Origin of the sequence: Streptomyces sp. DG2A-72 (assembly GCF_030499575.1) — a bacterium.
Taxonomy (GTDB): domain Bacteria; phylum Actinomycetota; class Actinomycetes; order Streptomycetales; family Streptomycetaceae; genus Streptomyces.
Genome location: NZ_JASTLC010000001.1, coordinates 8,270,691 through 8,327,305 on the forward strand (window position 1 = coordinate 8,270,691; position 56,615 = coordinate 8,327,305).

General features: G+C 71.1%; 53 protein-coding genes and 2 pseudogenes (1 of these 55 only partly in view). 33 read left to right on the forward strand and 22 right to left on the reverse strand.

Annotated elements, in window-relative coordinates; all coding sequences use genetic code 11:
* On the forward strand, positions 1-103 hold the 3' portion of the coding sequence (locus QQY66_RS39275; protein WP_301985147.1) for a ScbR family autoregulator-binding transcription factor. 545 nt of this gene lie to the left of the window's left edge; 103 of the gene's 648 nt are visible here — the last part of the coding sequence; the start codon falls outside the window, past its left edge; its stop codon occupies positions 101-103.
* Between the two features lie 181 nt (positions 104-284).
* Positions 285-1,463, forward strand: coding sequence for a damage-control phosphatase ARMT1 family protein (locus tag QQY66_RS39280; RefSeq protein ID WP_301985148.1), 1,179 nt, complete (start codon positions 285-287; stop codon positions 1,461-1,463).
* On the opposite strand, the gene QQY66_RS39285 is transcribed toward QQY66_RS39280, so the two are convergent.
* Positions 1,464-2,720 carry a cytochrome P450 gene (locus QQY66_RS39285; RefSeq protein ID WP_301985149.1) on the reverse strand — a complete coding sequence of 419 codons (1,257 nt, stop codon included), beginning with the start codon at positions 2,718-2,720 and terminating at the stop codon, positions 1,464-1,466.
* Between the two features lie 118 nt (positions 2,721-2,838).
* Here QQY66_RS39285 and QQY66_RS39290 point away from each other — a divergent pair, with 118 nt between their 5' ends.
* From QQY66_RS39290 to QQY66_RS39310, 5 genes are read left to right on the forward strand one after another with little or no spacing between them, the layout of a single operon-like run.
* The gene (locus QQY66_RS39290) at positions 2,839-3,810 is read left to right on the forward strand and encodes an ABC transporter substrate-binding protein (RefSeq protein WP_301985150.1); all 972 of its coding nucleotides are present in this window, start codon (positions 2,839-2,841) and stop codon (positions 3,808-3,810) included.
* A complete protein-coding gene (locus QQY66_RS39295) occupies positions 3,807-4,607 on the forward strand; it encodes an ABC transporter permease (RefSeq protein ID WP_301985151.1) in 801 nt (266 codons plus the stop codon). The genes QQY66_RS39290 and QQY66_RS39295 overlap by 4 nt, the downstream gene beginning before the upstream one ends.
* The gene (locus QQY66_RS39300; RefSeq protein WP_301985153.1) at positions 4,604-5,440 is read left to right on the forward strand and encodes an ABC transporter permease; all 837 of its coding nucleotides are present in this window, start codon (positions 4,604-4,606) and stop codon (positions 5,438-5,440) included. Before QQY66_RS39295 ends, QQY66_RS39300 begins: the two co-directional genes overlap by 4 nt.
* A gap of 19 nt (positions 5,441-5,459) precedes the next feature.
* Complete coding sequence (gene mdlC / locus QQY66_RS39305) at positions 5,460-7,064, forward strand: benzoylformate decarboxylase (protein WP_301985154.1); 1,605 nt, start codon at positions 5,460-5,462, stop codon at positions 7,062-7,064.
* A gap of 9 nt (positions 7,065-7,073) precedes the next feature.
* The gene (locus QQY66_RS39310; RefSeq protein ID WP_301985155.1) at positions 7,074-7,817 is read left to right on the forward strand and encodes an ABC transporter ATP-binding protein; all 744 of its coding nucleotides are present in this window, start codon (positions 7,074-7,076) and stop codon (positions 7,815-7,817) included.
* A 35-nt stretch (positions 7,818-7,852) separates the two neighbouring features.
* Here the strand turns inward: QQY66_RS39310 and QQY66_RS39315 are convergent, their stop codons facing one another.
* On the reverse strand, positions 7,853-9,091 hold the full coding sequence (locus QQY66_RS39315) for an endonuclease/exonuclease/phosphatase family protein (protein WP_301985156.1): 1,239 nt from the start codon (positions 9,089-9,091) through the stop codon (positions 7,853-7,855).
* Between the two features lie 166 nt (positions 9,092-9,257).
* Here QQY66_RS39315 and cyc2 point away from each other — a divergent pair, with 166 nt between their 5' ends.
* Complete coding sequence (gene cyc2 / locus QQY66_RS39320; protein WP_301985157.1) at positions 9,258-11,414, forward strand: germacradienol/geosmin synthase Cyc2; 2,157 nt, start codon at positions 9,258-9,260, stop codon at positions 11,412-11,414.
* Positions 11,415-11,560: 146 nt separating this feature from the next.
* Here cyc2 and QQY66_RS39325 read toward each other — a convergent pair whose 3' ends face one another.
* Positions 11,561-12,298, reverse strand: a complete 738-nt coding sequence (locus tag QQY66_RS39325; RefSeq protein ID WP_301985158.1) for a hypothetical protein — start codon at positions 12,296-12,298, stop codon at positions 11,561-11,563.
* Positions 12,299-12,391: 93 nt separating this feature from the next.
* On the opposite strand from QQY66_RS39325, the gene QQY66_RS39330 reads away from it, so the two are divergent.
* The 4 genes from QQY66_RS39330 (at position 12,392) to QQY66_RS39345 (ending at position 16,298) form a co-directional block, all read left to right on the forward strand.
* The gene (locus QQY66_RS39330; protein ID WP_301985159.1) at positions 12,392-13,282 is read left to right on the forward strand and encodes a LysR family transcriptional regulator; all 891 of its coding nucleotides are present in this window, start codon (positions 12,392-12,394) and stop codon (positions 13,280-13,282) included.
* Positions 13,283-13,356: 74 nt separating this feature from the next.
* Positions 13,357-13,965 (forward strand): PDZ domain-containing protein, encoded by a 609-nt coding sequence (locus QQY66_RS39335; RefSeq protein WP_301985160.1) that lies wholly within the window; start codon positions 13,357-13,359, stop codon positions 13,963-13,965.
* Between the two features lie 201 nt (positions 13,966-14,166).
* A complete protein-coding gene (locus tag QQY66_RS39340) occupies positions 14,167-15,294 on the forward strand; it encodes an aminopeptidase P family protein (RefSeq protein WP_301985161.1) in 1,128 nt (375 codons plus the stop codon).
* 50 nt (positions 15,295-15,344) lie between these two features.
* The gene (locus QQY66_RS39345) at positions 15,345-16,298 is read left to right on the forward strand and encodes an aminoglycoside phosphotransferase family protein (protein WP_301985162.1); all 954 of its coding nucleotides are present in this window, start codon (positions 15,345-15,347) and stop codon (positions 16,296-16,298) included.
* A 123-nt stretch (positions 16,299-16,421) separates the two neighbouring features.
* Here QQY66_RS39345 and treZ read toward each other — a convergent pair whose 3' ends face one another.
* Positions 16,422-18,167 carry a malto-oligosyltrehalose trehalohydrolase gene (treZ, locus tag QQY66_RS39350; protein WP_301985163.1) on the reverse strand — a complete coding sequence of 582 codons (1,746 nt, stop codon included), beginning with the start codon at positions 18,165-18,167 and terminating at the stop codon, positions 16,422-16,424.
* A gap of 174 nt (positions 18,168-18,341) precedes the next feature.
* On the opposite strand from treZ, the gene QQY66_RS39355 reads away from it, so the two are divergent.
* The 3 genes from QQY66_RS39355 (at position 18,342) to QQY66_RS39365 (ending at position 20,817) form a co-directional block, all read left to right on the forward strand.
* Positions 18,342-18,893, forward strand: coding sequence for a DUF1707 and FHA domain-containing protein (locus QQY66_RS39355; RefSeq protein WP_301985164.1), 552 nt, complete (start codon positions 18,342-18,344; stop codon positions 18,891-18,893).
* A gap of 128 nt (positions 18,894-19,021) precedes the next feature.
* Positions 19,022-20,401 (forward strand): M14 family zinc carboxypeptidase, encoded by a 1,380-nt coding sequence (locus QQY66_RS39360; RefSeq protein ID WP_301985165.1) that lies wholly within the window; start codon positions 19,022-19,024, stop codon positions 20,399-20,401.
* On the forward strand, positions 20,398-20,817 hold the full coding sequence (locus tag QQY66_RS39365) for an SSI family serine proteinase inhibitor (protein WP_301985166.1): 420 nt from the start codon (positions 20,398-20,400) through the stop codon (positions 20,815-20,817). Before QQY66_RS39360 ends, QQY66_RS39365 begins: the two co-directional genes overlap by 4 nt.
* 83 nt (positions 20,818-20,900) lie before the next feature.
* On the opposite strand, the gene QQY66_RS39370 is transcribed toward QQY66_RS39365, so the two are convergent.
* From QQY66_RS39370 to glgX, 3 genes are all read right to left on the reverse strand, one after another.
* Positions 20,901-22,151, reverse strand: a complete 1,251-nt coding sequence (locus tag QQY66_RS39370) for a M14 family zinc carboxypeptidase (protein ID WP_301985167.1) — start codon at positions 22,149-22,151, stop codon at positions 20,901-20,903.
* A gap of 391 nt (positions 22,152-22,542) precedes the next feature.
* The gene (treY, locus tag QQY66_RS39375; RefSeq protein WP_301985168.1) at positions 22,543-24,891 is read right to left on the reverse strand and encodes a malto-oligosyltrehalose synthase; all 2,349 of its coding nucleotides are present in this window, start codon (positions 24,889-24,891) and stop codon (positions 22,543-22,545) included.
* A gap of 64 nt (positions 24,892-24,955) precedes the next feature.
* On the reverse strand, positions 24,956-27,064 hold the full coding sequence (gene glgX, locus QQY66_RS39380; RefSeq protein ID WP_301985169.1) for a glycogen debranching protein GlgX: 2,109 nt from the start codon (positions 27,062-27,064) through the stop codon (positions 24,956-24,958).
* Between the two features lie 182 nt (positions 27,065-27,246).
* Here glgX and QQY66_RS39385 point away from each other — a divergent pair, with 182 nt between their 5' ends.
* From QQY66_RS39385 to QQY66_RS39400, 4 genes are all read left to right on the forward strand, one after another.
* Positions 27,247-28,059: a Tat pathway signal sequence domain protein gene (locus QQY66_RS39385; protein ID WP_301985170.1), complete on the forward strand. Its 813-nt coding sequence runs from the start codon at positions 27,247-27,249 to the stop codon at positions 28,057-28,059.
* A gap of 54 nt (positions 28,060-28,113) precedes the next feature.
* Positions 28,114-29,433, forward strand: a complete 1,320-nt coding sequence (locus QQY66_RS39390; RefSeq protein ID WP_301985171.1) for a copper amine oxidase — start codon at positions 28,114-28,116, stop codon at positions 29,431-29,433.
* 102 nt (positions 29,434-29,535) lie between these two features.
* Positions 29,536-30,774: an SAV2148 family HEPN domain-containing protein gene (locus tag QQY66_RS39395; protein WP_301987642.1), complete on the forward strand. Its 1,239-nt coding sequence runs from the start codon at positions 29,536-29,538 to the stop codon at positions 30,772-30,774.
* Between the two features lie 104 nt (positions 30,775-30,878).
* Positions 30,879-31,601, forward strand: coding sequence for a 3'-5' exonuclease (locus tag QQY66_RS39400; protein ID WP_301985172.1), 723 nt, complete (start codon positions 30,879-30,881; stop codon positions 31,599-31,601).
* A gap of 212 nt (positions 31,602-31,813) precedes the next feature.
* Here the strand turns inward: QQY66_RS39400 and QQY66_RS39405 are convergent, their stop codons facing one another.
* Entirely contained in the window at positions 31,814-32,677 is an 864-nt protein-coding gene (locus tag QQY66_RS39405; protein WP_301985173.1) for an aminoglycoside phosphotransferase family protein, read from the reverse strand.
* Between the two features lie 189 nt (positions 32,678-32,866).
* On the opposite strand from QQY66_RS39405, the gene QQY66_RS39410 reads away from it, so the two are divergent.
* The 4 genes and pseudogenes from QQY66_RS39410 to mgt all read left to right on the forward strand — a co-directional run bounded on the left by QQY66_RS39410 (position 32,867) and on the right by mgt (position 37,178).
* On the forward strand, positions 32,867-33,790 hold the full coding sequence (locus QQY66_RS39410; protein ID WP_301987643.1) for a carbohydrate ABC transporter permease: 924 nt from the start codon (positions 32,867-32,869) through the stop codon (positions 33,788-33,790).
* Entirely contained in the window at positions 33,787-34,620 is an 834-nt protein-coding gene (locus QQY66_RS39415; protein WP_301985174.1) for a carbohydrate ABC transporter permease, read from the forward strand. The genes QQY66_RS39410 and QQY66_RS39415 overlap by 4 nt, the downstream gene beginning before the upstream one ends.
* Entirely contained in the window at positions 34,620-35,924 is a 1,305-nt protein-coding gene (locus QQY66_RS39420; RefSeq protein ID WP_301985175.1) for an ABC transporter substrate-binding protein, read from the forward strand. Before QQY66_RS39415 ends, QQY66_RS39420 begins: the two co-directional genes overlap by 1 nt.
* A 17-nt stretch (positions 35,925-35,941) precedes the next feature.
* Positions 35,942-37,178, forward strand: a pseudogene (gene mgt / locus QQY66_RS39425) (macrolide-inactivating glycosyltransferase).
* Between the two features lie 57 nt (positions 37,179-37,235).
* On the opposite strand, the gene QQY66_RS39430 reads toward mgt, so the two are convergent.
* Positions 37,236-39,491 carry an MMPL family transporter gene (locus QQY66_RS39430; protein ID WP_301985176.1) on the reverse strand — a complete coding sequence of 752 codons (2,256 nt, stop codon included), beginning with the start codon at positions 39,489-39,491 and terminating at the stop codon, positions 37,236-37,238.
* Between the two features lie 396 nt (positions 39,492-39,887).
* On the opposite strand from QQY66_RS39430, the gene QQY66_RS39435 reads away from it, so the two are divergent.
* The 10 genes and pseudogenes from QQY66_RS39435 to QQY66_RS39480 all read left to right on the forward strand — a co-directional run.
* On the forward strand, positions 39,888-40,442 hold the full coding sequence (locus tag QQY66_RS39435) for a DUF1697 domain-containing protein (RefSeq protein ID WP_301985177.1): 555 nt from the start codon (positions 39,888-39,890) through the stop codon (positions 40,440-40,442).
* A complete protein-coding gene (locus tag QQY66_RS39440; protein WP_301985178.1) occupies positions 40,439-40,813 on the forward strand; it encodes a DUF4440 domain-containing protein in 375 nt (124 codons plus the stop codon). The genes QQY66_RS39435 and QQY66_RS39440 overlap by 4 nt, the downstream gene beginning before the upstream one ends.
* Before the next feature lie 429 nt (positions 40,814-41,242).
* The gene (locus QQY66_RS39445) at positions 41,243-41,500 is read left to right on the forward strand and encodes a gas vesicle protein (protein ID WP_301985179.1); all 258 of its coding nucleotides are present in this window, start codon (positions 41,243-41,245) and stop codon (positions 41,498-41,500) included.
* Between the two features lie 191 nt (positions 41,501-41,691).
* Positions 41,692-42,078 (forward strand): gas vesicle protein GvpJ, encoded by a 387-nt coding sequence (gene gvpJ / locus QQY66_RS39450; protein WP_301987644.1) that lies wholly within the window; start codon positions 41,692-41,694, stop codon positions 42,076-42,078.
* 128 nt (positions 42,079-42,206) lie between these two features.
* Positions 42,207-42,917 (forward strand): GvpL/GvpF family gas vesicle protein, encoded by a 711-nt coding sequence (locus QQY66_RS39455; protein ID WP_301987646.1) that lies wholly within the window; start codon positions 42,207-42,209, stop codon positions 42,915-42,917.
* Between the two features lie 16 nt (positions 42,918-42,933).
* Positions 42,934-43,179, forward strand: coding sequence for a gas vesicle protein GvpG (locus tag QQY66_RS39460; protein ID WP_301985181.1), 246 nt, complete (start codon positions 42,934-42,936; stop codon positions 43,177-43,179).
* 2 nt (positions 43,180-43,181) lie between these two features.
* On the forward strand, positions 43,182-43,610 hold the full coding sequence (locus tag QQY66_RS39465) for a gas vesicle protein (RefSeq protein WP_301985182.1): 429 nt from the start codon (positions 43,182-43,184) through the stop codon (positions 43,608-43,610).
* Positions 43,607-44,434: a GvpL/GvpF family gas vesicle protein gene (locus QQY66_RS39470; RefSeq protein WP_301985183.1), complete on the forward strand. Its 828-nt coding sequence runs from the start codon at positions 43,607-43,609 to the stop codon at positions 44,432-44,434. The genes QQY66_RS39465 and QQY66_RS39470 overlap by 4 nt, the downstream gene beginning before the upstream one ends.
* On the forward strand, positions 44,431-44,640 hold the full coding sequence (locus QQY66_RS39475; protein WP_301985184.1) for a gas vesicle protein: 210 nt from the start codon (positions 44,431-44,433) through the stop codon (positions 44,638-44,640). The genes QQY66_RS39470 and QQY66_RS39475 overlap by 4 nt, the downstream gene beginning before the upstream one ends.
* 39 nt (positions 44,641-44,679) lie before the next feature.
* A pseudogene (locus QQY66_RS39480) lies at positions 44,680-44,949 on the forward strand (gas vesicle protein K); the annotation flags it as partial.
* On the opposite strand, the gene QQY66_RS39485 reads toward QQY66_RS39480, so the two are convergent.
* The 13 genes from QQY66_RS39485 to QQY66_RS39540 form a co-directional block, all read right to left on the reverse strand.
* Positions 44,900-45,700, reverse strand: a complete 801-nt coding sequence (locus tag QQY66_RS39485; protein ID WP_301985185.1) for a sirohydrochlorin chelatase — start codon at positions 45,698-45,700, stop codon at positions 44,900-44,902. The pseudogene QQY66_RS39480 and the gene QQY66_RS39485 overlap by 50 nt on opposite strands.
* Before the next feature lie 5 nt (positions 45,701-45,705).
* Positions 45,706-46,590 (reverse strand): ABC transporter permease, encoded by an 885-nt coding sequence (locus QQY66_RS39490; RefSeq protein WP_301985186.1) that lies wholly within the window; start codon positions 46,588-46,590, stop codon positions 45,706-45,708.
* On the reverse strand, positions 46,577-47,395 hold the full coding sequence (locus tag QQY66_RS39495) for an ABC transporter ATP-binding protein (protein ID WP_301985187.1): 819 nt from the start codon (positions 47,393-47,395) through the stop codon (positions 46,577-46,579). Before QQY66_RS39495 ends, QQY66_RS39490 begins: the two co-directional genes overlap by 14 nt.
* Positions 47,396-47,407: 12 nt before the next feature.
* Positions 47,408-48,511: an ABC transporter substrate-binding protein gene (locus QQY66_RS39500; protein WP_301985188.1), complete on the reverse strand. Its 1,104-nt coding sequence runs from the start codon at positions 48,509-48,511 to the stop codon at positions 47,408-47,410.
* A gap of 223 nt (positions 48,512-48,734) precedes the next feature.
* Positions 48,735-50,090 (reverse strand): sulfate adenylyltransferase subunit 1, encoded by a 1,356-nt coding sequence (locus tag QQY66_RS39505; RefSeq protein WP_301985189.1) that lies wholly within the window; start codon positions 50,088-50,090, stop codon positions 48,735-48,737.
* Between the two features lie 2 nt (positions 50,091-50,092).
* Positions 50,093-51,031 carry a sulfate adenylyltransferase subunit CysD gene (gene cysD, locus QQY66_RS39510; RefSeq protein WP_301985190.1) on the reverse strand — a complete coding sequence of 313 codons (939 nt, stop codon included), beginning with the start codon at positions 51,029-51,031 and terminating at the stop codon, positions 50,093-50,095.
* A complete protein-coding gene (gene cysC, locus QQY66_RS39515; RefSeq protein ID WP_301985191.1) occupies positions 51,028-51,564 on the reverse strand; it encodes an adenylyl-sulfate kinase in 537 nt (178 codons plus the stop codon). Before cysC ends, cysD begins: the two co-directional genes overlap by 4 nt.
* Positions 51,565-51,590: 26 nt before the next feature.
* Complete coding sequence (locus tag QQY66_RS39520; RefSeq protein ID WP_301985192.1) at positions 51,591-52,301, reverse strand: phosphoadenylyl-sulfate reductase; 711 nt, start codon at positions 52,299-52,301, stop codon at positions 51,591-51,593.
* Positions 52,298-52,477 carry a hypothetical protein gene (locus tag QQY66_RS39525; protein WP_301985193.1) on the reverse strand — a complete coding sequence of 60 codons (180 nt, stop codon included), beginning with the start codon at positions 52,475-52,477 and terminating at the stop codon, positions 52,298-52,300. Before QQY66_RS39525 ends, QQY66_RS39520 begins: the two co-directional genes overlap by 4 nt.
* On the reverse strand, positions 52,474-54,171 hold the full coding sequence (locus tag QQY66_RS39530) for a nitrite/sulfite reductase (protein WP_301985195.1): 1,698 nt from the start codon (positions 54,169-54,171) through the stop codon (positions 52,474-52,476). Before QQY66_RS39530 ends, QQY66_RS39525 begins: the two co-directional genes overlap by 4 nt.
* 126 nt (positions 54,172-54,297) lie before the next feature.
* A complete protein-coding gene (locus tag QQY66_RS50575; protein ID WP_310591794.1) occupies positions 54,298-54,381 on the reverse strand; it encodes a putative leader peptide in 84 nt (27 codons plus the stop codon).
* Positions 54,382-54,531: 150 nt separating this feature from the next.
* On the reverse strand, positions 54,532-55,104 hold the full coding sequence (locus tag QQY66_RS39535; RefSeq protein ID WP_301985196.1) for a GNAT family N-acetyltransferase: 573 nt from the start codon (positions 55,102-55,104) through the stop codon (positions 54,532-54,534).
* A gap of 82 nt (positions 55,105-55,186) precedes the next feature.
* The gene (locus tag QQY66_RS39540) at positions 55,187-56,521 is read right to left on the reverse strand and encodes a hypothetical protein (RefSeq protein WP_301985197.1); all 1,335 of its coding nucleotides are present in this window, start codon (positions 56,519-56,521) and stop codon (positions 55,187-55,189) included.
* Positions 56,522-56,615 lie beyond the last annotated feature (94 nt).

Below are 56,615 nucleotides of genomic sequence, written 5' to 3' on the forward strand. Positions count from 1 at the left end.
CGAGATGTGGCACGTCCTGATCCGCGGCCTGGTTCCCGTCCCCCGCCGCGCCCGCTATCTGAGCCTCGCCACCCGACTGGAGCGGGAGATCACGGCCGGCTGAGCGCCCCGAAGGGGCGCGGGGCTGTATCAATATGCGGCTCCGCCGCGATGGGGGTCCCCCCGCTCGAGCGCATTCGAGAGTGGGGGAGCGACCAGCCACGACGGCGCCGCAGCCGACCGACGGCATATCGCGCCCCTTCCAGCGGAGCGCTCCGCACACCTGGGGCGATACGGTGACGCGCATGCCCTTCGCCTCGTCCGCGCCCGTCATCCTCGGCCACGAACTCGGCTCGTTCCCGCACAGCGTCCTCGCCGAGCGGCATCCCGCGATCGTGCGGCAGATCCGGGAGGCCTTCCCGTACGGCCCCGAGCAGCAGCGTGCACTCGACGCGCTCCTCGACAGCTGCACCAAGGGTGTGGCCGAACCGCTCCCGGCCGACGCGCCCGACCGGGAGCGCTGGCAGGAGTGGGGCGCGGCCGACCACACCGGCCGGTCCTGGTTCGACATCCCCTGGCTGTGGTCCGAGAGCTACTTCTACCGCCGACTCCTCGACACGGTCGGCTACTTCGGCCCCGGCGCCTGGCAGGGCATCGACCCCTTCCGCCCCTCCAAGCTCGCCGAACTCGACGCCCCGGAGACGGACGAGGAACTCGCCGCGCTCGACGACCTGGAGGCGAAACCGGCCGACGAGCGGGCGCGCGCCCTGCTGCACGGCTCCCTGTGGGGCAACCGCGCGGACCTCGGCTTCCGCCTCTCCGCCAAGGACGCGGGAACACCCGCCGCCACGCCCGCCCTGGTCGCCGACGACAGCGACACCCTCTGGTCGCTGCTGCCTCCCGCCGGCAACGGCACGCTCTGCCTCGTCGCCGACAACGCGGGCCGCGAACTCATCCCCGACCTGCTCCTCATCGCCCACCTCCTCGCGCACGGGCACATCGGGCGGGCGGTGCTGCACATCAAGCCGTACCCGTACTACGTCTCCGACGCCACCACCGCCGACGTCCTCGACGCGCTGCGCCGGATCGCCTCCGTACCGGGCGTGGCCGCCGGGTACGGGCGTGAGCTGTGGGCGGCGATGACCGACGGCCGTCTGACGGTACGGGCCCACCCCTTCTCCTGTGCCCCGCTGCCGTACGCCGACATGCCCGACGACCTGCGGGCGGAGTTCGCCTCGGCGACGCTGACCGTGGTGAAGGGGGACCTCAACTACCGCCGCCTGGTGGGCGACCGGATGTGGCCGCCGACCACGCCGTTCGACGAGGTCACCGCGTACTTCCCGGGTCCGGTCGCCGCGCTGCGCACCCTGAAGTCCGATGTGATCACCGGCCTCGACACCGCCACGGAGGCCGCACTGGTCGCCGCGGAGGGGCAGCGCTGGCGGACCGGCGGCACGCACGCCCTGATCCAGGTCCGCACCTGATCAAGTCACCTGCACGGGAAGTGACTTGAGCCCGTTGATGAAGTTCGACACCAGCCGCTCCGGCCGCCCCGCGAGCCGCAGCCCGGGCAGCGCCGGCAGCGCCTCCCGGTACAGCACCCGCAGCTGCAGCCGGGCGAAGTGCGCGCCCAGGCAGACATGCGGTCCGTCCCCGAACGACACATGCGGGTTCGGCGTACGGGACAGATCCAGCCGGTCCGGATCGGCGAAGACCCGCTCGTCGCGGTTGGCGGCGGCGTGGAAGACGACCACCTTCTCGCCCCTGCGGATGAGCCGCCCCGCCAGCTCGGCGTCCTGCGCGGCGGTACGGCGGAAGGTCAGCACGGGCGGATGCCAGCGCAGCAACTCGTCCACGGCACAGGCGAGTTCGACTCTCTCTGCGCGCAGCAGCTCGTACGCCGCCGGGTGCTCGGCCAGGGTCAGCAGTCCGCCGGGTGCGGCGCTGCGGACGGTGTCGTTGCCCGCGATCGTGAGCAGGAAGAAGAACATCTCCAGCTCGGCGTCGGCGAGTTCGGCGTCGTGGGCCAGGGTGGTCATGATGTCGTCGGCCGGGTACCGCCGTTTGTAGGCGGCGAGCTGCCGGGCGTACGCGAACATGTCCTTCAGCATCGCGGGCGACCGCGGATTGACCGGCTTGCCCGCCGCATCCAGCACCGGTGGCCCGGCCTCGTCCGGGTCCTGGTAGCCGATGACCCGGCGGGTCCAGTGCAGCAGCAGCCCGCGGTCCCGCTCGGGGACGCCGAGCAGGTCGGCCAGGTTGAGCAGGGCGTAGTCGTCGGTGACGGCGGTGACGAGGTCGACGGTGCCGTCCGCCTCGCGGGCCGTCTGAAGGGCCTGTGCGAACAGCGACCGGGCCCGCTCACGGGCGACGGCCGTGAAGCGTTCGATGCGCCCGGGGGTGAAGGCGCGCGAGACCAGACGCCTCAACCGGCCGTGCTGCGGCGGGTCCTGATTGAGCATCATGCGCCGGATGAATGGCAGGTCGTCCGGGTCCGGATCCCGGATCTGTGTCGCGCCCAGGTAGGAGGAGTACGTCGTCGAGTCCCGCAGCACCCGTACGACATCAGCGTGCCGGGTCACCGCCCAGAACCCGGGGCCCGCCGGCCACCCCAGCACCTCGGGCTCCTCCTGCCGGGCCACGGGGTGATGGTCGCGCAGGACGCGGTAGGCGGCGTACGGCACTCCGGCGGCGTACCGGCGTGGATCGAAGACGTCGGGGACGGGCGGCGCCTCGTGCATGCGACTACCGTGACCTGAGGGAAGGGGCTCGGCAAGGGGTGCGCCATCCGTTCACACGTGCGTGGAATGGCTCATGAATATGTGGTGATCATGACAAAACCTTGATACTCATGCGCGCATGACGTCACGTCGCTCAACGGCGGGACCGCGGAAGCTCGCGGCGACCCTGGCCGCCCTGACCCTCGCCCTCACGGCATGCGGCGACGACGGGGGCGCCGACTCCTCGTCCGGCGGTGGGAGAACCGTCACCGTGGCCGCACTGCCGCTGATCGACTGCGCCGCCCTCTATATCGCCCGGGACCGCGGGCTCTTCGAGAAGGAGGGCCTGGACGTGCGGATCCAGCAGGTCCAGCAGAGCCTCCAGGCGCTGCCCGCGCTGTCGAAGGGGCAGGTCGACATGGTGGCGAGCGCCAACTACGTCACCTACTTCCAGGCCCATGAGCAGGGCACCCTCGACATCCGGATCGTCGCCGAGTCGATCCGGGCCGCGCCGCACATGATGGACGTACTGGTCCCGAAGGACTCGGACATCAAGACCGTCGCCGACCTCGAGGGGCGGAAAATCGCCGTAAACGTTCTCAACAACGTTCAGTCGCTGACCCTGAACGAGATCCTGGAGAAGGAGGGCGTCGGCGAGCCCGTCTACCGGCAGGTCGCCTTTCCGCAGATGGGGGCCGCCCTGGAGAAGGGGCAGGTCGACGCGGTCCACGCGGTCGAGCCCTTCGACAGCGTGATCCAGGACGAGTTGCAGGCGAGGGTCGTGGTGGACGGGGCGGCTGCGCCCGTCGAGGACATTCCGCTCAGCGGTTACATCACATCGAGCCAGTTCGCGGGCGAGAACGAGGAGACCCTCGCCGCCTTCCGGCGGGCCCTCAAGGCCGCAGCCGAGATCGCCGGGAAGGATCCGTCGGCGGTACGGGAGATCGTGCCGACGTACACGAAGGTGACCGAGGGGCAGGCGGAGCAGATCGGGCTGCCGGCCTTTCCGCCCACCGTGGACGCCGAGCAGATCTCCCGGCTCACCGACCTGATGAAGAAACAGGGGATGCTGAAGAAGCCGATCGACCCGGCGACCCTCGTGGTGAAGTGAAACGGCGTCAGGAACTGGGGCTCGGTCTTCTCGGCGTGCTCCTTGTCTTCGGGGTGTGCGAGGCGGTGAGCCGGGCCGGGATCGTGCGCCGCAGCTATCTGCCGCCCGCCTCCGAAGTCCTCTCGCGAGCCTTGGAGCTGGCGGGTGACAGCGTTTTCCTGGACGGTATCGGGGCCACCCTGCGCGCCTGGGTGTTCGGGCTCGGCCTCGCGTGCGCGATCGCGGTCCCGCTGGGTCTGCTGCTGGGCAGCGTGCCCCTCGTCGACGCCGCCGTACGCGCGATCGTGGAGTTCCTGCGCCCACTGCCGTCCGTCGCGCTGATCCCGCTGGTCTCCCTGCTGCTCGGCTCCGGCACCGAGACCAAGGTCGCGCTCATCACCTACGCGTGCGTGTGGCCGATCCTCTTCAACACCATCTACGGCCTCGGCGAGACCGACCCCCTCGCCAAGGACACCCTGCGCGCCTTCGGCTTCGGGCGGCTCGCGGTGCTGCTGCGCGTCGAACTCCCCGGCACGGCCCCCTTCATCGCCGCCGGCATCCGCATCTCGGCCGCCGTCGCGCTCATCCTCGCCGTCGCCACGGAGATCCTCGCGGGCTTCGGCGAGGGCCTCGGCATCTTCATCGCCCAGGCGAGCCTGTCGACGGACGGCACCCGGGACGTGCTCGCGGGTGTGGTGTGGGCGGGCGCGCTGGGTCTCGTCATCAACGGCGTCCTGGTGTGGGGCGAACGGCGGCTGTTCCCGTGGACGCCGGAGCAGCGGGAGCGGGCGGCGGCCCATCGGGGGAGGGGCGTGTGAGCCGGGACGGTGCGGTGGCGGTGCGGGGCGGTGGCGTACGGCAGGTCGGTCGGGTTGCCGTGGGCGGTGTGCTGCTGCGCTGGGTCGTGCTCGCCGTCGCCGTCGGCTGCTGGGAGGTGGCCGCCCGGGCCCATGACAGCGTGTACTTCCCGCCACCGGGCCGGATCGCCCACCACGCCTACGAGTTGTGGTTCTCCGGCCCGGTCCGGCATGCGTTCTTCACCGACGCGGCCGTCGACAACATCGGCCCCAGCCTCGGCCGGATGGCCGCCGGGTTCGTGATCGCCGCCGTCGCCGGCATCGCGCTCGGCGTGGCGGTGGGCCGCTCGCGCCGGACATACGCGCTGTGCAACCCGGTGCTCCAGTTCGCGCGGGCCGTACCACCCCCGGCTCTGGTCCCCGTCTTCGTCGTCGTCCTCGACTTCGGTACGCAGATGCAGGTCGCGTCGATCGCCTTCAGCGCGGTCTGGCCGGTGCTCATCAACACCGCGGAGGGGGCCCGCAACACCGACCCGCTGCGCCTCGACGTCGCCGCGGTCCTTCGGCTGAACGCCGTCGAAAGGCTCCGCTTCCTCCTCCTTCCCTCCGCGCTGCCGCGCATCTTCGCGGGCCTGCGCCTGAGCCTTTCGCTCTCCCTCATCCTCATGGTGTTCTCGGAACTGCTGCCGGGCACCGCGAACGGCATCGGCTTCACGCTCACCGACGCCCAGTCCCGTTCCGACCTGCTCACCGTATGGGCGGCGCTGGTCCTGCTCGGCGCCCTCGGATACCTGCTCAACACCGGCCTGCTGGCGGTCGAGAAACGGCTGATCGGCAAGGGGAGGCCCATATGAGCGCACTGGGGAGGCCCGTATGAGCGGAACCGTCCTTGACGCCGTCGTGCGGTTCCTGCGCGACACCGGCATGACCACCGTCTTCGGCAACCCCGGCTCCACAGAACTGCGCATGTTCCGCGACTGGCCCGACGACTTCACCTACGTCCTCGGCCTCCAGGAGTCCACGGCCGTCGCCATGGCCGCCGGACACGCCCTCGGCACCCGGCGCGCCGCCTTCGTCTCCCTCCACTCCGCCGGCGGTGTCGGCCACGGCCTCGGCGCCGTCTTCAACGCCTACCGCGACCGCGTTCCCCTGGTGATCGTCGCGGGCCAGCAGGCACGCTCGCTGATCCAGCTGCGCCCGTTCCTCGGCGCCGACCAACCCGCCGAGTTCCCACGCCCGTACGTGAAGTTCGCCCGCCAGCCGGAACGCGCCGCCGACGTGCCCGCCGTCCTCGCCGAGGCCCACCGGATCGCGATGACCCACCCCCGCGGGCCGGTCTTCGTCTCCGTCCCGGAGGACGACTGGGACCGGCCCGCCGGGCCCGTGGCGCCGCGGACCGTGCACGACGGCTTCATGGCCTCCCCCTCGGCGCTCGCCCACCTGGCCGCCCGGCTCGACACCTGCGCCCGGCCCGTGCTCGTGATCGGCCCCGGGGTGGACGACGAGGAGGCGCAGTCCGAGGCGCGTGCGCTGGCCGAGCGCACCAGGTCGGCGGTGTGGATCAGCCCCCTGTCCGGCCGCTCGGGCTTTCCCGAGACCCACCCGCTCTTCCAGGGCTTCCTGCCCCCGGTCGCGGGCGCACTCGCCGCGCGCCTGGCACCGTACGACGTCGTCGTGGCCCTCGGCGCATCCCTGTTCACGTACCACGTCGCCGACGACGGCCCGCTCCTGCCTCCCGGCACCGAACTGTTCCACCTGGACTGCGACCCGGCGCAGGCGGCCTGGCTGCCGCTGGGCACCAGTCTCGTCACCACCCTCAAACCGGCCCTCGCCCACCTCACCGCGCTGCTGAAGGACCCCGACCGCGCACCGCCCCCGCCCCGCCCGGCACCCGAACCCGTGCCGGCCACGCCGGACATCACCCCGGAGCTGGTCTTCGACCTCCTGCGCGAGCGCCTGCCCCGCGACCGCGTCCTCGTCGAGGAGGCCCCCAGCCACCGCGACCCGCTCCACGCGCGCGTGCCCGTCGACCTCCCCGGCGGCTACCTGACCACCGGCAGCGGAGCCCTCGGCTGGGGACTGCCCCTCGCGGTCGGCCGAGCCCTCGCCGACCGGCGCCGGGTGGTGTGCGTGATCGGCGACGGCTCCGCGCTGTACTCGGTGCAGGCGCTGTGGACCGCCGCGAGCCTCGGCGCTCCGGTCAGTTTCCTCGTCCTCGACAACCGCGGCTACGGCGCCGTCCGCGCCCTCGGCCGCCGGATCGGCATCTCTCCCGTCCCCGGCACGGACATCCAGGGCATCGACTTCGCCGCCCTCGCCGCCTCCTTCGGCTGCCCCGCCTCGTACGCCGCCCACCCCGACGACCTCCCCGCCGCCCTCGACCGCGCCCTCGACGCGGGCGACGACGCGGGTCCGCACCTCCTCCACCTCCGCGTCGCCGACACCGAGGGCGCGCTCTACGAACCCAGGGCCAGGTGACGCTTCCGGATGCTTCGCCTAGACGAAGTCGCCCAGCACTACGGCGACCACCCCGTCCTGCACGACATCACCCTCACCGTCCCCGACGGCCAGCTCCTGAGCGTCGTCGGCCCGTCCGGCTGCGGCAAGTCCACCCTGCTGCGCACCATCGCGGGCCTGCACCCCGCCCGCGAGGGCACGGTCACGATCGACGGCACACCGGTCACCGGCGTGCCCGACCAACTCGCCGTCGTCTTCCAGGACTACGGCCGCTCCCTCTTCCCCTGGCTCACCGTCCGCGAGAACGTCGCCCTGCCGCTGCGCGGCCTCGGCCGGGCCGAGCGGCGCGCCGAGGCCGAGCGGATCCTGGAACGCGTCGGCCTCGACGGCGCCGCCCGCCGTCACCCCTGGCAGCTCTCCGGCGGAATGCAGCAGCGCGTCGCCATCGCCCGCGCCCTGGTCTGCCGCCCCTCGCTCCTCCTCATGGACGAGCCCTTCGGCTCCCTCGACGCCCAGACGCGCGAGGACCTCGAAGACCTCCTCCTCGAGGTCCACCGCACCGACGGCACCACCATCGTCTTCGTCACCCACGACATCGACGAGAGCGTCTACGTCGGCGATCGCGTCGTCGTCCTCTCCCCGGGCCCTGGCTCCCGCGTCGTACGGGACCTGCCGGTCGAACTCCCCGGCAAGCGGGACCAGATCACCACCCGGGGACTGCCCGAGTTCGTGGCGCTGCGGACCGAGGTGGGCCGGGCGGTGCGGGGGGCCTGACGGGGAGTCCTGCCGGGGAGTGCTGACAGGGACGGTCAGACCACGCGCACGTCCTGCCACACCAGCCGGTGATCGGAGGTCGGCACGTTCGCCCCGCCGCCCACCAGCCGGTACAGCGGGTCGTCGGACATCGGCCAGAACACGCCGTTCGACCCGGGTATCAGCCCCCTGGACGGCAGGACGTAGTCGACGCGCAGATTGCCCGGAGCGGTGTCGCCGAAGTCCGCCGTGTCGTACGCGGGATCGCCGGTGTGCGAGGTGTTGGCACCTCCCTGGAGCCGCGCCGCCTCGACCGCGCCCTTGCTCGTGGGCGGCACCTTGGGCAGGTTGACCGCCGGGTGGTCGAGGAGCAGGCGGATGGCGTGGTCGTAGCTGTCGCCGTCGTACGGATCGGCGTTCTGGTCGCCGGCCAGTACGAAGCGCGCCCCCGGCCGCAGACCGCCGCGCCTGCCCTTGTCGTCGTACAGGTACGAGCTGCGCCGGCGCCCGCCGATGTAGTCGGCCCACAGGCGGATCTCGTCGTGGTTGCGCCGGCCGTTGCGGTCCTCGGTGCCGTCGAAGGTGGGCGGCGTGGGGTGCGACACCAGGAAGTGCACGGTTTCGTGACCGACGCACACCGGCACGTCCCAATGGCTCTTGGAGGAGAGCCGCAGGACCGCCTGCGCCTCGGCGCTGTAGTAGTCGGTCGGCATGATGTTGCCGGGCATGTCCCGCCACAGGAAACGCTGGAACGTGCGCACCGCGCGGATGTCGATCGGGTACTTGGAGAGCACGGCCATGCCGTACTGCCCGGGGAACCAGCCGTATCCGTACGCGTCCTGGCCGTACGCGTCCGAACCGGGCGTCGTCACCGCGCCGTTGCGTCCGTCGAGGTCCAGACCCGAGGCCACGCCCGTGTTCACCGGGGCGGTGAAGTGGTATCCGTAGCGGACCGGCTTCGCGCCGTTCTGCCCGACGGCGAGGTAGTTGCGCAGGAAGAGGCGGACCGCCGCACCGGACTCGACGTAGTCGAACTCGTTGATCAGCAGCACGTCCGGGTCGACCCGCTGGATCGTCTCGGCGACGTTCTTCGCCTGGGTGTTGTCCGGCGTGGACAGATCGGTGACGAGCGCGCCCTGAGTGCCGCGGTTCAGGGAGGCGTTGAACGTGGCGAAGCGCACCGTACGACCACGGCGGTCCGATGCCGCCGCGGGCAGGGCCGAGGTGCCGGCCAGCGCCGCCCCGGCGAGTGCGGCGAGCGTGGTGCGGCGGGAGAGGGATCTGGGCTGGTTCATCGGAACTCCCTTACGGAGGGGCACGTGAATTTCCGTAGTCTGCGCGCGTAGAGATGAACGCCACAAGTCCCGTCGAGAACTCCCGGATTCACCGCTGATTCACGCGATGGTGTGATCATGTCCGGGGATGCGGATGGCGCCCGAAACGCGTGGGTAGGGCCCGGCCATGACGCAGCAGCCCTTCGAACTCCCGCACTTCTACATGCCGTATCCCGCGCGGCTGAACCCGCATGTCGACGAGGCCCGCGCCCACTCGACCGCGTGGGCGCGCGAGATGGGCATGCTGGAGGGGTCCGGGATCTGGGAACAGTCCGACCTCGACGCGCATGACTACGGCTTGCTCTGCGCCTACACCCATCCCGACTGCGACGGACCCGCCCTCTCCCTCATCACCGACTGGTACGTGTGGGTCTTCTTCTTCGACGACCACTTCCTGGAGATCTTCAAGCGCACCCAGGACCGCGCCGGCGGCAAGGCCTACCTGGACCGGCTGCCGCTGTTCATGCCGATGGACCTGTCCGCCGAGGTGCCCGAGCCGCAGAACCCGGTGGAGGCCGGGCTCGCCGACCTGTGGGCGCGCACGGTGCCCGCCATGTCCGCCGACTGGCGGGCGCGCTTCTCCGTTGCCACCGAGCACCTGCTCAACGAGTCCCTGTGGGAACTGTCCAACATCAACGAGGGGCGGATCGCCAATCCCGTCGAATACGTCGAGATGCGCCGCAAGGTGGGCGGCGCCCCCTGGTCGTCGGGGCTCGTGGAGTACGCGACCGCCGAAGTGCCCGCGGCCGTCGCCGGATCGCGGCCGCTCAGGGTCCTCATGGAGACGTTCGCCGACGCGGTGCACCTGCGCAACGACCTCTTCTCCTACCAGCGGGAGGTCGAGGACGAGGGCGAACTCAGCAACGGCGTGCTCGTCCTGGAGACCTTCTTCGGCTGCACCACCCAGGAGGCCGCCGACACCGTCAACGACATCCTGACCTCCCGGCTGCACCAGTTCGAGCACACCGCCCTCACCGAAGTGCCCGCACTGGCCCTGGAGAAGGGCCTCGCCCCCGGGGAACTCTCCGCGATCGCCGCGTACACCAAGGGACTTCAGGACTGGCAGTCCGGCGGCCACGAGTGGCACATGCGCTCCAGCCGGTACATGAACGAGCGCGCCCGCACCACCTCGCCCTGGCACGGACTGACCGGCCCCGGCACCTCCGCCGCCGATGTCGGCGCGCTCCTCGCCGCGGCCGGCGCCGAACGCCTGCGCGCCTACACCCATGTGCCGTTCCAGAAGGTCGGCCCGTCCCTGCTGCCCGACTTCCACATGCCCTTCCAGGTGGAACTCAGCCCGCACCTCGACGACGCCCGCCACCACCTCACCGGCTGGGCGCAGCGCATGGGCTTCCTCCAGGAGGGCGTCTGGGACGAGGACAAACTCCGCGCCTACGACCTCGCGCTGTGCTCGGCGGGCCTCGACCCCGACGCCACGCCCGAGGCACTCGACCTCAGCGCGCAGTGGCTCGCCTGGGGGACCTACGGCGACGACTACTACCCGCTCGTCTTCGGCCACCGCCGCGACCTGGCCGCTGCCCGCCTGACCACGGCGCGCCTGTCCACCTGCATGCCCGTCGACGGCGAAGAGGTCCCCGCCCCCGCGAACGCCATGGAACGCGCGCTGATCGACCTGTGGGCCCGCACGACGGCGGAGATGACCACCGAGCAACGGCGCACCGTGAAGGCCACGGTGGACGTCATGACCGAGAGCTGGGTGTGGGAGCTGTCCAACCAGCTCCAGAACCGCGTCCCCGACCCGGTCGACTACCTGGAGATGCGGCGCGCCACCTTCGGCGCCGACCTCACCATGAGCCTGTGCCGGATGGGCCACGGCCCCGCCGTCCCCGCGGAGGTGTACCGCAGCGGCCCCGTCCGCTCCCTGGAGAACGCGGCCGTCGACTACGCCTGCCTGGTGAACGACGTGTTCTCCTACCAGAAGGAGATCGAGTACGAGGGTGAGATCCACAACGCTGTTCTTGTCGTCCAGAACTTCTTCGGCTGCGATTACCCGACCGCGGTCGGCGTCGTCCATGACCTGATGACCCAGCGCATGCAGCAGTTCCAGCATGTTGCCGCCCATGAACTGCCCGTCGTCTACGAGGACTTCGAGCTCTCCGACGAGGCCCGCGCGATCATGCAGGGCTATGTCACCGACCTGCAGAACTGGATGGCGGGCATCCTGAACTGGCACCGGAAGGTCGACCGCTACAAGGCCGACTGGCTGGCCCGGCGCGCCCACGGCTTCCTCCCGGACCGTCCGCCGGCCCTGCCCGTCGGCTGACGTCAGCGGTCATCGGCTGACGTCAGCGGTCAGCTCACCTCCGCCGGCCGCTCCGTGGTCTCCTCGGCGAGCTCCCGGACGCCGTTCGCGGCGTTCTCCGGGAGCTCGCCGAGTATCGCGTCGGCTGTGCAGCCTTGCCGCTCGGCTCACACGGGCTGACGTACGTGTCCCATGGCGGTCTGACGTGCGTGTTCCACGGCGGCGCGGGCCAGCGCGCGGACCATCGGGTGCGGGCGCGATCCGTCACCGGACAGTTCCGGCTGGAAGAGCGAGGCCAGGAAGAAGGGGTGGCCCGGGAGTTCGGCGATGCGTGGGTGGCCGTCCTCGTCGTGGCCGGTGAAGCGCAGCCCGTGGGTGCGCAGGGTGTCGAGGTGGCGGGTCGGGCCGTATGCGCAGAAGTAGCGCTCGACCGTCCGCTCGGAGCCGATCACGGTCTGCGCGAGTGAGCCCGGCTCGATCCTGACCACGGCCTCGTGTCCGGCGAGCGAACAGGCCAGCGGCTCGATGAGGGGGTCCTCGGCGTCGGGGTCGCTCTCCGCGTGGGCCACCCGCGTCAGGCCGCAGACGTCACGGGCGTACTCGAGGAGGGCGTGCTGGAAACCGCCGCACGTGCCCAGGAACGGAATGCCCTCCACGCGCGCCGTACGGATCGCCGTGAGCACACCGGCCTCGCTGCGGTACGGGCTGCCCGGCAGCACCCACACCGCGTCGAACCCGCGTACGGCGTCGGGGTCCTCGGCGTCCTCGGAGCGGATCCAGTAGGCGTCGAGCACCAGCCGGTCGCGCTCGGCGAGCGCGTCGAGCAGGAGGGGGATCCGGGTGTGCGAGGCGACGTTGGGGGAGCGGTCGCCGACCAGGGCGAGACGGGCTGCTGTGTTCGTCATGGTCGTCATCCTGGGTTCGCGCCGAGGTTCACGTCCAACGATGATTTCTGCACGGCCGATAAGCCGTGCTGATGCGGTGGGATCCTGAGGCGCATGGACCCGCACCTCCTGCGTACGTACGTCACCGTCGCCCGCCTCGCCTCCTTCTCCGAGGCCGCCCGCGACCTCGGCTACACCCAGTCGGCCGTCTCCCAGCACATCGCGGCGCTCGAACAGGACCTGGGGGCTTCGCTGCTCACTCGCCGCCCCGTCGCTCCGACAGCGGCCGGTGAGCGGCTGCTCGAACACGCGGGCCCGTTGCTGCTGCGCCTGGACGCCGCTCGCGCGGACGTCGTACGGATGGCGGCGGCGCCCGCGCCCGGCCTGACGCTCGCCGCCGCGCCGACCGCGCTCGGGCCCCGCGTCCTGGCCGCACTCCCGGTCGCGGGCGTGACCTTGCGGGTGCTGCCTCGCGACGGGGTTCCGGCAGCCGTGGCCGCCGGTGCCGCCGACCTCGGTCTGGTCGACGGCCTGGCCGCCCCCAGCGATCCGCTGCGGCTGCCCGACGTGGCGCCGCTGACCACGTACGGCGTGGGGGAGGAGCCCGTGTGCGTCCTCCTGCCCCGATCGCACCCGCTGGCCCGGCGCTCCGGACTGCGCCTGGGCGACCTCGCCGACGCCCGCTGGCTCGACGCCCCCGACACGGGACTGCCGCTCGCCCACCTCCGGGCCGCCAACGGCGGTCACGGCTTCCGTCCCTCCCTGCACTACGACGGCACGGACGTCCGCACCCTCACCGCCCTGGCCGCCGCGGGCCACGGCCTGACCCTGCTGCCCCGCTCGGCGGCCGAGGCGGTGCCGGGCACGGTCGCCGTCCCGGTCACGCAACCGCGGGTCGTCCACCGCACGGAACTGGTGCACGGGGGATCGGTGCGGGGAGCGGCGGCGACGCTCGTGGAGGCGCTCACCGAACGCGAGGGGGTCACTATGGCTTCCCGTTCTTGACCATGGGTCAGTCTCACTCGTTCGTGGCTCGTCGTGCGCCGGCGCTCCGGGTAGTTCTCAGCCGGAGGCGAGACATGGAACAGACAGCGTTGCGTCCCAAGCCGATGCCCGGTCAGGAGTCCGGCGGCAGCCCCACGCCCGGCCCCGTCCGGCGCCCGCACGCCGACCGCCGGCGTCGCCGACGGCTCACCACTGTGCTGTTCGGCCTGTGCGTCGGAACGGTCCTGGTCCTGTCCGGTGTCGGCCTCGGGACGGTGGGCGCCACCGTGATCGGCATGAGCAAACTGGCCGATCTGCGAGGCCAGGCCGGGAGTTCGGGCCGAACGGGCCAGGGTGCGGCCCCCGTGAACCCGTCCGCCTCGGCGCTCCCCGGACCCACCCCACCGCCCGCCACGCCCACCCCGTCACCGGCGCCCGCAGGTGCCACGCTCGGCGTGGAGGCCGTGGACGCCGAGAAGTCCGGAGCGCTGGTCGTCGGCGTCCATGTCCCCGGCCCGGGCTACACGGCGGGCCTGGTCAGGGGCGACGTACTCCTCGCGTTCGACACGACCCGGATCGACTCGGCCGCCGACCTCGCGCAAGCCGTCGCCGATACCCGACCGGGAGCCGCGGTCACCTTGACGGTGCGTCATGAGGGCGGTGGCTACCAGCAGTTGACGGTGATTCCGGGCGTCGTCACATGACCACCTGGAAGTGAGTGGTGAACCGGCTGGTGTTAATGGCTTGCGGTCATCTGTGCATTAGCTCTAACGGTTGATCAATGGTCTCCCGTTAGGGGTGGTGGTCGGCGGCACGTCGAAAGGTCAGGCTAATCGGCTCGCGCGGCCCCCGCCCTACGGGCAGGATGCTGCCCGTAGTCCTTTCAGCCGCACAGGGAGGCCAGGATGACCGGCACCGCGCCCGCGCCCTTCGGCGCCGACGACTACCGGGCCCGGATGGAGCGCGCCGCGCGGACGGCCGCCGACGCGGGGCTCGCCGGGCTGCTCGTGGCGCCGGGACCGGACCTCGTGTGGCTGACCGGTTACGCGCCCACCGCGGTCACCGAACGGCTCACCCTCCTGGTGCTCACCCCCGGACAGGACCCCGTACTCGTCGTGCCCACCCTGGAGGCCCCGGACGCGGCCAAGGCGGCCGGCGCGCCCGCGCTGACGCTGCGCGACTGGACCGACGGCAAGGACCCCTACGCCGCCACTGCCGCGCTGCTCGACTCCACCGGGCGGTTCGGCGTCAGCGACAACGCCTGGGCCATGCATCTGCTGGGCCTGCAGAAGGCGCTGCCCGGCACCTCCTACGCCTCCCTCACCGAGGCCCTGCCGATGCTCCGTGCCGTCAAGGACGCGGCGGAACTGAGGCTGTTGGCGGCCGCCGGCGCGGCCGCAGACGCAACGTTCGACGAGATCCGGAAGGTTCCCTTCGCCGGCCGCGAGGAGTCCGACGTCGCCGCCGACCTCGCCGATCTGCTGCGCGGGTTCGGGCACTCCCAGGTCGACTTCACCATCGTCGCCTCCGGCCCGAACGGGGCCAATCCGCATCACGAAGTGGGCGAGAGGGTCATCGAGCAGGGCGACATGGTCGTCCTCGACTTCGGCGGCCTGAAGGACGGCTACGGCTCCGACACCTCCCGTACGGTCCACGTCGGCGAACCGACCGACGAGGAGCGCCGGGTCCACGACCTCGTACGCGAGGCCCAGGAGGCGGGCTTCAGGGCCGTACGGCCCGGGGTGGCCTGCCAGGTGGTGGACCGGGCCGCCCGCGCGGTCATCGCCGACGCCGGATACGGCGAGTACTTCATCCACCGCACCGGACACGGCATCGGCGTCACCACGCACGAGCCGCCGTACATGATCGAGGGCGAGGAGCAGCCCCTCGTGCCCGGCATGTGCTTCTCCGTCGAGCCCGGCGTCTATCTGCCCGGCCGCTTCGGCGTCCGCATCGAGGACATCGTCACGGTCACCGAGGACGGCGCCCGCCGCCTCAACGACACCACCCGCGAGCTGGTCATAGTGAACTGACCGAGCATCTGGAGCCTCCCACGACGACTTCGAGCGACGACGGCGCGACCATGACCCAGGCACCGACACCCACCGCGGACACCGTCCGCCGACTGGTCCGTTCCCTGCTCAAGGACGGCGCCTACGCCGCGAAGGGCGCCGCCGGACCGGACGTCCGGCCGGTCACCGAGGGCGGCGGGCACGCCACCTGGTGGGTCGGCACCCGCCATGTCCTGCGTCTGGCCCCCGACCGCGACGCCACCGTCCGTCAGCGGCGCGAACTGCGCCTGCGCGACCTCGTCCGCCCGCACGTCCCGGTCGCCGTGCCGACGAGCGTGGCGCACGGCGAGTGGGCTCCCGGCCTGACCTACACGCTGGACACCAAGGTGCCCGGCGGCTCGGGGGAGGAGCACGACGTGTCCGCCGTCGGGGAGGCCGACCTGGCCGGGGTGCTCACCGGGCTGCGCGAGGTGCCCGTACGGCAGGCCGAGACCCTCGGTGTCCCGCGCGCCGCACCCCGTTCCCTCGAGGCCCTGCGCCGGTCCGCCGAACGCGCCGCCGGGCGCCTCGCCGCCGCCGACGAGTTCGACGCCGTACGCCTCCACCAGCTCACCGCACCCGCCGCGGTCCAGCTCGCCGCCCAGCCCGGCACCGCGGTCCTCGTCCACCACGCACTCACCGGCGAGCACCTCGTGGTCAGCGCCGACGGCCGGGTGCGCGGCGTCCTCGGCTGGGCCGACGCGGTCCTCGGTGACCCCGCCGAGGACATCGCAGGCCTCGCGCTCGCCGTCGGATCCCCCGCCGCCGTCCGCGCCGCCACCCTCGCCGGCTACGGCGCCCGCCCCTGTCTGCGTGGCCTCTGGCTCGCCCGCTGCGACACCCTGATCCGCCTCGCCGAACGCCTCGAAGGCAGGGGCGGCAGCCCCCTGCATCTGCTGCGGGAGCAGCTGGAGCGGGCCTGGGAGGCGATCCTGCTGGAACGGGTGACGGAGCTGCGGGACGAGGAGAAGGGCGAGGGGGCATAGGGGGCGCCGGGCCGAGGTCAACAGGTTGCGCAAGTCACGCGTAAACGATTGCGCAAACGCTTACGCGCACCTTCGCTCGGCGTTCCGCGCCGACGCGGGCACCGCTGCAGACGCAGGCGCCGCTCACGCCTGCGACAGCACCACGCACGACTCCCCGGGCAGATGCAGCATCCCGTCCGCGCCCGGCGTTTCGACCGGCTCCCATGAGGCGAGCACCTGCGCCGGGCGCGGGCCCAGGGGAATCGCCGCCGGTTCCTTGGCGAGGTTGACGGCCACGCGGACGTCCCCGCGCCGGAAGGCGAGCCAGCGCCCCACCTCGTCGTAGGCCACCTTGGTGTCGGCGATGTCGGGGTCGGTGAGGTCGGCCTGCTCGTGGCGCAGGGCGATCAGGCGGCGGTACCAGGCCAGCACGCGCGCGTGGGGCTCGTTCTCCGGCTCGGACCAGTCGAGGCAGGAACGGTCGCGGGTCGCCGGGTCCTGCGGGTCGGGCACGTCCTCCTCGGCCCACCCGTGCGCGGCGAACTCCCGCCGTCTGCCGCGCCGTACGGACTCGGCGAGCTCGGGGTCGGTGTGGTCGGTGAAGAACTGCCAGGGAGTGCTCGCGGCCCACTCCTCGCCCATGAACAGCATGGGCGTGAACGGCGCGGTCAGCGTCAGTGTCGCCGCGCAGGCCAGCAGTCCCGGCGAGAGGGACGCCGAAAGCCGGTCTCCCAGGGCGCGGTTGCCCACCTGGTCGTGGGTCTGGGCATAGCCGAGGAGCCGGTGCGCGGCCACGCGCGTGCGGTCCAGGGGACGGCCGTGGCACCGGCCCCGGAAGCTCGAATACGTGCCGTCGTGGAAGTAGCCGCCCGTGAGGGTCTTGGCGAGCGCCGCGAACGGGGCTCGCGCGAAGTCGGCGTAGTAGCCCTGGGACTCGCCGGTCAGCGCCGTGTGCAGGGAGTGGTGGAAGTCGTCGTTCCACTGCGCGTGCAGGCCCAGGCCGCCCTCCTCGCGCGGGGTGACCAGCCGGGGGTCGTTCAGATCGGCCTCGGCGACGAGGAAGAGCGGCCGGTCCAGGTCGGCGGCCAGGGCGTCCACGGCCGTCGACAGCTCCTCCAGGAAGTGGCACGCGCGCGTGTCGGCCAGCGCGTGCACCGCGTCCAGGCGCAGCCCGTCGATCCGGTAGTCCCGCAGCCACGCCAGCGAACTGCCCAGCAGATACGCGCGCACCTCGTCCGAACCGGGCGCATCCAGGTTGACCGCGGAACCCCAGGGCGTGTGGTGCGTGTCGGTGAAGTACGGGCCGAACCGGGGGAGGTAGTTCCCGGACGGCCCCAGGTGGTTGTGCACCACGTCGAGGACCACGCCCAGGCCCAGTTCGTGCGCCCGGTCGACGAACCGTTTCAGCGCCTCGGGGCCGCCGTACGGCTCGTGCACCGCCCACAGCGACACCCCCTCGTACCCCCAGCCGTGCCGCCCGGGGAACGGGCACACCGGCATCAACTCGACGTGCGTGACGCCCAGTTCGACGAGATGCCCGAGCCGCTCGGCGGCCGCGTCCAGGGTGCCCTCGCGTGTGTACGTGCCCACATGCAGCTCGTACAGGACCGCGCCGGGCAGCGGGCGCCCGGCCCACTCACTGCGCCACGTGTACCGCTCGTGGTCGACGACCGCGCTCAGCCCGTCCGGGCCGTCCGGTTGCCGGCGAGAGCACGGGTCGGGCAGCACAGGGCCGTCGTCCAGCGCGAACCCGTACCGCGAGCCGTCGTCCGCCTCAGCCTCCCCCCGCCACCAGCCCGCTCGGTCAGGATCGCGCTCCAACGCGCGCGTGGCGCCCTCGCACTGGAGCGTCACACGGTCTGCCTGCGGTGCCCACACCTCGAACTGCACGGACGGTTCCCCTTCGTCTGCTCACCGTGATGTAGCCCGTCCATGGTGCTTCAAACGAGATCAATCCGCTTTTGAATCTTCCCTTTTGCGGCGGGTGTCGTCGGAGCACGCGCGCGTGGCGGCTGTTCTCACCTTTTCTGGACACCCGGCGTCCACTGCCCGACAATCACGAGCGTGACGCCGTTTTTCGAGTTCAACACGTACCCCGCGCGGCTCTCCGACGCGGAGCGCGACAGGGCGCTGAAGGTGCTCCGGGACGGCGTCGCCATGGGCCGTCTGTCGCACGACACGTTCATCCGGCGCATGGAGCTGGCCCTGACCGCCCGCCGGTCCGAGGACCTCGCGCTCCTCACCGCCGACCTGCCCACCGAGAGCCGGCTGTCGCGGCTGGTGTTCGGCACCGTCGAGGCCGTCTCCGGCTTCACGGTACGGCTGCGCAGGGCCTGGCAGGCCGAGCGGCTGCCCAAGCTGCTGCTGCCCCACGCGGGCAACGGCCATCCCCTGCGCATAGGGCGCGATCCCGCGAGCGGGCTCCGGCTGACCCACGAGACGGTGTCCCGGGTGCACGCCGAACTCAGTCGGCAGGGCGGCATCTGGGTGCTGCGGGACCTCGGCTCGACCAACGGGACGACGGTCAACGGGCGGCGTGTCATCGGTGCCGCCGTCGTCCGTGAGGGTGATCAGGTCGGCTTCGGGCGGATGTCGTTCCGGCTCGCCTCGAACTGAGTCCGTCCCCGGTCGGGATCGTGCCCCGGTGACCGAAATGCCTTTGCCTCTCGCGGTGTTGACGTACCCCTCATCTCGTGACTGACTGTGCGTACACCATGCACACCAGGTGAACCGACGGCACCACATTGTGGAGGTGTGCCCTGCCGCCACTCCTCCGCTACCCGACCGTCGACGAGCTGCACGCCCGGGCGGCGACGCTCGTCGCCCGGCATCCCCGGGACGCCAGACTGCGCCGTGTCGGAAGCTCCCGCGCGGGCACGCCCCTGTGGCTGCTGTCCGTCGGCCACGGCAGCCGCCAGGCCCTCGTCGTCGCCGGCCCGCACGCCAACGAACCCGTGGGCGGCGCCACCGCCCTGCGGCTCGCCGAACGGGCCCTCGCCGACCCCCGGCTCACCGAAGAAGCCGACGCCACCTGGAACCTGCTGCTCTGCCTCGACCCCGACGGCCTGCGCCGCAACGAGGGCTGGCTGCACGGCCCGTACACCCTGGGCCACTACTTCCGGCACTTCTTTCGGCCCGGCTTCCTCGAACAGCCCGAATGGCTGCCCGACGGCGCGGCAGCCGCCGTACTGCCGGAGACCCGCGCCCTGCTCGACCTCCAGGACGAACTGCGGCCGTTCCTCCAGTGCTCCCTGCACGGCGTCGACGTGGGCGGCGGCTTCGTCGAACTCACCCGCGACCTCCCCGGCCTCGCCGGGCGCATCGCGCACACCGCGGCCCGCCTCGGCATACCGCGCGAACTCGGCCCGTACGACACCCTGTACTGGCCCGGCCTGGGCCCCGCCGTCTACCGGATACCGCCGCCGCAGCGGGGCGACCTGGCCGCCGCCATCACCGAGGCCGCCGTCGAGTCGACATGGTTCCACCCGCACCCGTACGGCACCGTGACCGCGGTCGTCGAGGCGCCCATGTGGAGCGTGGCCGCCGTGGAGGACGCCACCGAGCCCGCAGACCCGGCCGGAGTGCTGCGGACCGTCAGCCACACGCTGCGCCACGACACCGAGGCCCTGCGGCGGCTCCTGGCGCGGATCCGGCTCCACCACGCGGGCGCACCGGACGCGGCGCGCCTGCTCGCCCCGGTCGACGACTATTTACTGGTCTGCCCCGGCCTCGCCGACGCATGGGATCCGGACATCGAGGGCGCTGACGGCGCTGACGGCGCGCGCTCGCTGCCCCCGCTCAGCACCGCCCACCTCGCCACCCTGCGCATCGCCGGACGCCGGCTCGCGCTGCGCACGGCGGGGCTGCTGCACCGGCTCGTCTCGGGCGCGGGCCGTGACCCGGCCGGGGTGCTGCCGGAGCTGGACCGGCTGGTCGACGCGTGGTGCACGGACTACCGCGACGGCTGCGGGGCCCGCTGGATCCCGGTCGCCCGCCAGGTGGAGTACCAGGCACGGGTGGTGCTCGCCGCCTTCGAACTGGCCGGACGGCACGGGCCGGTGCGCTCCCGTTCGGGTGAGTCGGGGTGGGGCTCACAGGCCGCCGTGCCGATGCATCGGGAATGACGTACTCCACCACAGCGAAAGCGGTACGGGGCGGCCTGCTCGCGGCGGTCGCCCTCCTCGTCGCCTCCGCGACCCCGGCGCAGGCGGCGCCCCGGCAGGCTCCCCCGGACAACTGGCTCTACCTCACCGTCACCCAGGGCGACGCCCGGGCCGGCGAGACGCCCGGCAAGCTGCTCCTGTGCAACCCGCCCAAGGGGCCCGCGCGCGCGGCCGATGCCTGCGCGGAACTGGAGGCCGCGGGCGGCGACATCGGTGGCATCCCGCAGAAGGACACCTTCTGCACGATGATCTACGCACCGGTGACCGCCCACGCGCGCGGGGAGTGGAACGGACGGCCGGTCGCGTACACGAAGACGTTCTCGAACCCGTGCGTGATGACGGCGTCGACGGGGTCGGTGTTCGCGCGGCCCGCCTGACCGTCGAGCGGGCCCGGCCGGTACGCGCGCGTGACGGAATCACCGGCACGCGCGCGTGAACGCTCGGCGAGTCACGTGAGGTGTCATACCGCCCGGTCGCGTGCGTGCCGTACCGCCGCGACGACCGTGCGGGACTGGTGCTCCACCTGGTGCTCCAGCGGAACCCAGCGGGCGCGGAAGCGTTCCGCGAAGGCGTCGCTCCAGGTCGCGACGAGGCGTTCCAGCCGGGGCGCCGCGCGGTCGCCGTTCTCCTGCAGGACCCGCATCAGCATGGCCGCCGCCCGCAACGGCAGCCGGCGCGCGAACGCGTCCACGCTTCCGACGTACGCCATGGAATCGTCGGCGGGTTGTGTGCGGATCCAGTCCTCGGCCAGCCCCGGAACCAGCTCCAGCGCCCACCTGGCCGCGCGCAGCAGCGGCCCGTCGACGTCGGCGAGCCGCGGCAGCACCTCGGTGAGCACCCGCTCCACTTCCAGCGAGTCGCGCAGCAGCCGCCCCGCCAGCCGCCGTATCTCGGCTGCCGGAGCCGGATGCGGCGCCGGGTCGTCCACCAGGTCGCTCGCCCACATCGGCACCTCGACGACCGCGGTCAGACCGCCGTACCGGTGCACGTGGTACCAGGTGCTGTGCCGCGCGTCGTCCGGCATGCTCGGGTACGCGGCGCCCGCGCCGGGGCCGGGCATCACATGCACGCCGGGTCCGGAGGCGGGCCAGCCCGCGGCGTCGGAGGCGCCGGTCTCCACCGGGATGTGCAGCTCCGCCGCGGACTTGGCGAACGGCCCGGCGAGGCCCGGGACGTCCTTCGTCAGCTGCACCCAGCTGCCGCCCAGGTCGGTGCCGTGCAGGGTCACCTGGAGGAAGGGGCGCAGCTCGTCGATGACGCGGGTCAGGGCGCGGGTCTCCGGCGGCAGCCGGTCCGGCGGCAGTGCGGACGGCGCCCATTCCGGTTGCTCGGGTGCGGCGGGCCGGAAGAAGCCGCGGTGGTAGTCGTGGAGGCTGCGCGGCGCCGGGGTCACATGCAGGCTCGCTCCGTCGGGGTCGGCGCACAGCAGGAAGTGCCAGGAGGTGTCGGCCCGCAACTGCCGCTCGTGCAGCACCCGTTCCGCGAGGGCGAGGGTCGTCGAGCCTCCGGTCGGCTCGTTGGCGTGGGCGCCGGCGACGACCAGGACGGCGCGGCGGGCGTGGCCCATCGACAGCAGGTGCAGGGGTCTGCCCGCGCGCGAGACCCCCACTTGTCTCAGGGCGCAGAGGCCGGGCCGGTGAGCGGCGAACGCCCGGGCGGACGAGACAAGTTCGGAAACGGTGGGGTAGCGCAGCTCCGGCAGGAGACTCACCCCCGTCACATCCGCCCGGCTTCGCAATCCGCAGTACCCCACGGTCGCCGGGCAGTGTCAAGGCGGTGGCGGGGGAGGCTCCAGGGGGCGTCCAGATGCATTCACCGGCAGCGGGAAGGGCCGTTGGTGCCAGCAGGGTTGCCGGGTCCCGTGCGGCGCCGAAGCGTGGGTCCCGGCGCTCTCCGCGCTCGCCTTGAAATCACCCGAATGGGTGTATGGGGCTGCCGCTGGGCGGGCACGGTGGCCGACTGAACGCAGCAACCATCTGTGCGCCGGGCACGGACCACCAGCTCCCCGCTCGTACGGCGTGCACCACGGCGTGGACGACCAGACACGCACGCCCTCGAAGGGGCGACTCGTCCAGCGCTCGTCGACTCCCCGTCGAGCTGCCCTAGCCCACCCGCTCCAGAAGAGCTACCGGCAGCCGCTCGAACAGCTCGTCCACGCGCGCGTGCCCGGTGAACTCCCGCTCCGGAGCGAGCACGTCGGCCCACCGCCCCGGCGGCAGCGGCAGCAGCGTGTCGCGCCAGCCGCCCGCCTCGGCGAGCCGCAGGGACAGCCGTGTCACGGCGGTCACCACCTCACCCGACCGCGCGAACGCCACACAGTGCGCGGCGCCCCGGCCCTCCGCGGCCAGCGGCGCGTACGTCGCCGAGTCGCCGAAGACGTCGGCGCGGCGCCTGCGCAGCCGCAGGGCCGCCGCGGTCACCGCGCCCTTGTCGCCGGGATCCTCCGGAGGGAAGGACACGGGCCGCCGGTTGTCCGGGTCCACCAGCGCCCGGTACTCGCCCTCCGTGCCCTGGTAGAGATCGGGCACGCCCGGCATCGTCAGCTGGACCAGGGCGGTGCCCAGCACGTTCGCCCGGATGTGGGGATCCAGGGTGGCGCGGAAGTCGGTCACGCGTCCGCCCGGAGCCCCGCACGGCCCCGCCGCGACGAACGCCGCCACCGCGTCCTCGTACGGGGGCTCCTGTTCCGTCCAGCTCGTGTACAGCCCCGCCTCGCGCACATGCTTCAGCAGCGCCCCCTGCACGCGGTCCGCGTCCGCCGCGCCGAGCCCGAACACGGTCTGCCAGGCCGCCCACGCCAGCTGCGCGTCCGGGACGCCCTCGCCGGTGCGGGTCACCTCGGCCAGGACGTCCGCCCAGCGCTGCGGACACTCGGTGAGCACGGCCAGCGCGGCCCGTACGTCGGCGCTGCGCTTGGTGTCGTGCGTCGAGGTGACGGTCCCGGTGGCCGGCCAGTCGCGCTGCACGCGCGCGCAGTACGCGTGAAAGTCCTCCGGAGACACCGCCGGGCTGCCCGGGTTTCCGCCCACCTCGGTCGCCGACAGCAGCGGCACATAGCGGTAGAACGCGGTGTCCTCCACGGACTTGGCGCGCAGCGCGGACGCGGTCTGCGCGAACCGGGCCCGGAACTCCGCGTGGCCGGGTCCGTCACCGGTCCGGCCGAGCACCAGGTCGCGTACGACGTCCACGGCACCGGCCTCCTCGGGGACGACGAAGGCCTGCCGGGACTCGGCCGCGGCCTCCTCGGTGACGACCGCGGCGGCGTCCGCGGACTCGTACGGCCGGTAGACCTCCAGACGGACCAGGAGTTCCTGCAGGGCGGTGCGCAGCGCCCAAGGAGCCCGGTCGCGCAGCGCGGGGTCCGGCGACGTGTCGCACAGGCGGCTCGCGACCCGGGTCAGCCGCTCGACCTCGGCGGCCAACTCATGCGTGAGCACCTTGTACGCCGCCCGCCGTACGGTCGCCTCCCACTGCCCGCCACGGTCGGTCTGAGGGGCCGCGAAACGCCGGTACTGGCCGAGGAGTTCCCCGCACCCGGCCGGATCCGTGAAGAGGCCGTCCACGTGCCGCAGGGCGTCGTATCCGGTGGTGCCCGCGACCGGCCAGGAGGCCGGCAGGTGCTCACCGTCCGACAGGATCTTCTCCACCACCGTCCAGCGGCCGCCGGTGGCCTCGTGGAGGCGCCGCAGATACGCGTCCGGGTCGGCGAGTCCGTCGGGGTGGTCGATCCGCAGCCCGTCGAACACGCCCTCGTGCAGCAGTTGCAGGATCTTGGCGTGCGTGGCCTCGAAGACCTCCGGGTCCTCCACCCGCACCCCGATGAGTTCCGAGATGCTGAAGAAACGCCGGTAGTTCAGCTCCGTACGGGCCAGCCGCCACCACACCGGGCGATACCACTGCGCATCCAGGAGCTGCGGCAGCGGCAGCTCCTCGGTGCCCTCGCGCAACGGGAACACATGGTCGTAGTAGCGCAGGACGTCGCCGTCGACCGCCAGGGCGTCCGTCTCCGCGCCGACGGGATGCCCGAGCACCGGCAGCAGCAGCCGGCCGCCCTGCGCCTCCCAGTCGATGTCGAACCAGCGCGCGTACGGCGACTTCGGTCCCTCCCGGAGCACCTCCCACAGGGCGCGGTTGTGGCGCGGGGCCATCGCCATGTGGTTGGGGACGATGTCGGCGATCAGACCGAGACCGTGCTCCCGGGCGGTGCGCGCCAGCAGGCGCAGCCCCTCCTCGCCGCCCAACTCGCCGCGCACGCGCGCGTGGTCCACGACGTCGTAGCCGTGCGCGGAGCCAGGGACAGCCTCCAGGACGGGGGACAGATGCAGATGCGAGACGCCGAGCGACGCCAGGTACGGCACGGCCGTCGCGGCGGCCTCGAACGGAAAGTCGGGCTGCAGCTGCAGCCGGTAGGTGGCCGTCGGCACCACCGGGTCAGGACGCTCAGGTGTCATGGAAACCTACGTACCCGCCCTGCCCTCTTTCGTGTCATCGACTCCCCTGGACGAGTCCGTCCTCCTAGTCGGGCCGCTGCAACACCGTCATGCTCCGGTCCACCAGCGTCAGCCGGTCCCCGGCCTGCACCTTCGTGCCCGTGCCCGGCGGGACGCCGTCCGCGCGGGCGGTGTCGACGACCACCTGCCACTGGCGGCCGTGGTTGACCGGCACCACGAAGTCCAGTGACTTGTGCGAGGCGTTGAACATCAGCAGGAACGAGTCGTCGCTGATGCGCTCGCCGCGCGAGCCGGGCTCCGAGATCGCGTTCCCGTTGAGGAACGCCGTCAGCGCCGACGCCTGCGCCGAGTCCCAGTCCCGCTGGGCCATCTCCTTGCCCTCGGGGGTGAACCAGGCGATGTCCGAGAGTTCGTCGTGGGTGCCCTCCACGGGCCGGCCGTGGAAGAAGCGGCGCCTGCGGAAGACCGGATGGTCCTTGCGCAGCCACACCATCGCGCGCGTGAAGTCCAGCAGCTCACTGCCGTTCTCGGGCCACGCCACCCAGGCCAGCTCGCTGTCCTGGCAGTAGGCGTTGTTGTTGCCGCGCTGGGTACGGGCGAACTCGTCCCCGTGGCTGATCATCGGCACACCCTGGGACAGCATCAGCGTCGCGATGAAGTTGCGCATCTGACGCTGCCGCAGCTCCAGCACCGCCGGATCGTCGGTCTCGCCCTCGGCCCCGCAGTTCCACGACCGGTTGTGGCTCTCGCCGTCCCGGTTGTCCTCGCCGTTGGCCTGGTTGTGCTTGTCGTTGTACGACACCAGGTCATGCAGCGTGAACCCGTCGTGGCAGGTCACGAAGTTGATGGAGGCGAGCGGACGCCGGCCGTCGTCCTGGTAGAGGTCCGAGGAGCCCGTGAGCCGGGAGGCGAACTCCGCCAGCGTGCGCGGCTCGCCCCGCCACACGTCCCGTACCGTGTCGCGGTACTTGCCGTTCCACTCGGTCCACAGCGGCGGGAAGTTGCCCACCTGGTAGCCGCCCTCGCCCACGTCCCACGGCTCGGCGATCAGCTTCACCTGCGAGACCACCGGGTCCTGCTGGACCAGGTCGAAGAACGACGACAGCCGGTCCACCTCGTGGAACTGACGGGCCAGCGTCGCCGCGAGGTCGAAGCGGAAGCCGTCGACATGCATCTCGGTGACCCAGTAGCGCAGCGAGTCCATGATCAGCTGAAGGACGTGCGGGGACCGCATCAGCAGGGAGTTCCCGGTGCCCGTGGTGTCCATGTAGTAGCGCGGGTCGTTCGCCAGCCGGTAGTACTGCGGGTTGTCCAGGCCCCGGAAGGACAGCGTCGGGCCCAGATGGTTGCCCTCGGCCGTGTGGTTGTAGACCACGTCCAGGATGACCTCGATACCGGCCTCGTGCAGCGCCCGCACCGCCGACTTGAACTCCAGGACCTGCTGGCCGCGGTCGCCCCAGGAGGCGTACGCGTTGTGCGGGGCGAAGAAACCGATCGTGTTGTAGCCCCAGTAGTTGTTCAGGCCCATGTCCACCAGACGGTGGTCGTTCACGAACTGGTGGACCGGCATCAGCTCCAGCGCGGTGACGCCCAGCTCGGTGAGATGCTCGATCACCGCCGGATGCGCCAGGGCCGCGTACGTGCCGCGCAGCTCCTCCGGCAGCGCCGGGTGCCGCATCGTGAGGCCCTTGACATGCGCCTCGTAGATGACGGTGTGGTGGTACTCGGTGCGCGGGCGCCGGTCGTCGCCCCAGTCGAAGTACGGGTTGACCACGACCGACGTCATCGTGTGCGGGGCGGAGTCGAGGTCGTTGCGCTCGTCGGGCGCGCCGAAGTGATAGCCGTACACCTCCTCGCCCCACTCGATCGAACCGCTGATCGCGCGCGCGTACGGGTCGAGGAGCAGCTTCGCGGAGTTGCAGCGCAGGCCGCGCTCGGGGGCGTACGGGCCGTGCGCCCGGAAGCCGTACCGCTGGCCCGGCATGACGCCGGGCAGGTACGCGTGCCGCACGAACGCGTCGCTCTCCCGCAGTTCCACCGCCGTCTCCGAGCCGTCGTCGTGCAGCAGACACAGCTCTACTCGGTCCGCGGCCTCCGTGAAGACCGCGAAGTTGGTCCCGGCGCCGTCGTACGTGGCACCGAGTGGATACGCCTCTCCAGGCCAGACCTGCATGGATACGACTCTTTCAGGTGTGCCTCGCCGCTGGGGGCGCCTTGGCCCCGAGTCTCCCCGAAAGTGAGGGAACCTCCTATGACTTACGTCCCTCTTACCTCTCGACCAGTGCATACACGGTATGCCGAACCAATGGGGCAACGAGTACTCCCAGGGTTGTTGGGGGAGTAGGGGGCAACAACGTGCGCAATGCAGTGCACCGTCATCTCGGCAAGGTGGTGGCCGGGGCCGCCATCGCGGTGGCCTCGACCGCCGTGATGGTCGCCGTCACCCTGCCGGGGTCGGCGGGGGCCGACGAAACGGATGGCCGGCAGGCGGCCGGCGGGGCCGGTCAGCAGGCGGTACCGGGGCAGGGCGAGGCCGTCGCTCCCGGTGTCGTCGAGGAGGCCCCGGCCGAGGGCGAGAAGGGCAAGGGCAATGACCCGCTGACCGACGACGAGATGAAGCGGGCCGAACAGCTCGCGGTCAACCGGCAGTTGTTCAACGCCAGCAAGGACGTCGAGGGCGAGCGCGGCCCGCAGCGCGTGAGCATCGACCTGGCCGAGCCGGAGGCCGACTCCGGCGCCGGCGCGGACGGGTCCCGGCGCGCCGACGTGACGTTCTACGACTACCGGAACGACGCCCTCGTCACCAAGACCGTCGACCTCGACACCGGCAAGGTCGTGGAGACCACCAGTCGGCAGGGCGTCCAGCCGCCGCCCAGCCGGGCCGAGAGCATCGAGGCGGCGAGCCTGTTGATCGCCGACCCGCTGGGCGCGGACCTCAAGGCGGACTACAAGGACGCGACCGGCAAGGAACTCACCTCACCGGACCAGCTGCGGCTGAGCGGAGGCATCTACCGGGCCACGCCGGGCGCGCAGCCCGCCGTACTGGACAAGTGCGGCGAGCACCGCTGCGTACGGCTGTTCACGAAGGTCAAGAACGGGTCGTGGATCGACACCATGTCCCTGGTGATCGACCTGAGTGCCCGCAAGGTCGCCGACCTCGACGGCTGAGCCGAACTCCGTCCACTTTTCCAACCCGCACCTCCTGCAGGGAGTCACTTCTTCATGCGCGTGCACAACAGAATCAGCCGTGCCCACCGCCGGACGGCCCTCGGTGTCGCCGTGGCCGCGCTGGCCGCCGGTCTGACGACCGGCGCCGGACCGGCCGCCGCCCAGCCGAAGACCGCCGCCGCGGCCGCCGCCGACTGCAGCGCCGCCTACCGCATCGAGCAGAAGCTCGCCGGCGGCACCACCTGGCGGATGTGCTGGCACTACGACAGCAAGGCCGGTCTCGTCCTGGACGACGTCTCCTACCAGCCCAAGGGCGAGGCCGAGCCGATCAAGGTCCTCGCCAGCGGCCGGCTCGGCCAGATCCACGTCCCGTACGACGACGGAGGCGCGGAGTACGACGACCTGACGGGCCAGGACTTCGCCAAGGACCTGATGCCCCTGGCGCCCGGCGAATGCCCCGGCGGCACCATCAAGACCGTCAAGGTCCCGGACCCGCACGAGGGCGAGAACCCGAACGTCAAGGGGCTGTGCACCACCACGCGGGCCCGCGGCCACGCCTACCGGATGCAGGGCGACACCGCGAACAAGGTCTACCAGGCCCAGGGCAAGGACCTTCTCGTCTACACGGTCAACCAGGTCGGCTGGTACGAGTACATGACCGAATGGCGCTTCCAGGACGACGGCACGATCAACATGAACGTCGGCGCGACCGGCAGCCTCTCCCCGGTCGACTACGACGCGGGCGACGGACGCGGCTGGCCCATCGGCAAGGGTCCCAAGGCCAAGGCCACCAGCCACAGCCACAACGCCTTCTGGCGGCTCGACTTCGCCCTCGACGGCTCCACCAAGAACCGCGTCGAGCAGTACGACTCGACCGTCTCCCCGCCCCGCGGCCAGCAGATGGCCCCGACGACCAAGACCACCCGCACCAAGGTCACCAAGGAACTCGCGGGCGACGCCAAGGGCTATCGCTGGTGGCGGATGGTCAGCGCGACCGGCAAGAACAAGGACGGCCACGCGCGCTCGTACGAGTTCGTCCCCGGCCCCAGCACCAAGTACCCGGGCCGCAGTTTCACCAAGCACGACATCTACTTCACCCAGTACAAGAAGTGCGAGCTCTTCGCCAGCAACAACCCGGGCTGTGCCGGCGCCCACCCCAAGTCCGTCGACAAGTGGGTCGGCGGACAGACCCTCACCCACCCCGTGGCCTGGGTCAACGTGGGCTTCCACCACATAGCCCGGGACGAGGACCAGCAGCCCATGCCGGTCCACTGGCAGGGATTCTCCATCGCCCCGCGCGATGTCACCGCCATGAATCCGCTCACTCCGGCTGAGCTCGCCGATCAGAACGGCAATCCCATGGACGGTAGTTGAGAAACGGTCCGCGCATCCGGCTGCACCGCGGACCGCTACCGGAGTACCCTTCCTTGATCGTTGACACGGGGAGTGCTCGGGGGAGCGGAAGGCGGTGCGCGGGTGGGCTCGGGAGGGCTGGAGCTGCCCCCTGGTGACGAGGGTCACGAGGGGAACTCCGCAGACGTCCCGCCCGGCACGGTGTCCTTGGCCCGTCCGATGGACACGGGCTCCATTGGACCGGAGCTGGACTGGGACGCCGACGCCTGGCGCGAGGTACGTACGCGCGCCCAGCGAGCCGGCCGGGCCTACATCTGGCTGAACCTCGTCGAACAGCGGCTGCGCGCGGTCGTGGCCGCTGTTCTGCGTCCCATCTACGAACCCGTCCACGGCGACGAGTGGGTGGTCGCCGCGGCCGGACCCGCCGGGCAGGAGTGGGTTCAGCGCGCGGTCGCGGTACGCGAAGTCAGCCGCCGCAAGGGCTACTTGCTCGATCCGGCCGACGACAACGTGCTCAGCTTCCTCACGCTGCCGCAGCTGCGTGAGCTGATGGTGCAGCACTGGCCGTGCTTCGAGCCCTACTTCGACGAGCGCCGGGACGTCGAGCTCGCCCTGGACGAACTGGAAGTCACCCGGAACGTCGTCTCCCGCAACCGGGCCCTGTCCGAAGCGGTCCTCAATCAGGCCGAGCGGGCCTCCGCGCGCCTCCTGGACATACTCGGCACGGGCGGCGACGTACCGTCCGCGCGCCGACTGCCCGTCGACGCGGTCGAGGACCTCGTCGGCGACCGGTACGCGGACGTGGTCGCCGTGCACCCCGACCGGGTGCGGCTGCTGCGGCAGTTCCCCGCCGAGGACATCTTCGGCGGTGCCCGCCGGCTCGACGCGGTCGGTATCGGCCTCAACCTGCTCGTGCAGAACTTCTCCGGGCGACGGCTGGTCCGGCTGGCCGAGTCGGGCTGCCGGGTACGGCTGCTGTTCCTCAACCCGGCCTCCAGCGCGGTCAAGCGCCGCGAGCGCGAACTGGCCATCAAGCGCGGGGAGTTGAGCCGCGCGGTGGAGATGAACATCCTGCACATGCGGCGGGTGCGGTCCAGGCTGCGCGACCCGGGCGCCTTCGAGATCCAGGTCTACGACGAGACGCCGCGCTTCACCGCCTACCTCGTCGACGGCGACGGCTCGGACGGGATCGCCGTCGTGCAGTCCTATCTGCGGCGGGCGCGGGGCATGGAGGCGCCGGTGCTCGTGCTGCGCAACGGCAGCAAGGTGGTCAAGCCGGGCGAAGTCGACGAGAGCGGGCTGTTTCCGACGTACCGCGAGGAGTTCGAGCAGGCTTGGGCGGATTCGCGGCCGGTGTCCTGACAAGTCCCCTGCCGGGTAAGCGGAATGCGGCCCTCTGATTGTCAGTGGCTCATGGGAAGGTGGAGACCACTGGGGGAACGCACCACCGAGAAGGGGGGCCAGGCATGGGCTGGCACCGAGAGCTGCTGATCGGCTTCGACCTGGAGACGACGGGCACGGACCCGCGCAAGGCGCGGATCGTCACGGGGGCCGTGATCGAGGTCAGGGCCGGGCGGCCCATAGGGCGCCGGGAGTGGCTGGCTGATCCCGGGGTGGAGATCCCGGCGGACGCGGTGGCGGTACACGGCATCAGCAATGAGCGCGCCACCGCCGAGGGCCACCCGGCCGACCGGGTCGCCGACGCCATCGCCGACGTCCTGGCGACGTACTGGAAGACGGGCGTCCCGGTCGTCGCCTACAACGCGGCCTTCGACCTGACCCTGCTGGCGGCCGAGCTACGGCGTCATGGCCTTCCGTCGCTGCGTGACCGCCTGGGCGGCGTCGACCCCGCCCCGGTCATCGACCCGTACACCATCGACCGGTCCGTCGACCGCTACCGCCGCGGCAAGCGCAACCTCGAAGCGGTCTGCGCCGAATACGGCGTCGCCCTCGACTCCGCCCACGACGCCACATCCGACGCCCTCGCCGCAGCCGAACTGGCCTGCGCCATAGCCACCCGCCACCCCAAGATCGCCTCCCTCGGCCCGGCCGAACTCCATCGCCGCCAGATCGAGTGGTACGCCGAAAGAGCCGCCGACTTCCAGAACTTCCTGCGCCGCAAGGGCGAGGCGAACGCGGTGATCGACGGGACATGGCCGCTACGGGAACCGGTGGACGAGCCGGTCTGACGACAAGCTGCGGATGACGGGGCCGCCGAGCGGCTGACGGCGGGTGCGCGAGCGGCCGGCGGTCTGTCTGTCCGCCCAAGCCGCGGGCAGTCGTGCCGCCTGGGGCGGCACGGGTGGGCGCGGGCGGCACCCCGTAGCGCCGGGCTGCGCGACGCCCTGCCCCGGCACCAGCACCGGGTACACAGGTCAGCACCGGTCACTGCAACGCCCCCTCAGAACGAAAACCACCGCACCGTCTCATCCCCGTCCCGCAAAGACCCCACCCGTCGCTGAAACTCGACCATCGCATCAGGATTGCTCGGCGCATGCTGCGCGACCCACGCACAACTGGCGGTCTCCCGGGCACCGCGCAGCACCGAGCACCCGTCCCACTCACACACATCCCAGCCATACGCGTCGGTGAAGGAGTCGTACGCCGCGGCAGGGAGCCCGTAACGGTCGCGGGAGAGGGCCATGACCACCAGGTCGTGCTCACGCAGGTCGGCGGAGAACGTTTCCAGATCGACCAGCACCGGCCCGTCCGGCCCGACATGCACATTGCGGGGCAGCGCGTCGCCATGGATCGGCCCGGGCGGCAGATGCGGGGTCAGCGCGGCGGCGGCCGTCGCGAAGCCGTCCCGGCGCTCACGCAGATAGTCCGCGTCGGCCGGAGAAATCGCGTCGCCCGCAAGCCGCAGCCAGCGTTCCACACCGCCCAGCAGATCGCGGGGCGGCAGTTCGAAGGAGGGGGAGGGCAGTGCGTGGACGACCCGTAGCAGTTCGGCCAAATCCCGTGGCTCCGCGGGCCGTACGGGATCGGGCATCCGATGCCACACAGTCACCGGATGCCCCTCGACCAGGAGTGCCTTCGGCTCGGCGGCACGTACCGCCGGCACAGCCGCGGCCTCCAGCCAGAGCGCGATGTCCAGTTCCCGCCGGGCCCGGTCCAGGAGTTCGGCGTCGCGGCCCACCTTGACGACCAGGTCACCGGCGGCGAACACGGCGTTCTCACCCAGGGCGAGCAACCACGCATCCCGTGCCGGTCCCGGCAGCACCCCTGCCGCGGCCAGTACGTGCCGCGCCCGTGCCTCGTCCATCGTCCGCCTCCGAGTGATCCCTGTGCGTCTGCGTACGGCGTCACCTTCCCGCCATCCGCCGGTCAGTGTCGCATTCGCACAGGTCGCGCCGGGCGCGCGGTGTCTTGACGACACCGACCGCCTTCACGACCATGACGGAGCCCGTCCGAGCCGCGCAAAGGGGCTGATTCTGTGACATTGGTGACCGAGGTGCGAGGGGAGGGCGCGGCGAAACGCGCGCCGAGCACCGGCCGGAAACGCCCTGCCGCCGACCATGGCGCCTGGTTCCTGGTGTTACCCGCCTTGATCCCGATCCTCCTGCTGAGCGTCGGACCGCTGCTGTACGGGATCCTGCTGGCGTTCACCGACGCCCAGTCGGGCCGCACCGAGCCCACGGAGTGGATCGGCACGCTCAACTTCCGGGATCTGCTGCACGACACGCTGTTCTGGGAGTCGTTCCGGATCGGTCTTGTCTGGGCCGTCGGCGTGACCGTGCCGCAGTTCCTGCTCGCCCTCGGTCTCGCCCTGCTGCTCAACCAGGAGCTGCGCCTGAGATGGCTGGCCCGCGCGCTGGCGATCATCCCGTGGGCGATGCCCGAGGTGGTCGTCGGTGTCATGTGGCGGCTCGTCTACAACCCGGACGCGGGCATCCTCAACGAGACCCTGCGCGACCTGGGTCTCGGCGACGGCCGGGACTGGCTCAGCGGCCTGGCGACCGCCCTGCCCGCGGTGATCGTCGTCGGCGTCTGGGCGGGCATGCCGCAGACGACGGTCGCCCTGCTCGCCGGGCTGCAGAACACCCCGCGCGAACTCCACGAGGCGGCCACGATGGACGGCGCGGGCCCCTGGCGCCGGTTCCGTACGGTCACCTGGCCCGCCCTCAGACCGGTCGCGCTGGCGATCACCGCGCTCAACTTCATCTGGAACTTCAATGCGTTCGCGCTGGTCTATGTGCTGACCAGCGGCGGACCCGGCGGCCGCACCCGCCTGCCCATGCTGTTCGCCTACGAAGAGGCCTTCCGCTACGGGCAGTTCGGCTATGCGGCGGCGATGGGATGCGTGATGGTCGCGGTGATCTCGGTGCTCCTCGCCGTCTTCCTCGCCGGCCGTCTGAGGGGAGGACAGGACACATGAGGACCAGCCAGGCGGCCCGCGCGGGCCAGTACGTGGCGCTGCTCGCGTATCTCGTCTTCCTCGCCTTCCCCTTCCTCTGGCTGATCTCCACAGCGTTCAAACCGCCACGCGAGCTGGGCAGTCTGCACCCCACCTGGATCCCGGAGAACCCCACCCTGGCCAACTTCCGCCAGGCCTTCGACGAACAGCCGCTGCTGCACGCCGCGTTCAACTCCCTCGTCGCAGCGCTCGGGGCCGCGGTGATCGCCGTACTGATCGCGACACCGATGGCGTACGTCATGGCCCGGCACCGCACCCGGCTCGCGAGGGCCGCGACCGGCTGGGTGGTGGTCAGTCAGGCGTTTCCGCTGGTGCTGGTGATCATCCCGCTGTTCCTGGTGCTCAAGAATCTGCGGCTGATCAACTCCGTGCCCGGACTGGTCCTGGTGTACGTGGTGTGGGCGCTGCCGTTCGCGCTGTGGATGCTCGTGGGGTACGTACGCGCGGTGCCCGCCGAGTTGGAGGAGGCGGCGGCCGTCGACGGCGCCGGGCGGCTGCGCACCCTCGTCTCGGTGATCGCGCCGTTGCTCGCGCCGGGGATCGTGGCGACGGCGCTGTTCGCGTTCATCACCGCGTGGAACGAGTTCTTCTTCGCGCTGGTGCTGCTCAAGACACCGGAGAAACAGACGCTGCCGGTCGTGCTCACCCACTTCATCGGCGCGGAGGGCGTCGCCGACCTCGGCCCGCTCGCCGCCGCCGCGTTCCTCGCCACCCTGCCTTCGCTGGTCGTCTTCGCGATCATCCAGCGACGGATCACGGGCGGCATGCTCGCCGGGGCGGTGAAGAGCTGATGCGCACCCCCTGGAGCGGTCTGCGGCCCCGATGGATCCCGGCCCTGGCGCTGGCCCTCACCCTGCTGCTCGCCGGCTGCACCAACGACGACGTGGCCGAGGACGGCCGTATCACTCTGCGCTTCCAGTCCCTCGCCTGGCAGGAGGAGTCCGTCGCCGCCAACAAGGAGCTGGTGGCGCAGTGGAACGCGTCCCATCCCGAGGTCAAGGTCGAGTATGTGCAGGGGAGTTGGGACAGCGTCCACGACCAGCTGCTGACCTCCTTCGAGGGCGGTGAGGCGCCGGACATCATCCACGACGCCTCGGACGACCTCGCGGACTTCGCGTACGGCGGCTATCTGGCCGACCTCACCGACCTGCTGCCGCAGCGGCTGAAGTCCGACATCCCGCAGCGCAGTTGGCGCACGACGACCTTCGGGGACGGGATCTACGGCGTGCCGTTCCTCCAGGAGCCCCGCGTGCTCATCGCCAACGCCACCTGGCTGAAGGAGTCCGGGGTGCGGATCCCCACGCCCGAAAACCCCTGGAGCTGGGCCGAGTTCTGGAAGGTCACCGAGGAGCTGAGCGGCGACGGGAAGTACGGCGTGGCCTGGCCGCTCAAGGAGCCCGTCTCCGCCACGCTCAACCTGTCCCTGTCCACCGGAGGACAGCTGTTCCACCGGAACCAGGACGGCAAGGTCACCATCCGCTTCGGGGCGGCCGACCAGGTGGTGCCCGACACCATTCATGACCAGGTCAACACCGACCGCAGCGCCTCGCCCACGACCCTCGGCAGCGGCGGCTCGGACACCCTGCCGGGATTCTTCGGCGGGAAGTACGCGATGGTCCCGCTCGGCTTCTCGTACCGCCAGCAGATCGTGCAGCAGGCTCCCAAGGGCTTCGACTGGCAGGTGCTGCCCGCCCCCGCCGGGGCCGACGGGCTCGCCCAGGGAGTCAGCCCGCAGACGCTGTCGGTCGCGGAGGACAGCCCGCACAAGAAGGAGGCCGCCGAGTTCATCGACTTCCTGCTCCGGCCGGAGAACATGGTCCGGCTGGCGCTGGGCGACTGGATGCTCCCCACCGGCACACAGGCACTGAAGCACCCCGCCCTGCACACGGCCGAGCACGACTGGGCCACCGGCACCGCCCTCGCCGCCCAGCTGCGCTCGGCACCCGCGCAGTCCGTCCGCGGCTATCCCGAGTGGAAGGACAAGGTGGCCACCCCGGCGTTCCAGGAGTACTACAGCGGGGCGGTCGACCTCGACGACCTGCGCAGACGCCTGGAGGAAGACGGCAATCTGGTGCTGGCGCGCTACCAACGCTGACAGCCCGCCCATTCCGGTTGCACGAGACGTCTCGTCTCGCGTACTGTCTCTCGCATGACCACACCCGCCCACATCGCCATGTTCTCCATCGCCGCCCACGGCCACGTGAACCCGAGCCTCGAAGTGATCCGCGAGCTCGTCGCGCGCGGGCACCGGGTGACGTACGCGATCCCTCCGGTGTTCGCGGAGAAGGTCGCCGAGACCGGCGCCGAGCCCAAGCTGTGGAACTCGACGCTGCCCTCGCCCGACGACGATCCGGAGAAGTGGGGGAGCACCCTGCTGGACCATGTCGAGCCGTTCCTCGACGACGCGATCCAGGCGCTGCCCCAGCTGATCGCCGCGTACGAGGGCGACGAGCCGGACCTCGTGCTCCAGGACATCACCGCCTACCCGGCCCGCGTCCTGGCCCGCCGTTGGGGCGTGCCCGCGATCTCGCTCTCCCCGAACCTCGTCGCCTGGGAGGGCTATGAGCAGGAGGTCGCCGAGCCCATGTGGGAGGAGCCGAAGAAGACCGAGCGCGGGCGTGCCTACTACGCCAAGTTCCACAACTGGCTGCAGGAGAACGGGATCACCGAGCACCCCGACCCCTTCGTCGGCCGCCCCGCCCGCTCCCTGGTCCTCATCCCGAAGGCCCTCCAGCCCAACGCCGACCGGGTCGACGAGAACGTGTACACATTCGTCGGCGCCTGCCAGGGCGACCGCTCTCACGAGGGCGACTGGCAGCGGCCGGCCGGCGCCGAGAAGGTGGTCCTGGTGTCGCTGGGGTCCTCCTTCACCAAGCATCCCGGTTTCTATCGCGAGTGCGTCAAGGCGTTCGGCGAGCTGCCTGGCTGGAACCTGGTGCTGCAGATCGGCAGGCACGTGGACCCCGCCGAGCTGGGCACCGTACCGGACAACGTCGAAGTACGGTCCTGGATCCCGCAGTTGGCGGTCCTCAAGCAGGCCGACCTGTTCGTCACCCACGCCGGGGCGGGCGGCAGCCAGGAGGGAATGGCGACCGCCACGCCGATGATCGCCGTACCGCAGATGGTGGACCAGTTCGGCAACGCGGACATGCTCCAGGCGCTCGGTGTGGCCCGTCACCTTCCCATGGAGGAGGCGACCGCCGAAGCGCTGCGCACCGCAGCCCTCGCGCTCGTCGACGACCCCGAAGTCGCCCGGCGGCTGCGGGGCGTGCTGGCCGAGATGGCCCAGGAGGGCGGCACGCGGCGGGCGGCGGACCTCATCGAGGCGGAGCTGCCCCGGAAGAAGTGAGCAGGAGAGGGCCCGTTGGCTCCCCTGTAGCCAACGGGCCCTCCGCTCGGGGTGAGGTCAGACCCTCACCGGCTCACCCTCGTCGTCCCGCGACGGCGTTCCCCGCGTCACGGCCTCGGGCGCCTCGTCGTGCGTGAGGTCCGGCATCCGGTTCAGCCACTTCGGCAGATACCAGTTGCGCTCGCCCAGCAGCGCCATCACCGCCGGGAGCAGCACGCCCCGGATGATCGTCGCGTCGATGAGCACCGCGGCCGCGAGGCCCACGCCCATCTGCTTCATGGACTGCATCGACAGCGTCCCGAAGATCGCGAACACGGCGACCATGATGACCGCGGCGCTGGTGACGACACCGGCCGTGGTGACCACACCGTGCGTGATCGCGTCCTTCGTCGTCCGGCCGCGCAGTCGCGCCTCGCGGATTCGCGAGACCACGAACACGTGGTAGTCCATCGACAGGCCGAAAAGGATCACGAAGAGGAACAGCGGCAGCCAGGTGATGATGGCGCCGACGCCCTCCGCGCCCACCAGGGACGCGCCCCAGCCGTGCTGGAAGACGGCGACGAGGATGCCGTACGCCGCACCCACCGACAGCAGGTTCAGCACGATCGAGGTGATCGCGATGGTCAGCGAGCGGAAGCACAGCAGCATCAGCAGGAAGGCGAAGACCACGACGAACGCGAAGACCGGGACGACCGCTCCGGCCAGCTGGTCGTTGAAGTCCTTCGAGCCGGCGACCTGTCCGGTGATCGGCGCCTCGACGCCGTCGACCTTCCCGAGCGTGGCCGGCCGTACCTCGTCGCGCAGCTTGTCCAGGCTCGCGCCCGCCTTGTCCAGGTCGGAGCCGCCGACCAGCGGGACGTAGACGAAGGCGACGTTCTGCGCGTCGTGCAGCTTGATGTCCACCGGGCCGCGCGAGGCACCCGAACTGATCGCCTGCTCACGGAAGTCCGTGAGCGCGGCCTGCACCTGGGGAGCGTTGATGTCGTCGGCCTTGACGACCACCTCGGCCGGCTCGGAGCCGCCGGGGAAGGCGTCGTTGACGCGGTTGTACGTCTGCACGATCGGCAGCGAGTCGCCGAACTCCTGGTCCAGTGTGAGGTTCTGCGTCTTCATGCCCACCGCCGGAGCCGCGATCGCCAGCAGTACACCGGCCGCCACGACGACGGAGGCGAGGGGCTTCGCGAGCACGCCCTTGAGGACGGCGGTCCAGAACCGGCTCTCCGAGCCGCCACCCTTGCGCTGACGGCGGCGCAGGAACGGAATCCGCCCCTTCTCCACCCGCGAGCCGAGCAGTGACAGCAGCGCGGGCAGGACGGTCACGGAGCCGACCATGGCGACGGCCACGACCATCAGCGAGGCCAGGCCCATCGCCTCGAACTCGGCGAGCCCGGTGAACAGCATGCCCGCCATCGCCACGCACACCGTGACACCCGAGACGATGATCGCGCGCCCACTGGTGGCGGCGGCCACCCGCAGCGCGGTCTGCGCGTCCCGGCCGGCCTCCCGCTCCTCGCGCTCGCGGCGCAGATAGAACAGGCAGTAGTCGACGCCCACGGCCAGACCGACCAGCAGCATCACGGAGTTGGCGGTCTCACTCATCGGCATCACATGGCTGACGATGCCCATCAGGCCCATCGTCGCCATGATCGCGGTGATCGCCAGCAGTACCGGCAGCAGCGCCGCGACCAGCGCGCCGAAGGCGATCAGCAGAATGCCGAGGGCCACCGGCACCGCCGAGAACTCGGCCTTCTTGAAGTCGTCCCCGAACGCGTCGTCGAACGTCTTCATCATGCTGGCGGAGCCGATCTCCTCGATCCGCAGCGCCCCATGGTCCTTCTGAACGTCCTCGACGGCCTTCAGGACCGGCTCGACCCGCTCGCCCGCGGTCTCCGCGTCCCCGCGCATGTCGAACTGCACGAGCGCGCTGCGGCCGTCCTTCGAGATCGTGTCGGTCTCGTACGGCGACGTCACGTCCGTGACCTCACCGGTTCCCTCGACCGCCTTGACCACGGACTCGACCGCGGCCCGGAAGTCGGCGTCCGTGGCCTTGACGCCGCCGTCCTTCGACTGGATCAGGACGGTCTCACCGGCCGGCTCGTCGATCCCGGCGTCCTCGATGATCGTGGCGGCGGTGTGTGTCTCGCCCTTGAGCTGGTCGCTGTCCTTGACGTCGACCCGGCCCGCGGCCGACCCGAGCCCCATCGCCAGGACGACGAACAGCACCCAGATACCGACGGCAGCCCATCGGTGCCGGGCGCTCCAGCCGCCTGCCCGGGCGGCGATGCCCCGCACCCGTATATCTCCGTTCCCCATGACGGGCTTGCCCCCTCGTCAGCGGTGCCGGCCCCCTGCCGTCACCTTTCGTTTCGAAGGTATGGGCCGGATAAAGCCATCTCGTCGTGCTGCCCGGTGAGGTGTCCTGGCTGCGACTCATCCCCTTGGACCCCGAGGTCTCACCACTGGGGAGGACCGTGGTCCCTTACATCTACCCGGAGTTCTCGGGGGCGGGGACCAGGGTGCCCGGGACGCCGGCAGAGCGTCCCACTTGTCCTTACAAGCGCATTACTCAAGGTTGTTGAATAAGTCACAGGTGCCTGGAGTCGTTGATCCGCACGCCGTCGATCGGCCAGAGTTTCCCGGAGTCCGCCCCTGCGGACGCGGCCGTCGTGCCCACCCCCACGGGGCACGACGGCCGCATAAGCTGGGCGGATGACGACGTATGCGGCGCTGCTGCGCGGAATCAACGTGGGGGGCAGCAGGAAGGTCGCGATGGCCGAGCTGCGCACGCTCATGGAGGGCCTCGGCTACGACGGCGTACGCACCTATCTCCAGAGCGGCCAGGCCGTGTTCTCCAGCGGCCACGGCGACGCGGAATCCCTCGCCGCGGAGCTGACGCGGGCGATCGAGAAGCACTTCGGCTTCGGCGTCGACGTGATCGTGCGCGACCACGCCTATCTGAAGGCGGTCGCCGAGGCCTGTCCGTTCCCGGCCGCCGACCTCGAGGCCAAACAGCTGCACGTCACCTACTTCTCCGCGCCAGTCGACCCCGACCGCTTCGCCGAGATCGACCAGGCCGCCTATCTCCCCGAGGAGTTCCGGCTCGGCGACCGCGCGCTGTACCTGTACGTGCCGAACGGCCTCGGGCGCTCCAAGCTCGCCGAAATTCTGTCGCGCCCCCGGTTCAACAAGGGTTTGATCGCCACCAGCCGCAACTGGAACACCGTCGTCAAACTCGTGGAAATGACTCGTGGAAATGACCAGTGACTGAGAACGATTCCGTCGTGAACGTGGCCATCGAGGGCGAGTTGAGGCTGCTTGACCCGGAAGTCCGCCGCTCGCCCGAACTGCTCGGGGCACTGCTGCACCCCGACTTCCACGAGTTCGGCGCTTCCGGCCGGGTCTGGGACCGGGCCTCGGTCATCGCCTCGCCGGCCGCGACGACCGAGCCCGGCGCCCGGCCGATCGGCACCTCTCGTATGAAGGGCGTCCAGCTCGCGCCCGACCTCGTCCACCTCACCTTCGACACGGACAACAACGGCCGCCGCGCACACCGCAGTTCCCTGTGGCGGCTCACCCACAGGGGCTGGCTGCTCTACTTCCACCAGGGGACACCGTTCAGCGCCGAGGAAGGCTGACGTTCCGCACGCCAGATCGCGGCGGACGTTGGCCCGTACGAACCACAGACCCGTATACCTCGGCGAGCCGCCAACTCCCGTCCGGAGCGGGATCGTTGGTCGAATCGCTCCCCATGCGGGCGGCGGAGTTGGCACGGTAGGACCATGACAAGCACAGACCGGGACCCTGCGGAAGCCACGAGCTCCATTGAAGCGACAGTCTCCCCCGACGCCACCGACTCCCCGTACACGGCGCACTCCCCCTACCCGGCGAACCTCCCTTACGCCCCGAACTCCTCCCACATGACGACCTCCCCTGACGCGACGACCTCCTCTGATCACACGACGGCCGCCTCACCTGACACGACCGCCACGACTGACACGACCGCCACGACCGGAAATCCCCCCGGAGGTCCCGCGGCCGGACACCCGACAGGTCCCGCGGGCCGCGTGAGCGCCCCGCAGGCCATGCGCGGTGCAGTGGTCCAGCTCGCCGAGCTGCTCGGCACCACCCCGGAGGCCGTCTCCGCCCTCCGGCCGGCTCAGGACGGCTGGACGGCCGACGTGGAGGTCGTGGAGCTGGAGCGGGTCCCCGACACCATGACCGTCATGGCGACCTACCGGGTCACCCTGGACCTCCAGGGCCAACTCCTCGGCTACGAGCGGATACGCCGTTACGCCCGCGGCCAACTCGACCGAGGCCGCTAGACCTTCACGTTCCCTCCCGCAATTGTTCGCGTTCTCGCCGTGAACGTGGCCGCTGTCGCACCCGTACCCCATAGCGGCACGGTGCCCGTCCGTTGCCGCGCCGTACCGACCAGGTGCGGCGTCACAGCGCAACCGGCAACCGGTGCCGTCCCGAGAACGGAGTCCAGCGAGAGGAACCGTACGTGACCGTCATGACGCAGACCGCGGGGACGCAACCCGCCAGCACCTCCAGCGGTTCGGGGACCGCCGGACTCTACGACATCCTCGAACTGATCCTGGACCGCGGGCTCGTCATCGACGTGTTCGTCCGTGTCTCGCTGGTCGGCATCGAGATCCTCAAGATCGACGTACGGATCGTCATCGCGAGCGTCGACACCTACCTCCGCTTCGCCGAGGCCTGCAACCGCCTCGACCTGGAGTCCGGTCGCAAGGCCCCCGACAAGCTCACCGACATCGTCGGCAACCTGGTCGAGAGCGGCGCCAGCGGCGCGACCGGCGGCGCCATCGGCGGCGCCATCAGTGGTGCGGCCGACGCGATCGGCGACCTCTTCGACCGCGACAAGCAGGAGGACCGGTGAGCAGCGCCCCGAGGACCGAGACCGGGGCCGAGCAGAAACCCGGGAACGAGGCCGGCCCCGAATCCCCCGTCCGACTCGAATCCCCCGTCGAACCGGCCCCGGAGCTCGCTCCGGACCAGCACCAGCCCCTGTACGTCTACGCCATCGCGGGCTCCGACCATCCCCTGCGCCTCAACAGCCTGCGCCCGGTCGGCGGGTCCGACGCCCCGCTGCGCGCGGTGGTCCACGGCCCGCTCGCCGCCGTCGTCAGCCCCGCACCCCCGGACCTGCGTCCCAAACGCCGTGACCTGGCCGCCCACCAGGCACTCCAGGAACGGTTGATGGCCGACGGAGCGGTCCTTCCCATGAGGTTCGGTCTGCTCGCCCCCGACGACACCGCCCTGCGGGCAGCCCTGGAGGAGAAGGGCGAGGAGTACATCCGCAGGCTCGCCGAGCTGCACGGCGCCACCGAGTTCAACCTCAAGGCCGCCCGTTCCCAGGACGACCTCCTGCGCGAGATTCTCCACGAGTCCGAGGAGGCCCGTCGGCTCAACCAGCGCACACGCGAAGGCAACGGCACACACGAGGACCGCGTCGCCCTCGGCGAGCTGGTGGCCCGCCAGATCGACGCCCGGCAGCGGCGGCTGGCCGACCAGGTCGTCGAGCAGCTGTCCGGACTGGCCCGCGCCCGGGTCGTGGCCGCCCCGTCGAAGGACGCCTTCCTCAACGCCTCGTTCCTCGTCGACCGCGCCCGTGCCCACGAGTTCGCCCACGCCGGCCTGCGGCTGGCGCGCGACTACGGCGAGGGCTACGACTTCCGGCTGCGCGGTCCCCTGCCGCCGTACAGCTTCGCCGCCTGACCATGGAGCCCGCCTCATGGGCCTGCTGACCGGCATCTTCACCCTCCCGCTCGCGCCCCTGCGCACCACGCTCTGGGCCGCTGAACAGGTGCAGAAGGTCGCCGAGGCGGAGTACTACGACCCCGATCCCGTCCGGCAGGCGCTCGTCGACCTGGAACGGGCCCTGCTGGACGGGCGGATCGACGAGGACGAGTACGACCGCCGCGAGGACGAACTGCTGGACCGACTCGACGAGATCACCGCCAGGAGACGAGCCCCCTGACCATGACACAACCGGTAGCAGCCGCATTCACCGGGCCGCCCCGCCCGCCGTCCCCGTACGACCCCGGGCCCGGCGGCCAGACCGCCAACCTCGCCGACATCCTCGAACGTGTCCTCGACAAGGGCGTGGTGATCGCGGGCGACATCCGCATCAACCTGCTCGACATCGAGCTGCTCACCATCAAGCTGCGGCTGCTCGTCGTCTCCGTCGACAAGGCGAAGGAGATGGGCATCGACTGGTGGGAACACGACCCCTCCCTCTCCTCCGGAGCCAACCGCGCCGGCCGCCCCGGCCGGTCCCTCGCCGGGGAGACGAGCCCGCCGCCCGCCGACGACCCGGCCCGGGCCCTGGCAGAGGAGAACGAACGCCTGCGCGCCGAGATCGCGGAGCTGCGGGTGGACAGCGCGGCCGACAGGAGACTCCAGCCATGACCGACACGGACATCGTCTATGTCTACGCCGTACTGCGCCGCACCCCTGAGGCCGCCGAGGCCGTGGCGGACCTGCGGGGGGTCGCCGGCGAACCGATACGCCTGGTGGAGTCCGCGGACGGCACTCAGGAACTCGCCGCCGCCATCGGCCCCGTCCCGGCTGCGGACTTCGAGGAGGCGCCCCTCAAGGCCGGTCTGGAGGACCTGGACTGGCTGGAATCCGCGGCCCGCGCCCACCACGCCGTCGTCGCCGCACTCGTCGGGTGCGGCGCCGCCGTGCTGCCGCTGCGCCTGGCCACCGTGTACCGCGACGAGGACCGGGTGCGGCAGGCCCTCGACGAGCGCGGCGACGACTTCCTGTCCCTGCTGGACCGCCTCACCGGCCATGTGGAACTCGGGCTCAAGATCTACGCCGCTCCGGACACCGCACCGCCCGACCCCGACCTCGACCCCGACCCCGACACTGAACCTGCCCCGGCCTCAGGCCTCGGCGCCGGCCGCGCCTACCTGGCCGTACGGCGCCGCCGATGGCGTACGGCCGAGGACGCCCGGCAGGCGGCCACCGAGGCAGCCACCCGCCTCACCGAGACGGCCGCCGCCCTCGCCGTCGACCGCGTCGCCCACCGCCCCCAACGCGGTGACCTCGCCGGTTCGGCCTCCGGCACCAACGTCAGCAACGACGCCTACCTCGTTCACGCCGACCACGTCGACCAGTTCCGTACCGGTGTGCGGAGAGCCGCCGAGAGACTCCCCGGCGTCCATGTGGAAGTCACCGGACCCTGGGCGCCGTACTCCTTCGCCCTCCAGCCGGAGCCCGTTCCGTGACCGGCACCGTCACCCCCCACGCCGACCGTCCGGTCGCCCTCATCGACCTCCTCGACCGGCTCCTCCAGGGCGGCGTCGTCCTCACCGGCGACCTCATCCTGTCCATCGCGGACGTCGACCTGGTCCGCATCGACCTCCGGGCCGTCATCGCCCCCGCGGTCACCGCCATGGTCGCCGACGCGGCCCGTCCCGTCCCACAACCTTGAGGTCCCATGTCCCCGTCCCCGGACACCCGCGCCGCCCACCGCCTGTCGACCGACCCGGACACCGTCGAGCGCGACCTGGTCAAGCTGGTGCTGACCGTCGTCGAACTCCTCCGCCAGCTCATGGAACGCCAGGCGCTCCACCGCGTCGACAACGGCAACCTCACGGAGGAACAGGAGGAACGCGTCGGCCTGACGCTGATGCTCCTCCACGACCGCATGCAGGACCTCTGCGACCGCTATGACCTGCGCCTGGAAGACCTCAACCTGGACCTGGGACCGCTCGGAACCCTGCTGCCAACGGCCGACTGACGCCCACCCCATGCACCTCGCGCCGCGCCGGTCCGCGCGACGCCGCGGCGCGGAAACGGCTCAGTACCAGAGCGGCAACCTCGGGCGCTGCGCCCAGCACGTCCGCGAGGACGTCCGCGTTGTGCGCGCCGCGCGCGATACGGTCCGGCAGGAACCCCGGTGCCAGTACATAGGGTGCGACAGCGACCTGCTTACAGCCGAGCGCCCGCAGCTCCCGCACCGCGTCCTCGGTGCGGGGCAGGGCCGCGGAGGCGAACGCGGGTCGCACGGCGCACCAACCGGTGTGCCACCACTCCCGCGCGATGTCGGCGATCACCGCGATCGCCTCCGGGTCGGTGGACCCCGCCGAGGCCAGCACGACCCCGGTCGAGGACTTGTCGGCGGGCGTCAGTCCCGCCTCGTACAACCGCCGTTCAAGCGCCTGGAGGAGCAGCGGGGACGGGCCCAGCACCTCCGCCTGGCGGATCCGCAGCCGCGGCGGGGCGTCCCGCAGTACGGCGGGGATGTCGGCCTTCGCGTGAAAGGCGCGGGTCAGCAGCAGCGGCTGGGCGACCACATCCTGGACGCCCTCCGCCGCCAGGGACTCCAACACGCCCTGTACGGACGGGATGTTGAAGTCCAGGAAGCCGGTCTCCACGCGCAGCCCCGGCCGCCGCGACCGTACCCGGCGCACCAGGGCATGGACGGTCGCGGCGTGCCGCGGATCGCGGCTGCCGTGGGCGATGACGAGAAGGACCGGCTTCTTGTTCATGGGACTCAGCTCTTCACCAGCAGGCCGCGGCTGCGCAGCACCCACCGCTCCAGCGGGCTGAAGATCAGCAGGTCGATGGCGATACCGACGAACAGGATGAGCAGGATGGCGAGGAAGACCGTCGCCATGCTGCTGTTGGTGCGGCCCACCTCCAGCAGCTGGCCGAGTCCCACGCCCAGGTCCGGTGCCTGCGCGATGATCTCGGCGGCCATCAGCGAGCGCCAGGAGAACGCCCAGCCCTGCTTCAGCCCCGCCACATAGCCGGGCAGCGCCGCGGGCATCACGATGTGCCAGGTACCGCGCAGTCCGGTCGCCCCCAGCGTCCGCCCCGCGCGCAGGATCAGCGGCGGCACCTGGTCGACGCCGGACACCAGACCGTTGGCGATCGACGGCACCGCGCCGAGCAGGATCACGGCGTACATCATCTCGGGCTTCAGGCCCAGCCAGATCACGGCGGCGGGCACCCACGCCACCGACGGCAGCGACTGCAGGCCGGACAGGATCGGGCCGATCGCCGCGCGCACGAACTTCACCCGGGCCACGAGCAGGCCGAGCGGCGTGCCGATGACGAGGGCGAGCGCGAAGCCGAACAGGCCTCGCGAGACGCTCGTCCAGATGTAGTCGAACAGCGTGCCCTTCAGCCACGCGTCCTCGACCTCGGCCCACACGGCACCGGGGGAGGGCAGCTTCGCGGGGTCGTCGACGATCTTCAGGGAGATCAGTCCCTGCCAGACGACGAGGACCACGGCGATCGCGATGATCGGCGGCAGGATCTTCTCGCGGAAGGTCTGCCGGAAGGGCGGCCGGCCGCTGACCGAGGTCTCCAGCGCGTCGAGGCCCGCCTCTACGGTCCCGGAGTCCTGGACCGGTGTCGTGTCAGTGCTGGCCATGACGGCGGATCTCCCCACGCAGTACATCGGTGATCTCAAGGGACAGTTCGGCGACCGGCGCGTCCTCGATGCGGCGAGGCTGCGGGATGCCGACCGTCCACTCGCGGGCGATCCGGCCGGGCCGGGACGACAGCAGGATGACGCGCTGCGCGAGCCGCACCGCCTCGCGCACGTTGTGCGTGACGAAGAGAACGGACAGCCCGGTCTCCGCCCAGATCCGCGTCAGCTCGTCGTGGAGCACGTCCCGCGTGATGGCGTCCAGCGCCGCGAACGGCTCGTCCATCAGCAGCAGCCGGCTCTCCTGCGCGAGCGCGCGGGCGAGGGCGACGCGCTGGCGCATACCGCCGGACAGCTCGTGCACCCGCTTGCCGTGCGCGCCCTTGAGCCGTACGAGTTCGAGCAGTTCCTCGGCCTTGTCGCGCCGCTCGCTCTTCGCAACCCCCCTGAGTTTGAGGGCGAGTTCGATGTTCTTGCCCGCGGTCAGCCACGGGAAGAGGGCGTGCTCCTGGAACATCAGGGCCGGGCGGCCGTCCGTCGTGATGGACCCGGCGGTGGGCGCGTCGAGCCCCGCCACCAGGTTCAGCAGCGTGGACTTGCCGCAGCCCGAGGCCCCCAGGAGCGTGACGAACTCGCCGGGCGCGACATCGATGCTGATGTCGTCCAGCACGAGCTGCTGTCCGGCGGGCCCCGCGAACGACTTCGAGACGTGCTCGATCCGGGCGGCGTGTTCGGCCGTCGCGGCGCCGTCGGCGGCCTTGGCGAGGGTCGTGGTCGTAGCCATGGTCGTCACCTCCTGGGAACTCATCGGGTCGTTCGGTCAGCTCGCGCCGAGACCGGCGTCGCCGACGGTGCTCTCGCCCTCGGCCTTGAGGACCTTGTTGAGCAGCGTGAGGTCGTAGATGCCGTTCAGGTCGGGCTTCTCCAACAGGCCGGCCTTGACCGCGTGCTCCGCCTCGGTGTTCAGGGTGGAGGCCAGCGGGTCGTCGGTGAACTGGATCGACTTCCAGGCCGGGTCCAGGACATCGGCCGGCAGCGCCTTGCCCGAGTCCTTCTCCAGCTGCTTGTTCGCCGCGGCCTTGGCCGCGTCCGGGTTGGCGTTGATCCATTTGTTGGCCTCGACCGAGGCCTTCAGCACAGCCTCGACGGCCTTCGGGTGCTCCTTGAGGAAGTCCTGCCGCACGATGATGTTCGTGATCACGAACTTCTTGTCCGGCCACAGGTCCGCCTCGTCCAGCAGCACCTTGCCGCCCTCGGCGACCAGCTTGGACGCGGTCGGCTCCGGCACCCAGGCGCCGTCGATGGAACCGGACTTGTAGGCGTCCGGCGTCACCTTGTTGTCGGTGCGGACCACCGAGACATCGCCCTTGCCGCTCTCCGCGTCGACCTTCCAGCCCTGCTCCGCGATCCAGTTGAGGAACGCCACGTCCTGCGTGTTGCCCAGCTGAGGGGTCGCGATCTTCTTGCCCTTGACGTCCTTCAGGGACTTGATCTTGTCCGGGTCGACGACGAGCTTCACGCCGCCGGACGCCGAACCGCCGATGATGCGCAGATTCTTGCCGCCCGACGCGGTGTAGCCGTTGATCGCCGGGGAGGGGCCGATCCATCCGATGTCGATGGAGTCGGAGTTCAGCGCCTCGATCTCGGAGGGACCGGCGTTGAAGATCTGGTATTGGGCCTTGGTCGCGCCGAGCGCCTTCTGGAAGTAGCCCTTGTTCGCGCCCACGAGAGCGGTGCCGTGGGTCAGGTTCCCGAAGTAGCCGATCCTGACGGAGTCGAGACCGTCGATCTTCTCCGCGCCCGCGGCCACCTTGGCGGTGTCGTCGCCCTCGGCCTGAGAGCCGTAACCGCAGGCGGCGAGGGTGAGGAGGGGGAGTGCGGCGATGACCGCGAGGGTGCGACGTACGGCGAATGTGGCAGGCACGGGAGGTGTTCCTCTCGGAGGCCCGGCGGTCACGGTGTCTCAGGTCGTGGCCGGGAGGTCGGCAGGTTTTCGTCTACGGCGGTGGGGGGTGAGGGCGCGCAAGCAGTGCGCGTACGTCAACGCGCACATCGCGGCACCCCGCCCTGCCCGCTGCCGAGGGCGCCGCTGCCGACGCGGCCGCCCTCCTTCGCGAACGTGGAGTAGACATCGGGGGAGTTCATGGTCAGAAGTCCCACCCGTCGTCGTCGCCCTCGTCCCGGACCGGCTCCGGGGAGGCGAACGACTCGCCGACCATGCCCGCGGTGAGCGTGGTGCCGTCGTTCGGGTCGATCAGGATGAAGGAGCCGGTGCGGCGCGAGTCGGCGTAGGAGTCGACCGGCAGCGGCTCGGCGGTGCGGATCTTCACCCGGCCGATGTCGTTGGCGACGAGCTGTCCCGGGTGCGGGTGCAGGGAGAGGTCGGCGAGCGTGAGCCGGGACGGGATGTCCTTGACGATCGCCTTGACCGTGCGGGTGCCGTGCTTGAGCAGCACGCGGTGGCCGACGGTCAGCGGGGCGTCCGCGACATGGCAGACGGTCGCCTCGATGTCCTGCGTGGTGGGCGGCGCGTCCTTGCTGGGCACGATCAGATCGCCGCGCGAGATGTCGATGTCGTCCTCGAGCAGGAGCGTCACCGACTGGGTGGTCCAGGCGACGTCGACGGGCTTGCCGAGCAGGTCGATACCGCTGATCTTCGTCGAGCGGCCGGACGGCAGGACCGTGATCTGCTCGCCGACGTGGAACGAACCGGCCGCGATCTGGCCCGCGTAGCCCCGGTAGTCCGGGTGCTCGGCGGTCTGCGGCCGGATCACGTACTGCACGGGCAGCCGGGCGTGGCAGTGGCTCAGGTCGTGGGCGACGGGCACCGTCTCCAGGTGCTCGAGCACCGTCGGGCCGCCGTACCAGTCCATGACCGCGGACGGCTCCACCACGTTGTCGCCCGCGAGCGCCGAGATCGGGATCGCGGTGACCTCGGGGACGCCCAGCTCGGTCGCGTACGCCGTGAACTCCTCGGCGATCGCGGCGAACACGGCTTCCTTGTAGTCGACGAGGTCCATCTTGTTGACGGCGAGGACCACGTGCGGGACACGCAGCAGCGCGGCCAGCGCCGCGTGCCGGCGGGTCTGTTCGACCACGCCGTTGCGCGCGTCGATCAGGATCACCGTCAGCTCGGCGGTGGAGGCGCCGGTGACCATGTTGCGGGTGTACTGCACATGGCCAGGGGTGTCGGCGAGGATGAAGCGGCGCTTGGGCGTGGCGAAGTAGCGGTAGGCCACGTCGATGGTGATGCCCTGCTCGCGCTCGGCGCGCAGGCCGTCCGTGAGGAGGGCGAGGTCGGGGGCGTCCTGGCCGCGGTTGCGGGAGGCGTGCTCCACGGCCTCCAGCTGATCCGTGAGGATCGACTTGGAGTCGTGCAGCAGTCGTCCGACGAGCGTGGACTTGCCGTCGTCGACCGAGCCCGCCGTCGCGAAACGCAGCAGGGTTGTCTCCGACAACTGCTCGACCGACAGCGGCTCGGTGGGTTCGGTGGTGCTGGACATCGTTAGAAGTACCCCTCGCGCTTACGGTCTTCCATCGCGGCCTCGGAGAGCTTGTCGTCGGCGCGGGTGGCGCCGCGCTCGGTGAGCCGGGACGCGGCGATCTCGGCGATCACGGCCTCCAGCGTCGCCGCGTCGGAGTCGACGGCGCCGGTGCAGGACATGTCGCCGACGGTGCGGTAGCGGACCCGCCGCTTCTCCACCGTCTCGGTCGCCTTCGGCCCGCCCCACTCACCGGCGGTCAGCCACATCCCGGCCCGCTGGAACACCTCACGCTCGTGCGCGAAGTAGATCTCCGGCAGCTCGATGCCCTCGCGGGCGATGTACTGCCACACGTCCAGCTCGGTCCAGTTGGACAGCGGGAAGACGCGCACGTGCTCGCCGGGTGCGTGGCGGCCGTTGTAGAGGTTCCACAGCTCGGGTCGCTGGCGGCGCGGGTCCCACTGCGAGAACTCGTCGCGCAGCGAGAACACCCGCTCCTTGGCGCGGGCCTTCTCCTCGTCGCGCCGCCCGCCGCCGAAGACGGCATCGAACTTCTCCGCCTGGATCTTCTCGGTCAGCGGCAGCGTCTGCAGCGGATTCCGCGTCCCGTCGGGACGTTCGCGCAGCACACCCCGGTCGATGTAGTCCTGCACGGACGCCACATGCAGCCGCAGCCCGTGCTGGGCGACCGTACGATCGCGGTACTCCAGCACCTCGGGGAAGTTGTGCCCGGTGTCCACGTGCAGCAGCGAGAAGGGGATCGCCGCGGGGGCGAACGCCTTCAGCGCCAGATGCAGCATGACGATGGAGTCCTTGCCGCCGGAGAACAGGATCACCGGCCGCTCGAACTCGCCCGCCACCTCACGGAAGATGTGCACGCCCTCGGACTCCAGGGCGTCGAGGTGGGACAGGGCGTACGGGGTGTCCGTACCCTCCTGCGTCGTGACCACGGTCGTCGTCATGCCAGTCCCCTTTCGGTGAGCAGGCCGTGGAGCGCGGCCGCGGACTCCTGCACGGTCTGGTGCTGCGACTCGATCCGCAGGTCGGGCGACTCGGGCTCCTCGTACGGGTCGTCGACCCCCGTCAGCCCGGTCAGCTCGCCCGCCGCCTGCTTGGCGTACAGACCCTTCACATCGCGTACGGAGCACACCTCGACCGGGGTCGCCACATGCACTTCCAGGTACGGCGCCCCGCTGTCCTGGTGCCGCTTGCGCACCGCCTCACGGCTGTCGGCATACGGGGCGATCACCGGGACCAGGGCCTTGACGCCGTTACGGGCGAGCAGTTCGGCGAGGAAGCCGATGCGTTGCACATTGGTGTGCCGGTCCTCGCGGGAGAAGCCGAGGCCGGCCGAGATGAACTCGCGGATCTCGTCGCCGTCGAGCACCTCGACACGGTGGCCCTCCGCGCGCAGCCGGCCGGCCAGCTCGTACGCGATCGTGGTCTTGCCGGCGCTCGGCAGACCCGTGAGCCAGACGGTGGCTCCGGTCGTCACTTGCATCTCCAGGGTCGGGTTGATGGTCACAGGTGCAGCCCGCACTCGGTCTTGGCGCGGCCCGCCCAGCGGCCGGCGCGTGCGTCCTCGCCCTCCAGGACGCGGCGGGTGCAGGGGGCGCAGCCGATGGAGGAGTAGCCGTCCATCAGCAGGGGGTTGGTCAGTACGCCGTGCTCGGCGACGTAGGCATCCACGTCGTCCTGGGTCCAGCGGGCGATCGGCGAGATCTTGACCTTCTGGCGCTTCTCGTCCCAGCCGACGACCGGGGTGTCGGCCCGGCTCTCGGACTCGTCGCGGCGCAGTCCGGTCGCCCAGGCCGCGTAGTCCTTGAGACCTTCCTCCAGCGGCTGGACCTTGCGCAGCTTGCAGCACAGGTCGGGGTCGCGGTCGTGCAGCTTCGGGCCGTACTCCGCGTCCTGCTCGGCGACCGTCTGACGCGGGGTCAAAGTAATGACGTTGACGTCCATCACCGCCTCCACCGCGTCCCTGGTCCCGATCGTTTCCGGGAAGTGATAGCCGGTGTCGAGGAACACCACGTCAACACCGGGCAGAGCACGGGAGGCGAGGTGGGCGACCACCGCGTCCTCCATGGAAGAGGTAACGCAGAAACGGTTACCGAAGGTACGGGCGGCCCACTGGAGAATCTCCAGCGCCGAGGCGTCCTCCAGGTCACGACCCGCCTGCTCGGCGAGTGCCTTGAGATCGTCGGTCGTGCGCTCTTCCTGAACGGTGTTCATATCTCTTCTCCCCCTGCGTCGTTCGGCCGAAGCCCCCGAGCGAGCAGCCCGAGGAACTTCAACTGGAATGCGCGGTTGCACGCCGCGCATTCCCACGCGCCGTGGCCCTCCTCGCTGGGACGAAGGTCCTCGTCCCCGCAGTAGGGGCAGTAGAAGGGAGCCGCGCGCTCGCTCATGAGAGGGACTCCTCACTGGCCCGCGAGGCCCAGGCGGCGAACCGCTCGCCCTCCTCGCGCTCGGCCTCGAAACGCTTGAGCACACGCTCCACGTAGTCCGGCAGCTCGTCCGACGTCACCTTCAGACCGCGCACCTTGCGGCCGAAGCCGGCCTCCAGACCGAGCGCGCCGCCCAGATGCACCTGGAAGCCCTCGACCTGCTCGCCCTGGTCGTTGAGGACCAGCTGGCCCTTGAGACCGATGTCCGCCACCTGGATACGGGCGCAGGCGTTCGGGCAGCCGTTGATGTTGATGGTGATCGGCTCGTCGAAGTCCGGGATACGGCGCTCCAGTTCGTCGATCAGCGCGGAGCCGCGCGCCTTGGTCTCGACGATGGCGAGCTTGCAGTACTCGATGCCGGTGCAGGCCATGGTGCCGCGCCTGAACGGCGAGGGCTTCACCGTGAGGTCCAGCGCCTCCAGGCCCTCGACCAGCGATTCGACCTGCTCCTCGGCGACATCGAGGACGAGCATCTTCTGCTCGGCGGTGGTCCGCACCCGGCCTGAGCCGTGGGCCTCGGCCAGCTCGGCGATCTTCGTCAGCGTGGTGCCGTCCACGCGGCCCACGCGCGGGGCGAAACCGACGTAGAAACGGCCGTCCTTCTGCCGGTGCACACCGACGTGGTCGCGCCAGCGCTCCACGGGCTGTGCGGGCGCCGGGCCGTCGATGAGCTTGCGCTTCAGGTACTCGTCCTCCAGGACCTGGCGGAACTTCTCCACGCCCCAGTCGGCGAGCAGGAACTTCAGGCGAGCGCGCGTACGGAGGCGCCGGTAGCCGTAGTCGCGGAAGATCGAGACGACGCCCTCGTAGACGTCCGGGACCTCGTCCAGCGGGACCCAGGCGCCGAGGCGCTGACCGATCTTCGGGTTGGTGGACAGCCCGCCGCCGACCCAGACGTCGAAGCCGGGGCCGTGCTCGGGGTGGTTGACGCCGACGAAGGCGACGTCGTTGATCTCGTGCGCCACGTCGAGGAGCGGCGAGCCGGAGACCGCGGACTTGAACTTGCGGGGCAGGTTCGAGAAGTCCTTGTTGCCGACGATCCGGCGGTGGATCTCCTCGATCGCCGGGGTGCCGTCGATGATCTCGTCCTCGGCGATACCGGCGACGGGCGAGCCGAGGATCACACGGGGCGTGTCACCGCAGGCCTCGGTGGTGGACAGGCCGACCGCCTCCAGCCGCTCCCAGATCTCCGGCACGTCCTCGATCCGGATCCAGTGGTACTGGACGTTCTGCCGGTCGGTGATGTCGGCGGTGCCCCGCGCGAACTCCTGCGAGATCTCACCGACCACCCGCAGCTGCTCGGTGGTGAGCCGGCCGCCGTCGATGCGGACGCGCAGCATGAAGTACTCGTCGTCCAGCTCCTCCGGCTCCAGGATCGCGGTCTTGCCGCCGTCGATCCCGGGCTTGCGCTGGGTGTACAGGCCCCACCAGCGCATCCGGCCGCGCAGGTCGTTGGGGTCGATCGAGTCGAAGCCACGCTTGGAGTAGATCGTCTCAATGCGTGTCCGCACATTGAGACCGTCGTCGTCCTTCTTGAACTGCTCGTTGCCGTTGAGCGGGGTGAAGTGCCCCGCGGCCCACTGGCCCTCGCCGCGGTGGCGGCTCACCTTGCGGCGGGGAGTCGCGGCGGCAGGCTTCTGCGGGGTGGCGGCCATGGTGGTAAGTCCTTTGGGACAGGCGGGAAGCGGCTCTGACCTGCGCGCATACGGCGCATGGGCATACGTGCGCGACATTGCGCGGGAAATCAGATGGAACTGGGGGATGTCGGCGCGGCTGGGCTCTCAGCGGGCCGGACAGATGGCGCTGGACATGCGGCCGAGGTCGACGTGCCGCCGACTCACCAAGGCAATTCCAGTTCCAGACATGACGGAAGCGTGTCACGGCGATCTGGACACAGTCCAGCTTCGTCCATCATGCGGACACCCTTGTCCCGCATCGTGGGACAAGGGTGTTGTCGGTCACATGCCCCGAAACGGCCGGTGTCTGCCCAGGTCAGACAGGGTGCGCCCAAGGCCTCAGGCGGGGTGCGCCCCAGGCCAGGGGCCCGGCGCGACCACCTCCGGCTCCTCCTCGACCTTGGTGTCGAAGAGCTTGAAGCCCCGGCGCTGGTAGTTGTCCATCGCGAACTCGCCGTCCTTGCTGCAGGTGTGCAGCCATACCCGCTTCGTCGGCGCCCGCCCCGGCCAGCGGTCCGCGAGATCCCACGCGCGGGCGGTGCCGTACGACAGCAGATACCCGCCGATACGCCGTCCGCGGAAGGCCGGGATCAGCCCGAAGTGCTCGATCTCGACGACCCCGTCGTCCTGCGGGATCAGCTCCACATACCCCGCGGGCGTGCTCCGGTCGTAGGCGACCCACGTCTCCACGCCCGGCCGGTCCAGGTGCTCCTGCCACTGCGCGTACGTCCAGCCGAGCAGGTCGGTCCAGCGGATGTCCCCGCCGACGGACGTGTACAGGAAGCGGCTGAACTCGGGGGAGGGCACTTCGGCGCGGACGACCCGTACATCGCCCTCGGGTGCGGCGGCCGGGAGGAGGTCTGCCGGGTCGGTCTGTTCCAGGGACCAGGTGGTCACGGGGATGTTCGTCATGACCGCCAGGGAATCATCCGGCCGCGGGATCTGTCGATCGGCTTCCGAAGAGCCGGGCCGCAGCCGACATGGGCGCCAGGTCTCAGCCGAGCGACCTGTCCACCGACGCCAGCGGCAGTGCGAACAGCACCCGGCCCGACTGCGACCAGATCTCGCCGAGCGCCTCCCAGTAGGAGAGGGACGCGGTGTGCGCGCTCCAGCAGCGGTGCGTCTCGTCGGCCCCGCACTCCGTGGCCCGGGCGTCTTCGCCGTTCTGCCGCCACAGCGTGCCGCGCCCGGCACCCGTACCGGCCAGATACCAGTCGGCGCGGGCGGCACCAGTCTCCTGGTGGGAGAGGACGCCCCCTATGCCGGGCGTCTTCGTCCGGTACGCCTCGTCCGCGCGTACCCTCCCGGCCGGGTCGGTGGCGAGCAGTCCGGTGCGCTCGGGGTCGGTGCTGAAGGAGTAGCGCCACAGCCGCGTGGGCCGGTCGCCGTCCGTACCGGCCCGTTCGCTCACGGCCAGGCTGTCGGGCGTGGAGCTGCGGTCGAGGGAGATCCCGCCGAGGCAGGGGACACCGGTGTCCGTTGCCGGGTCGCAGGCCCCGCCGGTCAGGCGGTACGAGGCGACGGCGGGCAGCACCCACCGGTTGCCGTGCGCCGACCAGCCGCCACGCACCCGGCCGACCGCGGCACTGGTGACGGTGGTGCGCTGGATGCGGTCCATGTCGTACACATACAGCGCGGTGCCGTTCCCGCCGTCCGCGGTGACCAGCAGCTTGTCCTGGTACCAGACCATGCCGGACACCCGCGAGGCCAGGGCGCGGTAGTCACGTCCGCCGTCGACCGGCACGGCGAGCAGTGCCCACGTGTAGCTGAGCCGGCCCAGGTCGTTCGCGTCGACGAAGGCGACCCGGGCGAGACCCTGTGCGCCGGCCGCGCTCGCGCCGGAGGCGTCGGATCGGCTCCAGCCGGAGAGGATCGCCCGGTTCCCGCCCCACCAGCCGTCGTCGTCGGCGTCCCCGGAGGAGGTGACCGCACCGGGCTGCCAGCCCAGGGTGTCGGCCTCGTCCCAGCAGTACGCGCGCGTGGCCGCCGGTTCGACGGGCAGTGCCGTGCGCTCGGCGGCCGTGCAGCCCGAGGCGGTGCGCAGGGTGTGGTCGGCGCTGTCGAGTACGGCTCCGACACCGACGGGCTTGCCCATCTCGTCGGCGAGCCGGTCGAGCGTGCGCTCGGGCACGAGGTCTTCCTGGAGCCGGAGCGGGTCGGTGTCCGCGGCGGAGGCGAGCGGCTTCAGCGCTCCGGTCTCCTTGCCGACGTTGGCCTGCGAGGCGCTGACAATGGTGGCGGCCGCGGTCAGCGCGAGGGCGGTCCCGGCCAGGGCAGCGCGCAGCGCCCTGCCCCGATTGCGTCGACGGTGTCGGCCGCGACTCATCATCCAACCTCCAGACGCGAGCCAACTGCGCCTGTTGGTCCGTGCGTTGACCGAGGAGCAGGTGGGGTGTGGCCCGTACAGGGATGCTACGGCAGAC

Coding starts and splice junctions, on each gene's coding strand:
- QQY66_RS39280 (WP_301985148.1), top strand. CDS start 285: ATGCCCTTCGCCTCGTCCGCGCCCGTCATCCTCGGCCACGAACTCGGC.
- QQY66_RS39285 (WP_301985149.1), bottom strand. CDS start 2,720: ATGCACGAGGCGCCGCCCGTCCCCGACGTCTTCGATCCACGCCGGTAC.
- QQY66_RS39290 (WP_301985150.1), top strand. CDS start 2,839: ATGACGTCACGTCGCTCAACGGCGGGACCGCGGAAGCTCGCGGCGACC.
- mdlC (WP_301985154.1), top strand. CDS start 5,460: ATGAGCGGAACCGTCCTTGACGCCGTCGTGCGGTTCCTGCGCGACACC.
- QQY66_RS39310 (WP_301985155.1), top strand. CDS start 7,074: ATGCTTCGCCTAGACGAAGTCGCCCAGCACTACGGCGACCACCCCGTC.
- QQY66_RS39315 (WP_301985156.1), bottom strand. CDS start 9,091: ATGAACCAGCCCAGATCCCTCTCCCGCCGCACCACGCTCGCCGCACTC.
- cyc2 (WP_301985157.1), top strand. CDS start 9,258: ATGACGCAGCAGCCCTTCGAACTCCCGCACTTCTACATGCCGTATCCC.
- QQY66_RS39325 (WP_301985158.1), bottom strand. CDS start 12,298: ATGACGAACACAGCAGCCCGTCTCGCCCTGGTCGGCGACCGCTCCCCC.
- QQY66_RS39330 (WP_301985159.1), top strand. CDS start 12,392: ATGGACCCGCACCTCCTGCGTACGTACGTCACCGTCGCCCGCCTCGCC.
- QQY66_RS39335 (WP_301985160.1), top strand. CDS start 13,357: ATGGAACAGACAGCGTTGCGTCCCAAGCCGATGCCCGGTCAGGAGTCC.
- QQY66_RS39340 (WP_301985161.1), top strand. CDS start 14,167: ATGACCGGCACCGCGCCCGCGCCCTTCGGCGCCGACGACTACCGGGCC.
- QQY66_RS39345 (WP_301985162.1), top strand. CDS start 15,345: ATGACCCAGGCACCGACACCCACCGCGGACACCGTCCGCCGACTGGTC.
- QQY66_RS39365 (WP_301985166.1), top strand. CDS start 20,398: ATGACGTACTCCACCACAGCGAAAGCGGTACGGGGCGGCCTGCTCGCG.
- treY (WP_301985168.1), bottom strand. CDS start 24,891: ATGACACCTGAGCGTCCTGACCCGGTGGTGCCGACGGCCACCTACCGG.
- glgX (WP_301985169.1), bottom strand. CDS start 27,064: ATGCAGGTCTGGCCTGGAGAGGCGTATCCACTCGGTGCCACGTACGAC.
- QQY66_RS39390 (WP_301985171.1), top strand. CDS start 28,114: ATGCGCGTGCACAACAGAATCAGCCGTGCCCACCGCCGGACGGCCCTC.
- QQY66_RS39400 (WP_301985172.1), top strand. CDS start 30,879: ATGGGCTGGCACCGAGAGCTGCTGATCGGCTTCGACCTGGAGACGACG.
- QQY66_RS39405 (WP_301985173.1), bottom strand. CDS start 32,677: ATGGACGAGGCACGGGCGCGGCACGTACTGGCCGCGGCAGGGGTGCTG.
- QQY66_RS39415 (WP_301985174.1), top strand. CDS start 33,787: ATGAGGACCAGCCAGGCGGCCCGCGCGGGCCAGTACGTGGCGCTGCTC.
- QQY66_RS39420 (WP_301985175.1), top strand. CDS start 34,620: ATGCGCACCCCCTGGAGCGGTCTGCGGCCCCGATGGATCCCGGCCCTG.
- QQY66_RS39430 (WP_301985176.1), bottom strand. CDS start 39,491: ATGGGGAACGGAGATATACGGGTGCGGGGCATCGCCGCCCGGGCAGGC.
- QQY66_RS39435 (WP_301985177.1), top strand. CDS start 39,888: ATGACGACGTATGCGGCGCTGCTGCGCGGAATCAACGTGGGGGGCAGC.
- gvpJ (WP_301987644.1), top strand. CDS start 41,692: ATGACGCAGACCGCGGGGACGCAACCCGCCAGCACCTCCAGCGGTTCG.
- QQY66_RS39460 (WP_301985181.1), top strand. CDS start 42,934: ATGGGCCTGCTGACCGGCATCTTCACCCTCCCGCTCGCGCCCCTGCGC.
- QQY66_RS39465 (WP_301985182.1), top strand. CDS start 43,182: ATGACACAACCGGTAGCAGCCGCATTCACCGGGCCGCCCCGCCCGCCG.
- QQY66_RS39470 (WP_301985183.1), top strand. CDS start 43,607: ATGACCGACACGGACATCGTCTATGTCTACGCCGTACTGCGCCGCACC.
- QQY66_RS39485 (WP_301985185.1), bottom strand. CDS start 45,700: ATGAACAAGAAGCCGGTCCTTCTCGTCATCGCCCACGGCAGCCGCGAT.
- QQY66_RS39490 (WP_301985186.1), bottom strand. CDS start 46,590: ATGGCCAGCACTGACACGACACCGGTCCAGGACTCCGGGACCGTAGAG.
- QQY66_RS39495 (WP_301985187.1), bottom strand. CDS start 47,395: ATGAGTTCCCAGGAGGTGACGACCATGGCTACGACCACGACCCTCGCC.
- QQY66_RS39505 (WP_301985189.1), bottom strand. CDS start 50,090: ATGTCCAGCACCACCGAACCCACCGAGCCGCTGTCGGTCGAGCAGTTG.
- cysD (WP_301985190.1), bottom strand. CDS start 51,031: ATGACGACGACCGTGGTCACGACGCAGGAGGGTACGGACACCCCGTAC.
- QQY66_RS39520 (WP_301985192.1), bottom strand. CDS start 52,301: ATGAACACCGTTCAGGAAGAGCGCACGACCGACGATCTCAAGGCACTC.
- QQY66_RS39525 (WP_301985193.1), bottom strand. CDS start 52,477: ATGAGCGAGCGCGCGGCTCCCTTCTACTGCCCCTACTGCGGGGACGAG.
- QQY66_RS39530 (WP_301985195.1), bottom strand. CDS start 54,171: ATGGCCGCCACCCCGCAGAAGCCTGCCGCCGCGACTCCCCGCCGCAAG.
- QQY66_RS50575 (WP_310591794.1), bottom strand. CDS start 54,381: ATGTCTGGAACTGGAATTGCCTTGGTGAGTCGGCGGCACGTCGACCTC.
- QQY66_RS39535 (WP_301985196.1), bottom strand. CDS start 55,104: ATGACGAACATCCCCGTGACCACCTGGTCCCTGGAACAGACCGACCCG.
- QQY66_RS39540 (WP_301985197.1), bottom strand. CDS start 56,521: ATGATGAGTCGCGGCCGACACCGTCGACGCAATCGGGGCAGGGCGCTG.